Annotated in this window: 53 protein-coding genes, 6 tRNA genes, 2 rRNA genes and 1 pseudogene (2 of these 62 running past the window's edge); 12 read left to right on the forward strand and 50 right to left on the reverse strand. The window is 36.7% G+C overall.

Translation table 11 applies throughout. From position 1 onward, the window contains the following. The 15 genes from wecB to fdaB form a co-directional block, all read right to left on the reverse strand. Positions 1–685: the 5' portion of a non-hydrolyzing UDP-N-acetylglucosamine 2-epimerase gene (gene wecB, locus CNQ82_RS09990; protein ID WP_123145132.1), read on the reverse strand. It extends 467 nt beyond the left edge of the window; only the first 685 of its 1,152 coding nucleotides appear in the window; it begins with the start codon at positions 683–685; the stop codon falls past the left edge of the window. A 180-nt stretch (positions 686–865) separates the two neighbouring features. After that, positions 866–1,495: a uracil phosphoribosyltransferase gene (upp, locus tag CNQ82_RS09995; RefSeq protein ID WP_095104254.1), complete on the reverse strand. Its 630-nt coding sequence runs from the start codon at positions 1,493–1,495 to the stop codon at positions 866–868. A gap of 24 nt (positions 1,496–1,519) precedes the next feature. Then, complete coding sequence (glyA, locus tag CNQ82_RS10000) at positions 1,520–2,758, reverse strand: serine hydroxymethyltransferase (protein ID WP_123145133.1); 1,239 nt, start codon at positions 2,756–2,758, stop codon at positions 1,520–1,522. Positions 2,759–2,783: 25 nt separating this feature from the next. After that, positions 2,784–3,311 carry a TIGR01440 family protein gene (locus tag CNQ82_RS10005; RefSeq protein ID WP_123145134.1) on the reverse strand — a complete coding sequence of 176 codons (528 nt, stop codon included), beginning with the start codon at positions 3,309–3,311 and terminating at the stop codon, positions 2,784–2,786. A 144-nt stretch (positions 3,312–3,455) separates the two neighbouring features. After that, on the reverse strand, positions 3,456–3,881 hold the full coding sequence (locus CNQ82_RS10010) for a low molecular weight protein arginine phosphatase (protein ID WP_123145135.1): 426 nt from the start codon (positions 3,879–3,881) through the stop codon (positions 3,456–3,458). Beyond that, the gene (locus CNQ82_RS10015) at positions 3,878–4,921 is read right to left on the reverse strand and encodes an L-threonylcarbamoyladenylate synthase (RefSeq protein WP_123145136.1); all 1,044 of its coding nucleotides are present in this window, start codon (positions 4,919–4,921) and stop codon (positions 3,878–3,880) included. The genes CNQ82_RS10010 and CNQ82_RS10015 overlap by 4 nt, the downstream gene beginning before the upstream one ends. A 94-nt stretch (positions 4,922–5,015) precedes the next feature. Beyond that, positions 5,016–5,858 carry a peptide chain release factor N(5)-glutamine methyltransferase gene (gene prmC / locus CNQ82_RS10020; protein ID WP_206125360.1) on the reverse strand — a complete coding sequence of 281 codons (843 nt, stop codon included), beginning with the start codon at positions 5,856–5,858 and terminating at the stop codon, positions 5,016–5,018. Next, positions 5,848–6,924, reverse strand: coding sequence for a peptide chain release factor 1 (prfA, locus tag CNQ82_RS10025; protein WP_123145137.1), 1,077 nt, complete (start codon positions 6,922–6,924; stop codon positions 5,848–5,850). Before prfA ends, prmC begins: the two co-directional genes overlap by 11 nt. Continuing rightward, a complete protein-coding gene (locus CNQ82_RS10030; protein WP_123145138.1) occupies positions 6,924–7,523 on the reverse strand; it encodes a thymidine kinase in 600 nt (199 codons plus the stop codon). The genes prfA and CNQ82_RS10030 overlap by 1 nt, the downstream gene beginning before the upstream one ends. 137 nt (positions 7,524–7,660) lie before the next feature. Beyond that, a complete protein-coding gene (locus tag CNQ82_RS10035) occupies positions 7,661–7,924 on the reverse strand; it encodes a type B 50S ribosomal protein L31 (RefSeq protein ID WP_095104240.1) in 264 nt (87 codons plus the stop codon). A gap of 131 nt (positions 7,925–8,055) precedes the next feature. Then, the gene (gene rho / locus CNQ82_RS10040) at positions 8,056–9,372 is read right to left on the reverse strand and encodes a transcription termination factor Rho (protein WP_123145139.1); all 1,317 of its coding nucleotides are present in this window, start codon (positions 9,370–9,372) and stop codon (positions 8,056–8,058) included. 228 nt (positions 9,373–9,600) lie between these two features. Beyond that, positions 9,601–11,028: an aldehyde dehydrogenase family protein gene (locus tag CNQ82_RS10045; RefSeq protein ID WP_123145140.1), complete on the reverse strand. Its 1,428-nt coding sequence runs from the start codon at positions 11,026–11,028 to the stop codon at positions 9,601–9,603. A 171-nt stretch (positions 11,029–11,199) separates the two neighbouring features. Then, positions 11,200–11,535 (reverse strand): winged helix-turn-helix transcriptional regulator, encoded by a 336-nt coding sequence (locus CNQ82_RS10050; protein ID WP_123145141.1) that lies wholly within the window; start codon positions 11,533–11,535, stop codon positions 11,200–11,202. A 62-nt stretch (positions 11,536–11,597) separates the two neighbouring features. Then, positions 11,598–12,857 carry a UDP-N-acetylglucosamine 1-carboxyvinyltransferase gene (locus tag CNQ82_RS10055; RefSeq protein WP_123145142.1) on the reverse strand — a complete coding sequence of 420 codons (1,260 nt, stop codon included), beginning with the start codon at positions 12,855–12,857 and terminating at the stop codon, positions 11,598–11,600. A 550-nt stretch (positions 12,858–13,407) separates the two neighbouring features. Next, positions 13,408–14,265 carry a class IIb fructose-bisphosphate aldolase FdaB gene (gene fdaB / locus CNQ82_RS10060; RefSeq protein ID WP_123145143.1) on the reverse strand — a complete coding sequence of 286 codons (858 nt, stop codon included), beginning with the start codon at positions 14,263–14,265 and terminating at the stop codon, positions 13,408–13,410. 305 nt (positions 14,266–14,570) lie between these two features. Between fdaB and CNQ82_RS10065 the strand changes: the two genes are divergently transcribed. Continuing rightward, complete coding sequence (locus CNQ82_RS10065; protein ID WP_123145144.1) at positions 14,571–15,104, forward strand: DUF2529 family protein; 534 nt, start codon at positions 14,571–14,573, stop codon at positions 15,102–15,104. A gap of 45 nt (positions 15,105–15,149) precedes the next feature. On the opposite strand, the gene CNQ82_RS10070 is transcribed toward CNQ82_RS10065, so the two are convergent. From CNQ82_RS10070 to CNQ82_RS10085, 4 genes are all read right to left on the reverse strand, one after another. Then, a complete protein-coding gene (locus tag CNQ82_RS10070; RefSeq protein WP_123145145.1) occupies positions 15,150–16,769 on the reverse strand; it encodes a CTP synthase in 1,620 nt (539 codons plus the stop codon). A 244-nt stretch (positions 16,770–17,013) separates the two neighbouring features. Further along, positions 17,014–17,568, reverse strand: a complete 555-nt coding sequence (gene rpoE, locus CNQ82_RS10075; protein WP_123145146.1) for a DNA-directed RNA polymerase subunit delta — start codon at positions 17,566–17,568, stop codon at positions 17,014–17,016. 128 nt (positions 17,569–17,696) lie between these two features. Next, positions 17,697–18,557 carry a GNAT family N-acetyltransferase gene (locus CNQ82_RS10080; RefSeq protein WP_123145147.1) on the reverse strand — a complete coding sequence of 287 codons (861 nt, stop codon included), beginning with the start codon at positions 18,555–18,557 and terminating at the stop codon, positions 17,697–17,699. A 72-nt stretch (positions 18,558–18,629) separates the two neighbouring features. After that, a complete protein-coding gene (locus CNQ82_RS10085) occupies positions 18,630–18,995 on the reverse strand; it encodes a VOC family protein (RefSeq protein WP_206125361.1) in 366 nt (121 codons plus the stop codon). A gap of 88 nt (positions 18,996–19,083) precedes the next feature. On the opposite strand from CNQ82_RS10085, the gene coaW reads away from it, so the two are divergent. Further along, positions 19,084–19,890, forward strand: a complete 807-nt coding sequence (gene coaW, locus CNQ82_RS10090; RefSeq protein ID WP_123145149.1) for a type II pantothenate kinase — start codon at positions 19,084–19,086, stop codon at positions 19,888–19,890. Between the two features lie 214 nt (positions 19,891–20,104). Here coaW and CNQ82_RS10095 read toward each other — a convergent pair whose 3' ends face one another. The 3 genes and pseudogenes from CNQ82_RS10095 to CNQ82_RS13310 all read right to left on the reverse strand — a co-directional run. Then, positions 20,105–20,770, reverse strand: coding sequence for a DUF2750 domain-containing protein (locus CNQ82_RS10095; protein ID WP_123145150.1), 666 nt, complete (start codon positions 20,768–20,770; stop codon positions 20,105–20,107). A 133-nt stretch (positions 20,771–20,903) separates the two neighbouring features. After that, on the reverse strand, positions 20,904–22,064 hold the full coding sequence (ldmS, locus tag CNQ82_RS13305; RefSeq protein WP_240624947.1) for an L-aspartate--L-methionine ligase LdmS: 1,161 nt from the start codon (positions 22,062–22,064) through the stop codon (positions 20,904–20,906). Positions 22,065–22,130: 66 nt separating this feature from the next. Continuing rightward, a pseudogene (locus CNQ82_RS13310) lies at positions 22,131–23,288 on the reverse strand (M20 family metallopeptidase); the annotation flags it as partial. Between the two features lie 284 nt (positions 23,289–23,572). On the opposite strand from CNQ82_RS13310, the gene CNQ82_RS10105 reads away from it, so the two are divergent. Further along, entirely contained in the window at positions 23,573–24,037 is a 465-nt protein-coding gene (locus CNQ82_RS10105) for an S-ribosylhomocysteine lyase (RefSeq protein WP_123145152.1), read from the forward strand. Positions 24,038–24,171: 134 nt separating this feature from the next. On the opposite strand, the gene CNQ82_RS10110 is transcribed toward CNQ82_RS10105, so the two are convergent. The 3 genes from CNQ82_RS10110 to deoC form a co-directional block, all read right to left on the reverse strand. Beyond that, the gene (locus CNQ82_RS10110) at positions 24,172–24,687 is read right to left on the reverse strand and encodes a hypothetical protein (RefSeq protein WP_123145153.1); all 516 of its coding nucleotides are present in this window, start codon (positions 24,685–24,687) and stop codon (positions 24,172–24,174) included. Positions 24,688–25,343: 656 nt separating this feature from the next. After that, positions 25,344–26,597 (reverse strand): aminoacyltransferase, encoded by a 1,254-nt coding sequence (locus CNQ82_RS10115; protein WP_123145154.1) that lies wholly within the window; start codon positions 26,595–26,597, stop codon positions 25,344–25,346. A gap of 176 nt (positions 26,598–26,773) precedes the next feature. Further along, positions 26,774–27,436, reverse strand: coding sequence for a deoxyribose-phosphate aldolase (gene deoC / locus CNQ82_RS10120; protein WP_123145155.1), 663 nt, complete (start codon positions 27,434–27,436; stop codon positions 26,774–26,776). Between the two features lie 228 nt (positions 27,437–27,664). On the opposite strand from deoC, the gene deoD reads away from it, so the two are divergent. Beyond that, on the forward strand, positions 27,665–28,372 hold the full coding sequence (deoD, locus tag CNQ82_RS10125) for a purine-nucleoside phosphorylase (RefSeq protein ID WP_123145156.1): 708 nt from the start codon (positions 27,665–27,667) through the stop codon (positions 28,370–28,372). Between the two features lie 66 nt (positions 28,373–28,438). Here the strand turns inward: deoD and CNQ82_RS10130 are convergent, their stop codons facing one another. From CNQ82_RS10130 to CNQ82_RS10180, 11 genes are all read right to left on the reverse strand, one after another. After that, positions 28,439–29,116: a M15 family metallopeptidase gene (locus CNQ82_RS10130; RefSeq protein ID WP_123145157.1), complete on the reverse strand. Its 678-nt coding sequence runs from the start codon at positions 29,114–29,116 to the stop codon at positions 28,439–28,441. 168 nt (positions 29,117–29,284) lie between these two features. Continuing rightward, a complete protein-coding gene (locus CNQ82_RS10135) occupies positions 29,285–29,731 on the reverse strand; it encodes a Dps family protein (RefSeq protein ID WP_015900890.1) in 447 nt (148 codons plus the stop codon). Between the two features lie 336 nt (positions 29,732–30,067). After that, positions 30,068–30,463, reverse strand: coding sequence for a thiol-disulfide oxidoreductase DCC family protein (locus CNQ82_RS10140; protein WP_123145158.1), 396 nt, complete (start codon positions 30,461–30,463; stop codon positions 30,068–30,070). Positions 30,464–30,583: 120 nt separating this feature from the next. Next, positions 30,584–31,960, reverse strand: coding sequence for an EVE domain-containing protein (locus tag CNQ82_RS10145; RefSeq protein WP_123145159.1), 1,377 nt, complete (start codon positions 31,958–31,960; stop codon positions 30,584–30,586). A 129-nt stretch (positions 31,961–32,089) separates the two neighbouring features. Further along, on the reverse strand, positions 32,090–32,320 hold the full coding sequence (locus CNQ82_RS10150; protein ID WP_123145160.1) for a hypothetical protein: 231 nt from the start codon (positions 32,318–32,320) through the stop codon (positions 32,090–32,092). Positions 32,321–32,349: 29 nt separating this feature from the next. Continuing rightward, the gene (locus tag CNQ82_RS10155; protein ID WP_123145161.1) at positions 32,350–33,288 is read right to left on the reverse strand and encodes a type I phosphomannose isomerase catalytic subunit; all 939 of its coding nucleotides are present in this window, start codon (positions 33,286–33,288) and stop codon (positions 32,350–32,352) included. A 556-nt stretch (positions 33,289–33,844) separates the two neighbouring features. Beyond that, positions 33,845–34,537: a LutC/YkgG family protein gene (locus CNQ82_RS10160; protein WP_123145162.1), complete on the reverse strand. Its 693-nt coding sequence runs from the start codon at positions 34,535–34,537 to the stop codon at positions 33,845–33,847. After that, entirely contained in the window at positions 34,537–35,973 is a 1,437-nt protein-coding gene (locus tag CNQ82_RS10165; protein WP_123145163.1) for a LutB/LldF family L-lactate oxidation iron-sulfur protein, read from the reverse strand. Before CNQ82_RS10165 ends, CNQ82_RS10160 begins: the two co-directional genes overlap by 1 nt. Before the next feature lies 1 nt (position 35,974). After that, positions 35,975–36,709, reverse strand: coding sequence for a (Fe-S)-binding protein (locus tag CNQ82_RS10170; RefSeq protein WP_123145164.1), 735 nt, complete (start codon positions 36,707–36,709; stop codon positions 35,975–35,977). Between the two features lie 264 nt (positions 36,710–36,973). Further along, positions 36,974–37,681, reverse strand: a complete 708-nt coding sequence (locus tag CNQ82_RS10175; protein ID WP_123145165.1) for a FadR/GntR family transcriptional regulator — start codon at positions 37,679–37,681, stop codon at positions 36,974–36,976. A gap of 134 nt (positions 37,682–37,815) precedes the next feature. After that, the gene (locus CNQ82_RS10180; protein ID WP_123145166.1) at positions 37,816–38,481 is read right to left on the reverse strand and encodes an SDR family oxidoreductase; all 666 of its coding nucleotides are present in this window, start codon (positions 38,479–38,481) and stop codon (positions 37,816–37,818) included. Between the two features lie 164 nt (positions 38,482–38,645). Between CNQ82_RS10180 and CNQ82_RS10185 the strand changes: the two genes are divergently transcribed. Both CNQ82_RS10185 and czrB read left to right on the forward strand, forming a co-directional pair. Continuing rightward, positions 38,646–38,951 carry an ArsR/SmtB family transcription factor gene (locus tag CNQ82_RS10185; protein WP_123145167.1) on the forward strand — a complete coding sequence of 102 codons (306 nt, stop codon included), beginning with the start codon at positions 38,646–38,648 and terminating at the stop codon, positions 38,949–38,951. A 23-nt stretch (positions 38,952–38,974) separates the two neighbouring features. Next, positions 38,975–39,919: a CDF family zinc efflux transporter CzrB gene (gene czrB, locus CNQ82_RS10190; protein ID WP_123145168.1), complete on the forward strand. Its 945-nt coding sequence runs from the start codon at positions 38,975–38,977 to the stop codon at positions 39,917–39,919. Between the two features lie 56 nt (positions 39,920–39,975). Here czrB and CNQ82_RS10195 read toward each other — a convergent pair whose 3' ends face one another. After that, a complete protein-coding gene (locus CNQ82_RS10195) occupies positions 39,976–40,710 on the reverse strand; it encodes a metallophosphoesterase family protein (protein ID WP_123145169.1) in 735 nt (244 codons plus the stop codon). Positions 40,711–40,840: 130 nt separating this feature from the next. Here CNQ82_RS10195 and CNQ82_RS10200 point away from each other — a divergent pair, with 130 nt between their 5' ends. Further along, on the forward strand, positions 40,841–42,025 hold the full coding sequence (locus CNQ82_RS10200; protein WP_123145170.1) for a hypothetical protein: 1,185 nt from the start codon (positions 40,841–40,843) through the stop codon (positions 42,023–42,025). 81 nt (positions 42,026–42,106) lie between these two features. On the opposite strand, the gene CNQ82_RS10205 is transcribed toward CNQ82_RS10200, so the two are convergent. Together CNQ82_RS10205 and glmS are read right to left on the reverse strand one after the other, a co-directional pair. Further along, complete coding sequence (locus CNQ82_RS10205) at positions 42,107–42,961, reverse strand: HAD family hydrolase (protein WP_123145171.1); 855 nt, start codon at positions 42,959–42,961, stop codon at positions 42,107–42,109. Between the two features lie 130 nt (positions 42,962–43,091). Beyond that, complete coding sequence (gene glmS / locus CNQ82_RS10210) at positions 43,092–44,897, reverse strand: glutamine--fructose-6-phosphate transaminase (isomerizing) (protein WP_123145172.1); 1,806 nt, start codon at positions 44,895–44,897, stop codon at positions 43,092–43,094. Between the two features lie 713 nt (positions 44,898–45,610). Between glmS and CNQ82_RS10215 the strand changes: the two genes are divergently transcribed. The 5 genes from CNQ82_RS10215 (at position 45,611) to CNQ82_RS10235 (ending at position 51,550) form a co-directional block, all read left to right on the forward strand. Next, positions 45,611–47,152: a PTS mannitol transporter subunit IIBC gene (locus CNQ82_RS10215; protein ID WP_123145173.1), complete on the forward strand. Its 1,542-nt coding sequence runs from the start codon at positions 45,611–45,613 to the stop codon at positions 47,150–47,152. Positions 47,153–47,185: 33 nt separating this feature from the next. Then, positions 47,186–49,219: a BglG family transcription antiterminator gene (locus CNQ82_RS10220; protein ID WP_123145174.1), complete on the forward strand. Its 2,034-nt coding sequence runs from the start codon at positions 47,186–47,188 to the stop codon at positions 49,217–49,219. 6 nt (positions 49,220–49,225) lie between these two features. Next, positions 49,226–49,660 carry a PTS mannitol transporter subunit IIA gene (locus tag CNQ82_RS10225; RefSeq protein ID WP_123145175.1) on the forward strand — a complete coding sequence of 145 codons (435 nt, stop codon included), beginning with the start codon at positions 49,226–49,228 and terminating at the stop codon, positions 49,658–49,660. Further along, positions 49,660–50,763: a mannitol-1-phosphate 5-dehydrogenase gene (locus CNQ82_RS10230; RefSeq protein WP_123145176.1), complete on the forward strand. Its 1,104-nt coding sequence runs from the start codon at positions 49,660–49,662 to the stop codon at positions 50,761–50,763. Before CNQ82_RS10225 ends, CNQ82_RS10230 begins: the two co-directional genes overlap by 1 nt. Positions 50,764–50,875: 112 nt before the next feature. Then, positions 50,876–51,550, forward strand: a complete 675-nt coding sequence (locus CNQ82_RS10235) for an MgtC/SapB family protein (protein ID WP_240624882.1) — start codon at positions 50,876–50,878, stop codon at positions 51,548–51,550. Positions 51,551–51,634: 84 nt separating this feature from the next. Here CNQ82_RS10235 and glmM read toward each other — a convergent pair whose 3' ends face one another. The 11 genes from glmM to CNQ82_RS10290 form a co-directional block, all read right to left on the reverse strand. Then, the gene (glmM, locus tag CNQ82_RS10240; protein ID WP_123145177.1) at positions 51,635–52,990 is read right to left on the reverse strand and encodes a phosphoglucosamine mutase; all 1,356 of its coding nucleotides are present in this window, start codon (positions 52,988–52,990) and stop codon (positions 51,635–51,637) included. 30 nt (positions 52,991–53,020) lie between these two features. Further along, on the reverse strand, positions 53,021–53,953 hold the full coding sequence (locus CNQ82_RS10245) for a CdaR family protein (protein WP_123145178.1): 933 nt from the start codon (positions 53,951–53,953) through the stop codon (positions 53,021–53,023). A gap of 1 nt (position 53,954) precedes the next feature. Beyond that, a complete protein-coding gene (cdaA, locus tag CNQ82_RS10250) occupies positions 53,955–54,761 on the reverse strand; it encodes a diadenylate cyclase CdaA (protein WP_123145179.1) in 807 nt (268 codons plus the stop codon). A gap of 188 nt (positions 54,762–54,949) precedes the next feature. Next, positions 54,950–55,022, reverse strand: a tRNA-Lys gene (locus tag CNQ82_RS10255). A gap of 3 nt (positions 55,023–55,025) precedes the next feature. Next, a tRNA-Gln gene (locus tag CNQ82_RS10260) sits at positions 55,026–55,100 on the reverse strand. A gap of 7 nt (positions 55,101–55,107) precedes the next feature. Beyond that, positions 55,108–55,191, reverse strand: a tRNA-Tyr gene (locus tag CNQ82_RS10265). Positions 55,192–55,214: 23 nt separating this feature from the next. Then, positions 55,215–55,290 (reverse strand) — tRNA-Val (locus CNQ82_RS10270). A gap of 9 nt (positions 55,291–55,299) precedes the next feature. Then, positions 55,300–55,371, reverse strand: a tRNA-Glu gene (locus CNQ82_RS10275). A 3-nt stretch (positions 55,372–55,374) separates the two neighbouring features. After that, a tRNA-Asn gene (locus tag CNQ82_RS10280) sits at positions 55,375–55,449 on the reverse strand. 11 nt (positions 55,450–55,460) lie between these two features. After that, positions 55,461–55,575: ribosomal RNA gene (gene rrf / locus CNQ82_RS10285) — 5S ribosomal RNA — on the reverse strand. Positions 55,576–55,643: 68 nt separating this feature from the next. Then, positions 55,644–57,671: ribosomal RNA gene (locus tag CNQ82_RS10290) — 23S ribosomal RNA — on the reverse strand (it continues 897 nt past the right edge of the window).

A 57,671-nucleotide genomic window follows, 5' to 3' on the forward strand; every position in this document is an offset into this window, starting at 1 on the left:
CATGTTGTTCTACAATTTCTCTTACTGCCTTGAAGATATGTTCCATTGGGGTGCCGATATTTTCACGTCGATGTGCGGTCAACAGTATTATTTGCTTCCCTAGATGCTTGCTGATGATGTCAGATTGATAATCCTCTTTAATCGTGGTAGACATCGCATCTATTGCTGTATTGCCGGTAATTGCTATCGTATCAGCCGGGTGATTTTCTGCTAATAAATTATCAGCTGCTTGTTGTGTGGGAGCAAAATGAATATCTGCTAAATCACTGACCATTTGACGATTCATTTCTTCTGGATAAGGCGAATATTTATTCCAGGTTCTTAACCCAGCTTCTACATGCCCTATTGCCACTTGATTATAAAAAGCCGCTAAGGCGCTTGCGAAAGTTGTCATGGTATCGCCATGGACGAGAATCATATCAGGTTTTTCTTTTTTAATCACCGCTTCTAATCCTTTCAACACCTTTGAAGTAATATCAGAAAGTGTTTGACCTGCTTGCATGATATTCAAATCATAATCTGGATGGATATCAAACGTCTCTAATACAGAATCGAGCATTTCACGATGTTGCGCGGTTACAGCCACAACTGCTTCTAACGTCTCTTCTTTTTTTAATTGTGCGACTAAAGGAGCCATTTTGATAGCTTCTGGTCTCGTTCCGAATACAGTCATAATCTTCTTCATAAAAACTACTCCTTAAATATAAAAAGTATGCAGCGCTGTTTAACATACAAATGAGTCCGTCTATAAATGGGCACGATGTTAATAACCTGCATACTTTTTACGTATTCAACATATTATATTATAAAGACACTAGTTACACCGTTAATATAAAAGAAACGGGAGCGCCTTGCTGTGTCCCAATTATTTTGTACCGAATAAACGGTCGCCAGCGTCGCCTAAACCTGGTGTAATATATGCTTTATCATTCAGCTTTTCGTCAAGCGCTGCAATAAAGATATCTACATCAGGATGTGCTTCTTGTAATTTTTCTACACCTTCAGGCGCAGCAATCAGACACATAAAGCGAATATTTTTCGCGCCGCGTGTTTTCAAAGAATTAATAGCTTCAATCGCAGAAGCACCTGTTGCTAACATAGGATCTACTACTACGATTTCACGTTCTTCAATATCTTGTGGCAATTTCACAAAATATTCTACTGCTTTCAAAGTTTCAGGGTCACGATATAATCCTACATGCCCTACTCTTGCAGCTGGAATCAAACTTAAGATACCTTGAGTCATTCCTAAACCAGCTCTTAAAATAGGTACAAATGCTAATTTTTTTCCTGACAATCTCTTCGCAGTTGTTTTGGTAACAGGCGTTTCAATTTCAACGTCTTGAAGTTCTAAATCTCTTGTTACTTCGTAAGCCATCAACATACCGACTTCGTCAACTAGTTCTCTGAATTCTTTAGTGCCCGTGTTTGCATCACGGATATAACTCATTTTATGTTGAATAAGCGGATGGTCAAATACATGTACTTTACCCATAACGGTGTTGCCTCCTAGTTTATCTTATTTATATAATGGATGTTTTGAAGTCAAGGCTGCTACACGATCACTTGCTTCTTTTAATTTCGCATCATCCTTAGGATTTTGAACGACTAAGCTGATAATTTTAGCTACTTCTTCAAAATCTGCCTCTTGGAATCCGCGTGTTGTAGCTGCTGGCGTACCTAAGCGCAAACCACTTGTAACGAAAGGTTTTTCTTGATCGAACGGAATTGTGTTCTTGTTACAAGTAATACCTACTTCGTCTAAAGCTTCTTCCGCTTCTTTACCTGTAACACCGAATGAACCTTTAACATCAACTGCTACTAAGTGGTTATCAGTACCGCCTGAAACAACTCTGAAGCCTTCTTTAACCAATGTTTCAGCTAAGACTTTCGCATTCTTAATCACTTGTTCTTGATAATCTTTGAAATCAGAGTTCAATGCTTCACCAAATGCTACTGCTTTCGCAGCGATTACGTGCTCTAAAGGTCCGCCTTGAATACCTGGGAAGATTGTTTTGTCAATTTGTTTAGCATATTCTTCTTTAGTAAGAATCATTCCGCCACGAGGGCCTCTTAGAGTCTTATGTGTTGTTGTAGTTACAAAGTCAGCATAGTCAACAGGATTTTGATGCAATCCAGCTGCAACAAGACCAGCGATATGTGCCATATCTACCATAAGTTTAGCTCCGACTTCATCAGCAATTTCTTTGAATTTCTTGAAGTCGATTTCACGAGGATAAGCAGATGCGCCTGCAACAATTAACTTAGGTTTGTTTTCTTTTGCAAGACGACGTACTTCTTCATAGTCGATACGTTCTGTTTCTTTATCTACTCCATATTCAACAAAGTTGTAAAACTTACCGCTGAAATTCACTTTGGCACCATGAGTTAAATGACCACCATGGCTTAAATTCATACCTAATACAGTATCGCCATACTCTAACGCTACTAAATAAACTGCCATATTAGCTTGGGAGCCTGAATGCGGTTGAACATTTACATGTTCAGCTCCGAATAGTTCTTTCGCACGTTCAATTGCTAATGTTTCAGTAACATCAACATATTGACAACCACCATAATAGCGACGGCCGGAATATCCTTCCGCATACTTATTCGTTAATACTGAACCTTGGGCTTCCATAACTGCTTCAGATACAAAGTTTTCAGATGCAATAAGTTCAATGTTGTTATTCTGACGGTTGTATTCATTTTGAATTGCTTCAAATACTGCTTTGTCTTCCTTTTCGATAAATGACATGACATCATTCCCCCAATTCGATTAGTTATAAAGTATAGTGAGCACGTTCGCCGCCAATCAATTTCGGTCTGGAAGAAGCAATCGTGACAATTGCATCTCCGACTGTTTTGACTGAAGTACGAACAGGAATGGCAACATGTTTAATATGCATCCCAATCATAGTTTGTCCAATATCGATTCCACGCGTTGCTGTGATTGCTTCGACTACCATCGGGTCTTTCATATGACGATAAGCATATGTGGACATACTGCCTCCAGCATGGACAGCAGGTACAACTGTAACTTCTTCCATTGTAAGTGGATTGAAATGTTCACGTTCGATTGTAATTGCCCTATTAATGTGCTCACATCCTTGAAAAGCGAAAATAACGCCAGTATCATTACTTACTTTCATTAAAGCGTCAAAGATTTGCTGTGCGACATCAATTGAACCTACAGAACCGATTCTTTCTCCAAGCACTTCAGATGTAGAACAACCGATAACACAAATTTCACCAGCTTTAAAGAAATCTTGTTCTTGTAATTCGTCTAGCAATAACTTCAAATTTTCCATTTAATTCCACCCCTTTGTTTATTGATAATATCGAAATCAAGCAAACAGAAAATATATTTTTCTTGTTAACTTGACTTTAATACAAGCAAACGATGCTTTATGGGATTATTATAACGCATTTGTATCTTAACTTATACTAATTATTCATAGAAAGTCGATGCGATGTTGCAATTCCGTAACCAAATAATAGAGCTCTTTATAAATTTTTTGATAATCAGAATAGCTGCCACCATAAGGGTCTGAAACCTCTCCTGGCTGTTCGATATATTCATAAAGCGTATAAACAGGCAATGGTTGCGCATACATCATTTGTATTTGTTGTTTATGATCTGCAGTCATTGTTAAGATTAAATCTGCATCCAAGTCTACTTCTCGTAACTGCTGTGCATGTGTCGGAGGTGTGAAATTTTCCTCTGCTAAAATTTGTGCAGCATATACAGACGGCGGCTGGCTATCCATAGCGAATAATCCTCGAGACATAATCTCATGCTGCGGCAGTAACTTTTTTGCAATACTCTCAGCTATAGGACTTCTGCAAGTATTACCTGTACACACAAAAATTATTTTCATAGTTGAGCAGCTCCTATTTCTTGATTTCCAGTAGCTTTTGCCAAGCGATTTAAAAAAGCATGACTTTCATCATTTTCACGGAATTTAAAAATATAACCTTGATCAATGTTGTCATCGGTATCTAACTCGTGCAGAATTTGATATAAATTATGATTGGCGTTTTTCAAATCTGACTCGTCTACACTTAATTCTCTATACATTGCATTCTTTGGAATATAGCGTTTAAGAGAAGCAGGTACGGCAAATAATGTATTTTCCCAATTTTTATCAGAAGTAATTTCAGTATTTAAGTCTGTCAGCATCATAACAGGAGTGTCAGGCGAATAATGTTTATATTTCATGCCTGGAGCAATGGGTTTTTCAGTATCTAATACAGTGTGAGTATCGACACTTCCAGGGATAACTTGTTCAATCATTTCAACTGTTATAGCACCAGGTCTAGCTACTCTAAATGGATACTGGGTGCAATCCAATACTGTGCTTTCTAATCCCTCTTCGCTCTGATCCCCATTTACAATACCATCTACCTTGCCATTTAAATCATGAAAGACATGGTCAAACGTTGTAGGAGATGGACGGCCGCTCAAATTAGCACTTGGTGCAGCAATAGGCAATTTTGTCTCTTTCAAAATTACACGTCCAACTGGGTGACTTGGCATTCTGACAGCAATCGAGGACAACCCACCAGAAACTCTTTCACATAAATATCCTTTCTTTAAAGGTAAAATAAAAGAAATGGGTCCTGGCCAGAATGCATTCATCAACTGTTGCGCTTTCTCAGGAATTTCAGCAATAAAATCATCCATTTGTGCTGTTTCATAAATATGGACGATTAATGGATTATCTGAAGGTCTTCCTTTTGCTTCGTAAATTTTTTTCACAGCCGCATTATCTTTAGCATTAGCACCTAGTCCATAGACAGTTTCAGTAGGGATAGCGACTAAACCGCCTTCTTTATAAATTTCAGCAATTTCCTTTAATGCTGTTTCAGCTTCTGACGAATCAATATTTTTACTTAAATCCCATATTTTTGTCTGCATCTTTTGACACGTCCTTTCATAACAATTTTAAAATATAATAAAAAGTTATGCGAGAATCAGGAATTTTAACATTCTCCCAATCTCCATAACTTTTCTACTCGGATGTCCAATAAAAAGAGACAATTCGATCATTATTATTAATATCCGCAATTACTTCCACATTAATATGCGGATACTTGTCTTCGATAATACTTTTTAATACGTCTCCTTGTTCATACCCGATTTCAAATACCACTAGACTCTTTTCATTCATAACGAGCGGCAGCTGTTCAATGATTGCTATATAAACTGCTAACCCTTGATGATCTGCAAACAAAGCTTGATGCGGTTCGAAGTCTAAAACGGTTTCGGTCATCTCAGCAGCTTCTGCAAAGTCAATATAAGGCGGGTTTGAAATGAGTCCGTCTAAACGAAGGTTGCGTTCTACAATTGGCTCCAGTGCATTCCCTTTTAAGAAAGTCACTTCTGCATGATGGACTTTCGCATTTTGCTGAGCTATTTTTAATGGGCCATCGTACAAGTCTGTGGCATAAACTTCCAAGTCAGGGCGTAATTGTTTCAGCATCACAGCAAGAATACCGCTTCCTGTCCCAATATCCGCAACGACTGCATTATGTTTGCAATGTGCTTTAAAATGCATGAATACTTCTTCAGTTTCAGGACGCGGAATTAAACAACGCGCATCTACTTGGAATTTTTCACCTAAGAAACTTTGCGTTCCAGTAATATACTGAATCGGTTCTCCTGTCAGCATTCTTTGAACAGCAGATTGGAAAAGTGCATACTTATCATCAGGAATTGGTTCATTCATATGCATTACATAATCAGTGAATGACCACTCAAATAAATCAGTCAGCAGCCATTCTGCACGTTTTGATTCAAACCCTCTTGCTGTCGCTTGTTGTGAAGCTTGCAGCACAGCCTCTCTATAGGTCAACGTTATTCAATTCTTTCAATTTCTCAGTCTGTTCAGACATTGTTAAGGCATCAATGATTTCCTCTAACTTACCTTCAACAATTTGATCTAATTTTTGAATTGTCAAGCCAATACGGTGGTCAGTAACGCGGTTTTGCGGATAGTTATACGTACGAATACGTTCTGAACGATCTCCTGTACCTACAGCTGATTTACGTTCTGAATCATATTTTTCTTGTTCTTCTTGTAATTTCATATCATAAACACGTGCCTTTAATACTTTTAAGGCTTTTTCACGGTTTTGAATTTGAGATTTTTCTGATGAAGTCGCAATAATTCCTGTTGGCAAGTGGGTGATACGTACCGCTGAGTCAGTAGTATTGACGTGTTGTCCACCTGCACCGCTTGAACGGTAAGTTTCAATTTTCAAGTCAGCGTCTTTAATGTCTACTTCTACATCTTCCGCTTCAGGCAATACAGCCACTGTAGCCGTAGAAGTATGGATGCGTCCGCCAGATTCAGTTTCGGGTACACGTTGTACACGGTGAGCACCGTTTTCATATTTTAATTTAGAATAGGCACCTTGCCCATTAATAGTGAAACTGATTTCTTTAAAACCGCCGTGATCGCTGTCATTCATTTCAATCACTTCTGTTTTATATCCAAGTGATTCACTGTAACGTGTATACATGCGATATAAATCACCTGCAAATATAGCCGCTTCATCGCCGCCTGCAGCTGCTCTGATTTCAACTACAACGTTTTTGTCATCATTCGGATCTTTAGGAATCAACAACATTTTCAATTCTTCTTCTAAACCAGGAAGCGTATCTTTCAATTCACTCATATCCGCTTTCAACATTTCAACTTCTTCTTTATCAGATGTTTCAGAGAGCATTTCTACAATTTCGTCAATATCTTCTTTATTTTGTTTATATTGACGATATACATCTACAGTCTTTTGAAGATCCGATTGTTCTTTAGAATACTCACGCAACTTATTGGAATCGCTGACAACATCTGGATCACTCAGTAATTCATTTAATTGTTCATAACGTTCTTCAACTATATCTAACTGGTCAAACACTATAATTCCTCCTTCTCAGATTCACTCGGCGCAACAATATGATGTGCGCGGCATCTTGGTTCGTAACTTTCATCTGCTCCGACCATGATAACGGGATCATCCGCTTTAGCTGGTCTGCCATTAATGAGACGTTGTGTTCTGCTGGCAGGCGCTCCGCATACTGCACATACAGCTTGCAACTTGGTAACAAGTTCACTCACCGCCAATAATTGCGGCATGGGTTCGAAAGGTCGCCCTCTAAAGTCCATGTCTAGACCCGCAACGATGACACGATGACCTTGTTCAGCTAAATCTTGTGCAATATCTACAATATTATTTTCAAAAAATTGAACTTCATCTATACCTATAACATCAACTTCAGATAAGTCGTGTTCTAAAATCTCTTCGGCGCGTTGTATATTAATAGCCTCAATCGCATTGCCATTATGAGATACCACTTTTTCTTTATGATAGCGGTCATCTATTGTTGGTTTGAATACCACTACTTTTTGTTTAGCAAAAATACCACGTTTCAATCGACGAATTAATTCTTCTGATTTTCCGCTGAACATGCTACCAGTGATACATTCAATCCATCCGGAATGATAAGTTTCGTACATTATGCTTTTCCTTCCTTTTCAAATCAAAATCATCTCATTATATCATATTTTTAATTTTGATAGCGTACTAATTCCTAATTTAAAAACCAATATAATAAAAAAACTCCCGCCTAAGCGAGAGTTGCATATAATCGAAATTATTCGTTATTATTTGATGATTTAAAACCAAATTTTTTGTTGAAACGTTCGATACGGCCATCCGCAGCAGCGAATTTTTGACGACCAGTATAGAATGGATGTGAATCAGAAGAGATGTCCAAACGAATTACTGGATATTCGTTGCCGTCTTCCCATTCCATAGTTTCTGATGATGTTTTAGTTGAACCACTTAAAAATTTAAAGTTAGTTGTTGTATCTAAGAAAATAACTTTGTGGTATTCAGGATGAATTCCTTGTCTCATTATTATTTCAGCTCCTTTGCCCTGAACCATCTGGAACAGAGTTATTTGTGAGTTTTTACCCAATACTTAGTAATTATAATTGGTAGCAGTATAAATTGCAACCCATTCTAGAATTCTTCTTTGAGAAATTATTAGATAATCGGTTTGCCAGTCTTTTGACTTTCCACTGCAGCGGCTTGAAGTTGTTCGAAAAATTCTTTATTCGTTTTAGATCTTTTCAACTTGCGAATAAAGCGTTCTGTAAAGTCTGTCGTATCACGGAACATATTACGCAGCTGCCATAAGCTGTCTAGTTCTTTTTGGTCTACTAACAACTCTTCTTTACGTGTTGAACTTCTTGCAATATCAATCGCTGGGAAAATACGACGTTCTGAAAGTTTACGATCTAGATGTAATTCCATATTACCTGTCCCTTTAAATTCTTCATAGATAACGTCGTCCATACGAGAACCTGTGTCTACTAAGGCAGTAGCTAAGATGGTCAAACTGCCACCAGCTTCAATATTTCTGGCTGCACCGAAGAAATTCTTAGGTTTATATAAAGATGCAGGATCTAAACCACCTGATAAAGTACGGCCGCTTGGCGGGATGACTAAGTTGTATGCACGTGCAAGTCGTGTGATGGAATCCATTAAAATGATAACATCCTCACCGATTTCAACAAGACGTTTGGCACGTTCTAGCAGTAACTCTGCAACTTTTACATGGTGTTGAGGCGGTTCGTCAAATGTAGAGTGTACAACCTCAGCATCTTCACTTGAGCGTTCTATATCTGTTACCTCTTCAGGTCTTTCACCCACTAAGAGAATAAATAATTTAGCATCTGGTTTATTTGTTGAAATTGCATTGGCTATTTCTTTTAATAAAGAAGTTTTCCCTGCTTTAGGCGGTGCTACAATCAATCCACGTTGACCTAAACCGATAGGCGCAACTAAATCCATAATTCTAGTAGAATAGTTAGTAGGTTCTGTTTCTAATTTGATTCTTTCTTCGGGATAAAGTGGAGTTAAAGCTTGGAAGTGGGGTCTTTTCTTTACTTCCTCTGCGTTGTGATCGTTGACAAAATCAACTTGGAGCAAACCATAGTATTTTTCATTATCTTTCGGTTTTCTTACTTTACCAGTTACTTTGTCGCCAAGTTTAATTTCAAATCGGCGAATTTGGCTGGCAGAAATATAAATATCTTTTTCACCTTTTGAATAGTTGACCGTTCTTAAAAAGCCATATCCATCTGGTTGGATATCATCTAAGATACCTTCCATATAGTAATTACCATCTTTTTCCATCTGCGCTTCCATAATGGCAAGTACTAATTCTTTCTTATTGAGTTTGCTGTAATTAGTTAGTTTTAATGCTTTAGCCTTCTCAGTGAGAACTTTAGTTGTATTGTTCTTGTACAGCTCATGAAAGGACTCATATTGAGGAGATGTACGCACTCTTTCAGTCATGATTGACACTCATTTCATTGTAGATTCTTTATTAATCACTTTTTAACAAGTAATTATACTAGATTTATAATAGCAAACTTTGATTTTAATTACAAAATCATTCTAGCTGAAAATTAAACTCTTTGGGTAAATTGGACAAAATTTGTCTTATTCTTGTATTTAACATTAAAAAACCGGGGAATTAACCCCGGTTTGATACTCGTATTCGCTTAAAGATTTATAATAAAGTTATTCATAGTAGCCAGCGATTGATTTCACTTCTAGGAATTCTTTGATACCATAATCGCCCCATTCACGGCCAATACCTGATTGTTTGTAACCGCCGAATGGTAAGTCTGGTTTACGGCCTGCTTCATTAATTTCAATTGTACCTGCTTCAATCTCACGTGCAACTTTTCTTAATGTGTTTAAATCTTTACCGTATACATAACCAGCTAAGCCATATTTAGTGTCGTTAGCTATTTTAATTGCTTCTTTTAAATCATTATAAGTGATGATAGACATTACAGGACCAAAGATTTCTTCTTGTGCAATAGTCATATCATTCTTCACATTTGCAAAGATAGTTGGTTTTGCGAAATAACCTTTATCTAATCCTTCTGGTTTACCGACACCGCCAAGTACCAGTTCAGCACCTTCATCGATACCTTTTTGGATATAATCTTCTACTTGATCGAATTGTTTTTTACTAATGATTGGACCCATTTGGACACCTTTTTCTCTTGGGTCGCCTACTTTAACTGCACTCATTTTTTCTTTCGCAGCTTTGATAAAGTCATCTTTCATTGATTCTGGCACAATTGTACGTGTACCTGCTGTACAAACTTGACCAGTGTTGTTATAAACTTTGCCTACTGCTGCTTCTGCAGCACCTTCAATATCTGAATCATCAAGGATAATATAAGGTGATTTACCGCCTAATTCTAATGAAACTTTCTTGAAGTCTTCTGCTGCTTTTTGCATAATCTTAGCACCAGTTGGACCAGAACCAGTAAATGACATCATACGTACTTTAGGATTTTCACTTAATGGATTACCGACACCTTCGCCATCACCATTTACTAAGTTGAATACACCTTTAGGTACGCCTACTTTATCAAAGATTTCTGCTAAAATAATAGCCGCATATGGTGTCATTTCAGAAGGTTTTAAGACCACTGGACTACCCGCTGCGAATGCTGCAGCTAATTTTAATGATGTTTGGTTAGTAGGGAAGTTCCATGGTGTAATTAATCCTGCTACACCGATTGCCTCTTTCACTACTAAATCTTCACCACGTTTTTCTTCAAATTTAAAGTTATCTAGTGCATCTCTAGCTTCTGTAAAGTGTTCAAGACCCATTTGATAATGCACGTTCTCTGAAACTTCAAGAGGTGAACCTAGTTCATCTGTAATTGCTTCAATAATATCTTGTTTTCTATTCTTATATTCTTGTACAATTTTATCTAGTAAATCTCTTCTATATTCTACACTGCTGTGACGGAATTCAAGATAAACATTGTCTGCAGCATCTACTGCTTTATCTACGTCTTCTTTATTGCCTTTTGCAATTTGACCTAGAACTTCTTCATTTGCTGGGTTGATTACATCAAGTGTTTCACCACTTGCACTATCTACCCATTCGCCATTGATATATTGTTTAGTTTGAATTCTCAACTATAGTCACTCCTTAGAAATTACGACTTATATTTATATTCTATCCATTATGAATATATTTTAAACGTATTTCTTATAGCAAGGGAGCGGGACAAGCACTTTTTCTGTTCAGATAGCTACTGCCAATTCAAAAAGATAAGCCGGGACATCACGATGTCCCGGCTTATAAATTTATACTTGTGTTTGATTATTTTCGAGTTCTACGTATTTTTGAGCCCATTCTTCCATCGGTTTCAGAGCTTCAGCTAAAGCTTCACCTTTTTCTGTAAGTTGATACACAATCGAAAGTGGCGCTTTGGAAACGATATTTTTATCTACTAAATCCCAATCCATTAATTCAGTCAATTTTAAACTTAATGCACGTGGCGTTATCGGTTTTAAATCTTTTTTCATATCACTGAAGTGAGCTGAACTTTCTGGACATCTTGAGAGATAATTAATAATTAAACCATTCCAACTTCTGCCGATAATTTTAAATGTCTCTTCTAGATATGGACATACTTCCATTTAAATCACCTCTTCATGATATGCAATCATGCTTAGTTAGTATATAAAGTATATCACATTTTTTAAAGCGTTTCAGCCCAAATATCTGCACCTAAGGATTTTAAATTTTCTACTATATTAGCATAACCTCTATAAATATGATTGACATTATAAATAGTAGTTACGCCTTCTGCAATTAAACCGGCTATAATCAGACTTGCTCCGGCACGTAAATCACTCGCATATACAGATGCACCATGCAATTGAGAAGGTTTGATTGTTGCAGTTCCTTGATCGACGTGAATATTTCCACCCATTTTTTGAAGCTCATCAACGTGTTTAAAACGTTCAGGATAAATGGTATCTGTAACAAACGAAGGTCCTTCTGACAAGAATAATAAAGGTGTAATCGGCTGTTGCAAGTCTGTTGCGAACCCAGGATAAACCAATGTTTTAATATTCACACTCTCATAAGGAATCTTACTTTTGATTACTACAGAATCATCATGCATATCAACATCAGCACCTAATTCACGTAGTTTCACTGTTAGAGGTTCAATATGTTTAGGAATAATATTTTCCAATTCTACCTCTGTTCCGCAAGCTGCAGCCATACACATGTATGTACCCGCTTCAATTCGGTCTGGAATGATTTGATGTGCTACTCCATGCAGATGTTCTACTCCTGTAATTTTGATAGTACTTGTGCCGGCACCTTTAATATCAGCACCCATTCCAGTTAAGAAAGTCGCAACATCTACTACTTCAGGTTCTTTCGCTGCATTTTCAATAACAGTTTGCCCCTCCGCTCTTACTGCTGCTAACATAATATTAATAGTCGCACCAACGCTTACCATATCAAGGAAAATATTGGCACCTTTTAATTCATCTGCTTCAATTTTCATAGAAGTTGGGCTAGATTCATCAATCTTTGCGCCTAAAGCTTTAAACCCTTTAATATGTTGATCGATTGGACGTGGTCCTAATGGACATCCGCCTGGCAATCCAATCACGCATTTTTTAAAGCGCCCTAGCATCGCTCCCATCATATAATATGATGCTCTTAAAGACTCCACTTTATGATTAGGTAGAGATGCGTTTTGGATTTCTGTAGGATCGATGCGTAAATCTGTACCTTCTAAATCAGTTTTAATATTCAAATCGCCTAGCAAACTTACTAACGTCTCAACATCTGAAATTTGCGGCAAGCCTTCTAATGTCACTACATCTTCTGCTAATAATGCAGCTGGAATGATAGCAACTGCGCTGTTTTTAGCGCCGTTAATTTTAATTTTTCCGCTTAATGGCTGCCCGCCTCTGATTTTAATTACTTCTTGAGCCATCCTTTTGTTCTCCTTTTTCATTCAATCTTTCAATCTTTAATCCTTCACAATTCAAACTGTTCAGCTTCTATATCTAACAGTTTCTCGCTTCAAATAACGATTATTCAATTCTAATCTGTCAGTTTATTAAATCCAATCATTTTTCGTGGTAATCACTCTAATTGATTATAATATAAAAATAGTAATCATAGTATTATCTTCCCTTATACATATTAGCTTCTAAGTTGAATATAACACTTACTATTTATATAAAATATTAAACTATATTGCAGCTTATGTACCCTATCATGAATAGGTTGGAATATAGTGAATCTCTTCCATAGTTATTTGCTTAAATCACTTTAGATATTATAGCATAAAGGATAATAGAACTGTAAAATTATTTCCCTGCTGACGTATTGATTTTATTTTTTAAATTAAGCTTAATCAATATATTTCTCGCTTTAAATTGACGCGCTTCTGCCTTTGTAAACACCCAATGAAAATAGCGATGCACGAAAAAAGAGCACCATAAGAGATGCTCTTCTTGAATGCTAAATGTTGAATCTGATTATACGCGGTTTGATGTACCGAACTCTTTAATTTTACCAGTAACTGTAGCTTTGATAGCTTCACGAGCTGGTCCTAAATATTTACGAGGATCGTATACATCTTTATCATTGTCTAATACTTCACGAACTGCTTTAGCAGAAGCAATTTGGTTTTCAGTATTAACATTGATTTTTGCTGTACCTAAAGAAATTGATTTTTGGATATCTTTAGTTGGGATACCAGTACCACCGTGTAATACTAATGGTAAACCAGTAGATTCTCCAATTTCTTCCATTTCTTTGAAACCTAAATTAGGTTCGCCTTTGTAAGGACCGTGTACTGAACCTAAAGCTGGTGCTAAAGTATCAATACCAGTTTTTTCAACTAATTCTTGACATTCTTTAGGGTCAGCGTAGATAACGCCGTCTGCTACTACGTCGTCTTCTTGTCCGCCTACAGTACCTAATTCAGCTTCTACAGAAACACCGCGTTCATGTGCGTAGTCTACTACTTTTTTAGTGATTTCGATGTTTTCTTCAAATGGACTATGTGAAGCGTCAATCATAACTGATGTAAAACCAGCGTCGATAGCTTCTTTACATTTTTCGAAACTTGAACCATGGTCTAAATGAATTGCAACCGGTACTGTGATTTTAAGGTCGTGCAATAAACCTTCAACCATTTTTACTACAGTGTAGAAACCGCTCATATAACGAGCTGCACCTTCTGATACACCTAAAATAACTGGTGCATTTTGTTCTTGTGAAGCTTCTAGAATTGCTTGAGTGAATTCTAGATTGTTAAGGTTATATTGACCTACTGCATAACCTTTTTCTTTCGCATCGATTAACATTTCTTTCATTGAAACTAAAGGCATGAAAGTTCCTCCTTGAGTGCGTCGCGCACGTGATTTTTACACTTTAAGTATATCAAAACCACCCCTTAAATGCATTGCAAAAAACAATGTAAGCGGTTTTAATTGATAAATTTGTGTGAATTTTTTAAATGAAAACGTATTCAAATTTTATACCGTCCTCATTCTTTAACCATTGCTCTTCTTAAAGCAATGTGTTGTTATACACTACCCTGTTTACTTAGTACTTTATACATCGATTAGAAAATTGAATTACATTATTTTCTCCCTTAAAATAATGTGTATATATTAAATTTATGGAGGTAAACATGGCAAATATACTGCAGACCCAACTAACAGGCATTTTTAATCGTTTAAATGACCAATCTTTAGATATACAAATGGCTGCACAATGCTTAATTCAAGCAATCGGAGGCGAAGGAAATGTGTATGTCAAAGGTTATGATGATTTAAAGTTCTTTGAAACTTATATTACAGATAGTCATGAAAAATTAGAATCTAGTCGCTTGCTAACTGATTTAAAAAGTTTGGATACGTTAGATACAACAGATCGCGTACTCCTCTTTGCTCCATTTTATACTGAAGAAGTTCAAAGAGATACGCAAGCACTCATTGATTTAGATGCTGATTTCGTACTGATTTGTAATAAAAATAAAGAAGTCGACATTCCTGATCATCTCTTGCATTATATTAATTTAAGTACTCCTCGTCCGATTGTATATACAGAGGATTATGATAAAGTGGTTCAACCGCATCCTATGGCTTTGAATTATATTTATTATGAGATTTATACACAGATGATTGAAATGATTCGCGACTTAGATTTAGATCCTGAAGCATAAAATAAACGCATCTCCCATAATCAAAGGAGATGCGTTTTATATTACTTATTTATTTTCTTTGGCTTCTCTGTATTTGTTAGCCGCTTCAATAAATGCTTTGAAGATAGGTTGCGGACGATTAGGACGTGATAAGAACTCTGGGTGGAATTGACATGCAAAGAAGAAATCATTTTGCGGTAATTCTACCATTTCAATACGACGGCCATCTGGACTTACACCTGAAAATACAAGTCCATTTTCTTCCATCTGTTCACGATAGTTGTTATTAAACTCATAACGGTGACGGTGTCTTTCTTCGATTTCTTTTTTACCGTAAATGTCGTATGCCAAAGTCCCTTCTTCGACTTCACTTGGATATAGACCCAATCTTAAAGTGCCTCCCAAATCTTCAATGTCTTTCTGTTCAGGAAGTAAATCAATCACTGGGTAAGGCGTATCGGGATCAAGTTCAGCTGAATGTGCGCCTTCTAAGCCAAGTACGTTACGTGCAAATTCTACTGTCGCTAGTTGCATACCTAAGCAGATGCCGAAGTATGGTACATTGTTTTCGCGTGCATAGCGGATGGCTGAAATTTTACCTTCACTTGCACGGAAACCGAATCCGCCTGGTACTAGGATTCCGTCTACATCTTTCAAGTAATCTGCAGCATTGTCGTCTGTTAATTCACTTGAATCAATCCATTTGACGTTGATGTCTTTATGAAGCGGATAGCCAGCGTGTTTCAACGCTTCTACAACTGATAAATAAGCATCTTGCAAGCTTACATATTTACCGACTAAGCCGATTGTTATTTCACCATCTAAGTTGTTCACGATTTCTAATAAGTGTTTCCAGTCATCTAATTGTGTGGCATATTTCGCATTTAAATCTAAGCGTTTGATTACTAAGTCATCCATATGTTGTTTGCTTAATTGTAATGGAATTTCATATAGAGATTCTGCATCGCGGCATTCGATTACGTTTTGCTCTGGAATATCGCAGAATAATGCAATTTTATCTTTTAAATCTTGTGTCATTTCATATTCTGTTCTGACTACGATTAAATCAGGTTGAATACCTAAGCCGCGTAATTCTTTAACACTGTGTTGCGTAGGTTTTGTTTTCATTTCACCTGCTGCTTTGATGTAAGGTAATAAAGTACAGTGGATATACATTACATTTTCTCGGCCTAAGTCACTGCGGATTTGGCGGATGGCCTCAATAAATGGTAAGGATTCAATATCACCTGTTGTACCGCCGATTTCAGTAATGACTACATCCGCATTTGTACTTTCGCCTGCTAATAATAAACGTTCTTTAATTTCATTTGTAATATGTGGAATCACTTGTACAGTACCGCCTAAGTAATCGCCGCGACGTTCTTTTTTCAAAACGTGAGAATAGACTTTACCGGCTGTAACGTTTGAATATTTATTTAAGTTAATATCAATAAAACGTTCATAGTGGCCTAAATCTAAATCTGTTTCAGCTCCGTCATCTGTTACAAATACTTCCCCATGTTGATAAGGACTCATTGTACCTGGATCCACATTCAAATATGGGTCGAATTTTTGAATTGTGACAGAAAGGCCTCTGTCTTTTAATAGTCTACCTAAAGATGCTGCAGTAATCCCTTTACCTAATGAGGAAACAACCCCACCAGTTACAAAAATGAACTTAGTCATGTTTTATATCCTCCTACTATTCATTACAAATTAATTTACTTATACATATCATGTCTTTACTTCTTTTTATCTTAAGACAATATCATTATGAGATATTTCTGTCTTAACTGCGAAGTTACTTGTTATAAAAATAAAAAAACGCTCCCTCTCACATCACATGTAAAGGGGGAGCGTATGATTTATACACGTTGTCCTAATTAAAGGAGCCCGAATAAAATTCTATCATTTTCCCGAGAAAAGTCAATTAAATTTTATCGTCATCTGCATCGTCGTTGAAGTCTGTTTCTTCTTCAAACAACTCTTCAGCTTCATCCATTTCATCTTTATCTTCTTCGATAACGATATCAGAATCATTAATTTCTTCTTCATCTTGCGGATCATCTAAATCTTCTTCATCTTCGTCTGAATCAGTAGGTTCTGCTTGTTCCTCTTCTTCTTCGTCTTCATCTTCACCAAGAAGTTTAAGGTTTTTATCTTCTTCATCATCTTCATCTAAAATATCGAATTTTTGGATAGTTGGTGCGATTTTTTCTTCAATATCGTCTACTGAGTACCAGTCACGTAATCCCCAGTTATTCTCTCCGACATTAAGGAAGCGACCATCAGTATTCAAGTCAGTATAGAATTGAACGATACGGTTTTCTAAATGTTCATTATCTTCGTAGTGGCCTAAAGATTTGAACTCATCAATAATATCGTACAAATTCATTGTAGTGCCTTTTTCTTCCAATAATGTGTGGGCCATATCGATAAATGATTTTTCGTCTACCATTTCTTTAGTGTAGTCTTGGATTTTCATTATTTTATAACTTCCTTTCAAAGGCTTTCTTTATCAGGTTATTCACAAATTTTCTTAATTTCCATGTTAACAAAATTAAATTATAAATGACAATATCGCTTTTCGCAATGCCATTGTCTTACTTTCTCTTAATAGACAATGTATTTTTCGTATTTCACATAGTCGTCTGTGTGGAGTGTTTCTACAAAATTACTATTCATGCATAACGGCTTCAACTCATTGTGTTCTCCAAATAGAATAATATCTAATGAATTAATTGCAGGGTAATTTTTTCTAACATAGGTTGCCAGCTGGCGTAATGCACTTTCAGCAATACCTTGATTACGATGTGTTTCGTAAACTTCAATTCCCCGGATATGCATGCGTTGATTTGTAGCTTGCAATGCAATAAACCCTACTTTATTTCCATCAAGCATTAAATCTACGGTATCTATTTCTTTGTCAGGCTGCTCTTTTGGCGCTGTAAGCTTTAAAGAAGAAACATAATTAGAATCTAAATCTAAATAATAAAGTCGCTCTTTGCCAATCGGGCCCTCTTCTTTCGTCGCAGCATGCATAAAGCCTGCACGTTCATAGACATTCCAAGCCGCCTGATTTTCAGCATCTACTACAAGATATAAGTGATTGAAGTTGCTGTATAGGGACTGCACATAGTCTGGCAAATTCATCATTACCTTAGTGCCATATCCATTCCCTTGAAACTTTTCATTAATCGATAAGGACCGAATATAAACCACATGGTCCGGTGTATCGTAGCCTTCATGTTGGTAAAATTGATGTAATACAAAGAAACCGACAACTTCCTTATCTTTATTAATCGCAATATTAGCAATGCGATTTTTATCTTCCAATGCATCTTCTAATACTTGAATAGGCAGTGATGAATAAATTTGCTGTCGCTCTGACAGCTCAAACTCTAAAATATTATGATAATACTTTTGTTCGTATGGCTTGATAGTAATATCGTCATATTGTTTGCTGTGTTTCATTTAATTATCCCCTAGTCATTTCGTTTAGTCTTCGGCATTTGTTAATCTGTTTGTGTTGAAAGTACCCTATTTTCATTTTAAGAAACAGTTCATCAGCCAGTTAATACCAAATTGATCTTTAACTTGACCGTGCATCGAATTGAAGAATGTTTTAGCAAGTGGCATGTGCGGATCCCCATTTTCACTTAAAGCATTATACACACGTTGCTCTTCTTCTAAATTATCAAAAGTCAGAATTAAATTTACGTTATCATTACTGAATGGTTTTCCATAGCTACTCGATAGATGTATAACAGTGCTTTCATTAATTTGAACTTCAGCATGCAAAATTTTATCTTTTTGCTGATTGAGTATAATTATTTCTCCACCAAATATAGAATTATAAAAATCTACAGCTTTTTTTACATCATTTACGATAATATAAGGACTTAATTGCATTATTTATCCTCCTTAGCTTTGTTTTTTCTTTTCCTTTTGATTATACTATTAATGATTATGAGTTATACATATTTACGAGGTGAAATCTATGAAAATCGGTATCGATGCTGGCGGAACTTTAATTAAAATTGTAGAAATCAATGATAGTGAACGTACATTCCGCACTGAACTTTCTTCTAATCTAGATAAAGTGATAGCATGGTTGAATAGCCAACCATGTAAAAACGTTACTTTAACAGGTGGTAAGGCGAAATTGATTCAAAGTCAATTAAACTTTCCAGCTAAAGAATTTGTAGAATTCGATGCATCTTCTAAAGGATTAGAAGTACTTTTAGAGGAACAAGGCCACCATCTAGACAATTATATTTTTGCGAATGTCGGAACAGGAACATCACTTCACTTTTCAGACGGTAAATCACAAAAACGTGTAGGCGGAATTGGTGCCGGTGGCGGTATGATTCAAGGGCTGGGCTATTTATTGTCAGGCCTTTCAAACTATACAGAACTTACTGATACCGCTCAAAAAGGAGATCGAGAATTTATCGATTTGAAAGTAAAACATATTTATAAAAATAGTGAGCCCCCTATTCCGGGCGATTTAACTGCAGCCAACTTCGGCCATGTCTTGCACAATTTAGATAAAGAATTATCTGCAGCAGACAAACTTGCTTCAGTTATGGGAGTAGTTGGCGAAGTAGTAACTACTATGGCTATTACACTGGCCAGAGAATTCAATACAGAGAATGTCGTTTATATTGGTTCTTCTTTTAATAATAATCCGCTTCTTCGCAAAGTTGTCGAAGATTATACCGTACTTCGAGGTTTCAAACCTTTTTATATTGAGCACGGAGCTTTCTCAGGGGCATTAGGCAGTATATATCTCGGCGCTGAGTAAGGGAGCAGAACAGTAATAACATTGGTTCAAATTATTTCGTCGTTCTGCCCCGACAAGGCTAGCTAGAATAGAAAAAAGCTTGGAACAAGCGCGTTTTCTATTCAGATAGCTACTGCCAATTTGGAACAAGCGCGTTTTCTATTCAGATAGCTACTGTCAGTTCAAAAAAAGGAGAGGATTGGACAAAATTATGTCCAATCCTCCTTCTTTGTTATTAATAAGATAATTCATTTTTTAAAGTTTGTGCAGAAACAATTGTCCCTACTACACCGGGTTTGAGATTAATTCCGACACCTTCATCGTTGTCACGTAATTTTTCAAGCCAATCACTGAAAACTTCTCCTTCAACTTCTTCAACTTCACATTCTTCGAAGTCTTCATCACGAACTTTTTCAGCGGATTTAAAATCACTCCATACCGGCATTATGTTAGGTTTGCTTTCTCCGTTTTCACTAATAATAATAAATTGTTTACTCCCTTTATCAGTCAACCCGAATACTTCATCAGTGCGTGCTGTAATACGTGAAAACTCAACAGTACGAATGCGATCCAGCTCACTCATGAGTGCTTTAGTGAAATCATAAATATCAATGAAATGTCCTTGAACTGTGTCAGTGACATTGACTAAAACTTCATCACCTTTATCAAACAAATCGTCCATCTCACAAGTTACGAAACGATCAATATCTCTGGAAATAATTTTATCATAACTCTGATGGTTGTCTTTGAAATAGGCTTCTGCTATTTCTCTCTCTGTCCAAAAGCATGGATAATACTTGTTATCTACTTCTTTTCTTACCATTTTCTTATCTTTGACTGCAATATAATAAGTTTCATTCACAAGCAAATCCTTAAAAAATGATTCTTGTTTATAATCCATTACAAACCCACTTTCTCTTATGTCGTTTACCATCTCAAATATATGATAACATCGGATATCAGTCAATGGAATATCACTACATACATGAGAGTGGAACTGAGATATTTTTGTCTCAGCTCCACTCTCATATTTCTTATTCAAGTTCCTTCAAGAAAGCACGTTCGTTTTGTTCTACCTCTTCGCGTGTACTGCCATGCCAAATACAAGCGAAACGAGAATTCACTTTATCTTTACCATACCAATCTCCATCATAGTATGATAAAGGATAGATTTTACCTTGTCGCACATATTTCATAATCGTTCTGAAAAACTTAGTATTGTCGCCATCTGCAAAGTAGCTGTAGAATTTATGGTTCGCACCTGATAATTCATCATCTAACAACAACATACTTGTCGATCCATTTTGACGGAAATTCAAATCAATAGCATAAACATCGCCATATTTGTCATAGAGTAAATCAAAGCCGCCGACGCCATAGAATCCTTTTTCTACACCGATTTCCATAATTTCTCGGCCCGCTTCAATGACTGCTTGCGGCACTTCCTCCACCGGTACGCTTTGATTGCCATTATAGAAACCATATTTATTAGTAAGCTGCTCTGTTGTGCCGAGATATTTTAATCCGAGCTGGTCCGAATATGCGAATTGCACACAATAATTGGCGATGGCCTCGATTTTTTGTTCAATAATGATAGTATCTGTTTCTTCCACTGCTTTGTTAATACGTTGGATAGCTTGATCCAAATCTTCTTGGTTGTAGCAGATCATGACACCATAACCGCCTGCAGTTGGCAAATCATCACCCGGCTTCAAAACAAATGGGAACTCCCAATCTCGTACCGCAGCTTCAAACTCTTCTACTTCTACAATTTGACGTTTCGGCAAGTATTTACCATTCGTCCATTCTGGAATACGTGCTTTATTGTTCAAAGCCACAAAGACATCTTTATTGAGTGCGTAATCTTCTTTACTGACTAAATCTTCGCTATGCACATATTGGAAATAAATTTTCTTATTTTCTTCTTTAGTTAGAGATTGGAGCAAATGCTCATAACTTGCTTGGTTATGGAATTTATAGACATTCTTCGGTACTTCTTTGCCAACTTCATCAAATAATTGCTTAAGCTTATTCGACACACTGGCTTCATGTACAATTACCGGCATCTTGTTAGCAATCAACAACTCACGGCCAGTTAAGAAGTTAGACTGATGCTCGTCAGGTTCTAACCAAGGATTTGATACATAAGAAGGTCTTGACGTATAGACAATATCCTCATCGTATAAATCACTCAAAGTAACTTTAGGCTGTTCAGAGTGTTTGCGGAATTCTCTTAAAGAAGCTTGTTTGACTTTACGGACATGCTGCTCTTTAATTTCTCTCAATAATTCATTATTTGAAATTAAATCTAAAGCCATACGCGTCAAAATTGTAGCACCTTTGATTAAAGCACTATCGCCATGTTCGCTTGCTGCCGCTTCTTTGAATTTATAAGTATGGCCTACTAAATTGCTTGGACCAATTTTAATATGTGCGTGCAATGTCGGCACAACATGGCTGACATTCCCTGTATCTGTTGAACCATAACCGAAATCATCTTCACTGACTTCTTCGCCGTATTGTTTGGCATAATGTGCAAATAACTCATCTAAAGTCGGCGTTAAGATAAACTCGTTTACGCCATTTTGTATAGGTTTGCATTCATAGTCGCACCCAGTTTGAATGGCTGCACCTTGAGCAATTTGCCCTACTCTTTTCGTTAAAAAATCTAAATCCTTGCGTGTTCTTGAACGTGTATAGAACCGCGCATGTGTGAAATCCGGGATAATGTTAGCTGCTTCGCCTCCATTTAAAATGACCCCATGGACACGTTCTCCCTTTTTAATTTGCTGTCTGAGCTGTGCGATACCGTTAAAATAGCTGATCATCGCATCTAAAGCATTAATCGCTTCATTTGCATTTTCAGAGGCATGCGCACTGCGTCCATAAAATTTAATATCTAAAACATCCACTGCTAAAGTATGGATGGTTTTATAAGTTTCATTACCTGGATGCAACATTAAAGCTACGTCTAATTGATCAATGACTCCAGCTTTCACATAACTTGCTTTCGCACTGCCGTTTTCTCCGCCTTCTTCTGCTGGACAGCCGAGAACGACAACTTTGCCGCCCACCTCATCAATGACTTCTTTTAAAGCAATACCAGCCAGAACGCTTGTGGTACCGATGATATTATGGCCGCATGCGTGTCCGAGACCAGGAAGTGCATCGTATTCAGCAAGGAAGCCGATTGTGGGACCTGGTTTATTGCTATGGTATTCCGCGATAAATCCTGTTTGGTGTCCTGCAATATCTTGCTCAATTTCAAATCCGTATTTTGTAAGTTCTTGCATCAATAATCCAGAGGCAAACACTTCTTGGTTTCCGAGTTCTGGACGTTCATGTATTCTATGACTAATTTCAATAAATTCTGACTCTTTATTTTTAATAAATTGTTCTACTTGTGTTTCAACTGACATTCCACATGCTCCCTTTATTCAAAAGTTATAATCTGATGAGGGACGAAAGGCTTTGGGAACTCTCGTTTATCGTTTTCATCCTCATGACTATATCTTTATCAGTAAAATCGATTACTAAACATTTTAATGGTTTTTGAACGCTTTGTCATTACTTTTTCGAAAATTTAATAAACTTATCCCGAGTATTCCTATCAACTTTTACCCCAAAATTAAGACTTTCAAATTGTAAAACCCGTCTTTGCTTGTTACAATTGACTCAAAGAAACTAGAGGAGGATTTAGGTTATGCCAAAAATGAACGTTGAAAGTTTCAATTTAGACCACACAAAAGTTGTTGCTCCGTTTGTACGTTTAGCCGGGACAGTTGAAGGAGCGAATGGTGATGTGATTAAGAAATATGACATCCGCTTCAAACAACCAAATAAAGAACACATGAAAATGCCAGGTTTGCATTCATTAGAACACTTAATGGCTGAAAATATCAGAAATCATACAGATAAAGTAGTGGACTTAAGTCCAATGGGTTGCCAAACTGGATTTTATGTTTCTTTCATTAATCACGACGATTATGAAGATGTCTTGAATATTATCGAAGCTACTTTAAATGATGTTCTTGCAGCAGACGAAGTACCGGCATGCAACGAAGTTCAATGTGGTTGGGCAGCAAGTCACTCACTAGAAGGCGCGAAAGAAATTGCACAAGATTTCTTAGATAAACGAGATCAATGGGATAAAATTTTTAGTGAATAATGCTTAATTTAACAGTAAGTAAAAGAAAGAACGGGAGCACTAATCAAGAAGTTGCTGCCCATTCACGAAGAGGCTGAGACATTTTTTATGTCCCAGCCTCTTCTCTTATTTTGTCAACATCTCATCTTATATTATTACTGCACTCCATTTTGCTCCTGGCGTGCCACAACTTCTTTATATTTCTTAATGATAATAGGATGTATGAAAATAGAAATAATAAATATTGGATAGAGTAAGAAAGCTAAGAAGAATTTAACGACTACATTAATTGCTATAGAGAAAAATGTTCTCTTAACATATGTCATATTATCTTCTCTCACTCTGTTACCTTCTATTTTAAAAACTCTATCTTGCTTATTTGCTGTATGTGTAGTTTTCACAACGTTACCGAAATCACGTCTGAAAATCATACTCTTCATAAATATATAACGTACAAAACCATTTTGACTGGTATACAGCATATAATCACTTAACCAAGCATACGTGTAACTGCCAAGTAAGAATGTTAAAATTGTCCAGATCCATTTAAATGCGCTTGCATTATCGTTCACTAAAGTAATAAACATTACTACATGAACGGCTACATAAGGTGTGTAGTAAAAGGCTAATGGCATCTTTGGGGTATCAAAGTATTGCTTTAATAAATTCATGAAATCCTCCATTCGGATAACAACTTATTAAAGATACACTATTTCTGACTTTGCTATAGTTGTATGGAATGTAATGAAGGGAGAGATAGAATGAATATCATTCTGCTCTCACTCCTTTAACGATACCCCAATCGTTCTATTTATTTATTGAAGATCATTAACGCTATATAAGCAGCAATTTTCTCTCTATTTGAGCTAACTTGTATGTTTCATGACACTATAATATAAGAAAGTGCACTTTACATCAATTGCTATTCTTTGATTTTGTTTTAAGAATATTTTAGCATATTTTCAGTTAAATTAAAGAGTTTTCCGAAATAAAGTTGTGTTAAATTTTAGAAATACCTTGTGTCCTTATCTCACTGTTTTGTGTATTGGGAATATTTTTGGGAGTAATTTTAAAGTGTATTATAGATTTATTGGACACGTTGTCTCTAATCTTGGCCAATATATCTATTTATTGGACACGTTGACCGCATTCTTGGCCAATATATCCGTTTATTGGACACGTTGCCTCAAATCTTGGCCGATATATCCCATTCAGCTCGGCTAAATTATACTCCGATAATTCTTCTCTCCAAATACAAAGGAGATAGAACATTCTTGTATGTTCTATCTCCTGTTTCTGCCCCGCACTCGTATCTCTTACAATTATTTTAGTGCTTTCTTGATTTTTCCGTGAATTGATACAGTTTGTATAGAAGCGGATACACGGGTTTAATAAAGTCACCGATATATTCTTCTACATGTGCATTGAAGCCCTCTTTAAATTTCTGAACGCCAAAGTCTTCAGCATCATCTGTAAAATCTCCAGTGATGCCATAGAAATTATAGCGGTCAATATTTTTCTTTTTAGCAAATTTAATCATTTCCCATTGTAGTCTGTAAGCACCCATAAAGCGATTATATTTAGGGTTAGATCCGCTTGAAAGGTAATAAACTTCATGTTCATTATACAAGTACAATGCTGAAGCAAGATTTAAAACATCCCCTTCTGTTTGCATTAATTCTTTGGTTTCATTAATTTTACGTGTATTACTATCGACTTGTTGTTTTAATTGATTGATTTTACTCTTAGTCTTTTTAGAATTTGGACTTTCTTGTAATTTCGCATTTAATTTATTCAACTCGAGTACTAATTCAGTGTGCTTTTCATTTAATGCTTTCAAATAAGTATGTAAATCTACATAGGCTATTTTTAAAAAGGCACGATTACCATAAGTTTTTTGCATTTGTTTGAAATAATCTAATTCTCGGAATTTGAAACCGTGTTTTTCTTCAGCCATTCTGAAAAGTTTAAAGAAAGTTGGAGTCTCGTCAATAGAAAGTGTTCTGACTTGGACACCCATTTCGTAAGTCTTTTTAATATTACGACGTGTTTGGTAGTCCATTTCATTCAATAATTGCGTTTCAGACTTGTCTTTCAAATCTAATACAGATAACCAACGTATCTGACTCATTTGTGAATATCCTATTGTATAGCCTTGATGGATGTAACCGAGTTTAGAAAGCTCTTTGATAAAGCGTTGATTATCATAACTTTCGATAATTTCTCCATCAGTTTCTCTTAAACTTGCAAGTAAATAAGGATCTACTAGAACATAAATACATCGGTGTTTCTTCAAATAACGTGTTAAAGATGCGAAGAAATATTTTACTAATCTCAGATTGCTGTAATCCATTACAGGCCCTCTGTGCGTATAGAAATACTTGAAAAATCTTAGGCATCTGGCTTCGGATAAAAGACAGGCTGCTATGACTTCGCCCCCATCATCTTTGACTCCGACTAAATGTACGTCTTTCTGGTTTGCATTTCTGTATTGGTAATGTCTAGCAGACTGTGTATAATGTGAAAAATTTTCTTGAGTAAATTGTGCGAATTCGTCTTCTGTTAAAGTTGTGAAATTCATGGTTGTAACTCCTTTGATGTTATGACACTGTTTTAAGATTACCATTACTTTGCAACGCGCACAATATAATGCCTATGAATTTATTAATTGCCATTTTTTATAAAAAGCAAGGGATAGAACAAATCAATGTTCCACCCCCCTGCATCTTGAACTAGCGGTAAATATTCAAATATTAATTAATAATCTGAATCAGACTCTAGTCCTTGAATAATTTGTATTCCTGCACTTGCGCCTACACGCGTTGCACCTGCATCTAACATAGCTTTGAAATCTTCTAAGTTGCGTACGCCGCCAGAAGCTTTAACTTCTAAACTATCTCCTACTGTTTCTTTCATTAATTTCACATCTTCAACAGTGGCGCCGCCTCCTGCAAAACCAGTAGACGTTTTAACAAAGTCTGCTCCAACTGCTTTACTGATTTCTGAAGCTTTTACTTTTTCTTCATCCGTTAATAGTACTGTTTCAATAATAACTTTAACTGTATGGTCACCAGCAGCTTTAACGACCGCTTCAATATCTGCTTGTACTTCATCATAGCGTTGATCTTTTAAAGCTCCGATATTAATTACCATATCTAATTCATCCGCACCATTTTTTACAGCATCTTCCACTTCAAATGCTTTGGTTGCAGTAGTATTTGCACCTAAAGGGAAACCAATAACAGTACATACCATCACATCTGAATCTTTTAATGCTTCAGCTGCATGTTTAACGTATGTGGGATTGATACAAACTGATTTAAACTCATATTGCTTAGCTTCTTCAATTAACTTATCAATTTGTTCAAGTGTTGTATCTGGTTTTAATAAGGTATGATCAATATATTTTGCATAGTCCATGCCCGGGTTCCTCCAATTTTTAATCTGTTTATTTCAATTCATTTTATCGTCTTGCAATCTATTTTACCAAATATTTCACCCTACTAAAATATAACAATTTATACTGACGGAAATTTACAATATTTTTACCAGTTTATCACATTTAAACGTTGATATTCTCGCAAATTAAGCGTCGTCGTGTTATCTTTAATTTAAATATTCTATTTGACGAAGGAGCGAAAAAAATTTATGACACAAGGTACACCACATATTCAACCAAATGGTGCCAAAATAGCAAAAACTGTATTAATGCCAGGTGATCCACTGCGTGCCAAATACATTGCTGATAACTATTTAGAAGATGTTGTTCAATTCAACGAAGTACGTAACATGTTCGGCTATACTGGAACCTACAAAGGAAAAGAAGTTTCAGTTATGGGTTCAGGAATGGGTATTCCTAGTATCGGAATTTATTCGTATGAACTCTACAACACATTTGATGTAGATACAATTATTCGTGTAGGTTCTTGCGGTGCTTTACAAGAAGATGTGAACTTATACGACATTATTATCGCACAAGGTGCTTCTACTAATTCAAGTTACGTGGATCAATATAATATTCCTGGACATTTTGCTCCGCTCGGTGATTTTGATTTAATGGTGCAGGCAAAGAAAGCTGCTGATGAGTTAGGTGCCACAACACATGTCGGCAACGTTCTCTCTTCAGATACCTTCTATAATGCCGACCCTACTTTTAATGACCAATGGCACCGTATGGGGATTTTAGGTATCGAAATGGAATCAGCTGGTCTTTATTTAAATGCAACTTATGCAGGCAAAAAAGCATTGGGTATCTTTACTGTCAGTGACCACATTTTACGTGATGAAGCAACTACTGCTGAAGAACGTCAAAATTCTTTCACTCAAATGATGGAAATCGCACTAGAAATTGCATAAGAGGTAGTAGTAGACAAGGGGCCGTGACAAATTAATGTCACGGCCCCTTATTTCTATATAATATATTTATTTTTCATAACCATAATCCAAATACTCTTCTAAAGTTAATTTTTGTGCGTGTATCTTTTTCGCATCCTTTTTGCCGACATATCTAAAATGCCAAGGTTCATATTGGTAACCCGTTATTTTTTCTTTTCCCTTAGGGTATCTTAATATAAATCCATATTTGTAGGCGTTGTCAGCTAACCATTTGCCTTCACGGGTTTGACCAAATGCTTCTTTAAAATCTGCATCAGAAGGATTTGTACCGACGTCGAAAGCTAAGCCAGTTTGGTGTTCAGATGTTCCGGGTGCTGCACTATACTTATCCGCTGCCGCTTTACCATCACGTTGTACATAGCTGTTGTAAAGTTGTGTTTGTTCAGCGTAAGATCTGAATCCGCTTCTATATATAATATTCAACCCTTGTTTTCTGCCATCTTCAATCATTTTGTTTAATTGTGTTCTAGCAACAGCGTCTTCACCTTTGTTATACGCTTTAGAAATAGGCACTTTCTTATTAACTAAGATTAAATTATCAACCTTAGTAACACCATTTTCCTTTTTAATTTGATGTTTTTGTTTATTATTTTGTTCTGTATGTATAGCATTTTCCTTTTTAGACGCTTTTTCTCCTTCACTCTTTTCTCCACACGCAGTTAAGGTTACTGTAGCTGCAAGAATAACTCCTAAATATTTTTTCATACCTCTATCTCCCTATGTTTTAATATTATAGTTGCTTCAAACTTATTATACTAAACATAGTATGATAATCAATTCTTGTTCTAAAATTTAAATCTGTGTATACAAAAAACTCCTACTTAGCAAGCAGGAGTTCTTTAATATGCCCAATTATCAATCGCTTATGAACGACTATTTACCTAGGAATGATTGGAACATCCAGTTATGTTTGTCAACTGATGTTTGTAATGCAATTAACATATCTTGAGATACGTCATCTTCAGCGTCGCCAGCTACTTCAATTGCTTTTTCTAATTGGTCAGAAATATTACTGAAGTCTTTAGAAATGGCATTGACCATATCTTCTGCTGAGCCTTCTGATTCAGCTTCATCAACGATAGCTACATCTAAGCTTTTTTTCATTGTGGCAATTGGTGCACCGCCGATAGCTAAAATACGTTCAGCTAATTCGTCAATTGTTTCACTTGCTTCGTTGTATAATTCTTCAAATTTAACGTGTAGAGAGAAGAAATGAGGTCCTTTTACGAACCAGTGGAAGTTATGAATTTTAGTATATAATACTGTCCAGTTTGCTACTTGTTCATTTAACACATCTACTACATCTTGTTTGTTTGCCATAAAAATAATCGCTCCTTTAAGTTGTTGTTGCTCCTTCTTTGTAATAACTATTATATAATAATCATTACAATCTGTAAAGCCTATTTCGTTCTTAGATTAAAATAATTCTAAATAAGCATCCGTTGATTCTTGTTCTTTCCCACGATTATAATATACCCTGTTTTTTATAGCATATTCAATTTAAAATCACTCGTATAGTGTGCTCTGATTGTATGGTCTCTTTTCGACAGATTTAATCGTTAAATCTGATAATTATTATTTCACTTCAATTGCTATTCTCAATTAATTCTCAAAAGAACACCTTTCAAAAGGTTTTTTTACCTTATTAGAGCAGCCTCAATTTTGATCCTCATCTATAAAGAAAGATTTTTCATACTCATTAGGTTGTTGCCACTCTGCATGCCACATTTTATCGCGATTATTTGCAAATAAGTCATAACCGAAATTACGTAGTGGTTTTGGTACTAAAGTTAATAAAATTCCCATCCACTTATCTTGAGTTAAGGACATCAATAATTTTGCAATTGCAGTGGATTTAAAGTATAAATGCTCACCTTCTTGCAATACTACTGTGTTCATATCTAATATTCCAGGATGTTTACGTTCTAATTCTTGACCAGCGGGTCCTTTCAACGTCGCAAATTGATAACTTGGTGATAAACCATGTCTGATTAACCAAATTGCGTAGTTGTAACAATAAACACAATTCGCATCATAATAAATAATCGGCATCTTCTATCTCTCCTTTATTTCTTTTATAGTTTCAGTATATGTAATGCATACCCGTCAGAGCAATTTTTCAACACAATAAAAAAAGATTGGCCGGCTACTATTTCCAGTCAATCTCACTGATTAATCATGATTTACTTTTACAATACGTGCATATTTTAAGAATTGCTCAGAATATTTTTGTTTAATCTCTGCTAAATTATCATAAGTGACACCTATAATGTGCCAATTTGGATTAAAGTGATAAAATGAATCTTTTTTACGAGACCATTTAATCATAGAACCATCACGATTATAGCGTGGCAAGGTCACTTCATAACCTTCTAATACGTTGATATAAGTTTGGAATATATCCGGATCAATACGATTGAAGTTGTCAATTACCAAGTAACTGCGGTCTGTTTTCGGCATCAATTCAGTGATAAATCCTTCTCTGAAATACAGTGCACCTGCTTCATTCGGTAGATACTTGCCATACAGCATATCTTCAGTAAAATCAGGATGTCCGCTTGTAATCACAGGATGCGCATTGGTTTTCTGCAATAAATTGTCTGCAGCTTTTAACCCTTCTGCGCGGTTCCGATCACTAATTACTAACAAAATAAAAGGCTTCAGCTCTTCATCTTTTTTATCAATCACAGCATCCTTTTCCACCGTCTCAAATTGAGATTTCACGCCGTTATGTTCGCTCATTTCTAAAATAGCGTCAAATTGGGCTTGCGACATGCTGGCAATAGCTTGCTTGGCATTTTCTTGAAGATAATATAAATTTTTCAAACGAGGATGCTTATTTAAAGTCGACAAACTGACTGGATTAATATCCTCATTATATTTCACTTCTATGGCTGTGCTATTTGTTCGGCCAGGTATAGGCGGTAATTCCCTTAAGTGCTGTGTGACCTCGCCTAAACCAACTACTGAATAGTCTTGCTGGCGACTGTAAAAGACAATCTTGTCTCCGATTTCTAATTGCGTGTAATAATGATAGCCATTTCGCTTAATGCCATTATAAGTATGTGTAAAGAGCGTATAAGTTTCTCCTGGCTCAAATTCTTTATTCTCTGCTAAAAAGAAATAGCGTGGGATTTGCGTATCACCTTTACCTAATTGTTCAATCAGTTCGAATTCTTCTGGAGTAATTTGATTAAATAACGTTTCCTTCATATTATTAATACGGAATTCTAAAGCCTCGCTGCGCTTTAAATATTCTGTAGTAAGCGGTTTTAAGGCTTCTGTCAAACGGAACTGCACACGAATTTTATGTTGGGCTCCGGTTTGTACACTAATGATTTCACCGCTGCCTAATAATCCTGCATCTGTCTGGACTTGATAAAAAATTACTTTGTCGCCTGCTTTAGCTTTTTTAAAAGCACGAAAACCTTGTGTAGGGTTGAATTGAGCACCAGATTCAAATAAAGTAGTTTGCCCTACGAGTGGTTCATTATGATTCCAGCGATTGTAACCGCAATTCAGCCAGAAATAATTTGTTTCTTCAGTCATATCGATACGACTCCTTTAAAAATTCATTAAATGCAATAATTTTGATTCAGGCTGATTTTCCTTTTCTCTATTGCAAATTGCTATTCTAAACAGTTATACCAAATGATATACCATGTTACAACCCGTTTATTACTTCGGCATCATGAATATAGCCAACAATGGCATTAAATTGATTAATACGCCGCCGAGTGTCAACATACCGCTGATTTTCTTATCAGCAATTGTAGCCAGTGCACAAATCATACCTAATATCGCAAAGGCTGCTGGAATCATTAAATTAGGATATTTAGGAAAATTCAAGAAGATACCTGCTCCTGATAATACACCGCATATCAAAGCTAAATATAAAAACTTACGCATTTGTCATACCTCATTTTCTTTAACATCGATTACACATAGGTGATCATAAGCGTAAAGTCACCTTTAAAGATGTTGTCTAAGTCTTCAGAAGTTAGAATAAAGCTCTTACCTTTTTCTATTTCATAAATGTCTCCATCGGTTACCAATGTACCTTCTCCATCTAAGATAGTAACCAAACAGAATTCTCTAGGTTTCATGTAGTTGAGCGTACCTGTAATTTCCCACTTTACAACCGTGAAACTATCATTTGAAATATATTGTGTACGCTTATAATTTTCAATAATTTCAGTTTCCGGTATCACATTAGGACTCTCGTCTCTTATCTCTACTACATCTTTTGCTTTTTCAATATGCATTTCACGTTGATTGCCTGACTCATCCGTTCGATTATAATCATAAATACGGTACGTCACATCTGATGATTGTGTCACTTCATACACAGTGATTCCTTTCCCTATTGCATGCACAATTCCGTTTGGAACAAAGAAGAAATCTCCTGCTTTGACAGGAATATGTTTGAATAAGCCATGCGGTGCTTCTTCATCTAACGCTTCTATAAACTTATCTTTCGAATCCGTGTTCAAACCATAGATAATCTCTGCGTCCTCTTCCGCTTCGATAATATACCAGCATTCTTTTTTTCCATAATCTCCATTCTCATGCTCATAAGCATAGTTTGTATCAGGATGTACTTGTACAGATAAAGGCTCTTGCGCATCAATCATTTTAACCATTAAAGGAAATTGTGCACTTGGAAACTCTCCGAAAAGTTCTTTATGCTCTTTCCAAACGTGACTTAATGTCTCTCCAGCATAAATTCCGTTGGTGATGATACTGTCGCCATGTTGATGTGCAGAAATTGCCCAAATTTCCCCTACATCTTTTTCTGGCAGATGATAACCATATTTAGTCAAATGGTTGCTTCCCCAGATCCTTTCTTTAAAAATCGGTTCCAAAAACAACGGCATGGAATATGTCCACCTCCATAAGTATTAATTAAATCATTTGTTTTATGTAAACGTTATTAATAAAATAGTTGTAATTAACCAGAACATGTTTTATCAAACGCGTTGCTTATGTACATGTTATCCTAAATATTATAACAATATTTTGTTATTGAGGATAGTAAAGGTATAATATTTACGTTTTCGTTACGTAATTCTAACGGAAATGTTTTACAATTTCATTTTTGAATCTAATTTATATTTTTTTAGAGTGACAAGTAGAAATTTATCTTATTTTTTCTACAAAAAAAGAACGATTAGTGCTTGTACAAAGTAGATGGTACCCCTTATAATAGGAGTATGTTAATAATTACTTAACATGTGTTACATATAAGGTAATGAATATGATTAATGTCTGTGAATAATTTAGTTATTCATATTGTTTAAAAAATTTGCGCAAAGACCTGGACTACGGAAAAAGTTCAGGTCTTTTAAATTTGTTATCAATTTATAAATAAAAACTCTCACTATCATTTACTTTAAAAAAGCTAATGATAGTAAGAGAGATTAATTTTATTGATTAAATATCTTCAATAACAATATATGCGGCTTTAACGGGGCCATGGACACCTACTACCAGATTCATTTCAATATCTGCTGAGTTGGAAGGTCCCGTAATAAAATTCACACACGATGGGAAACGTGAATCAGTTTGATTCTTATCATATAATCCTTCAGCTGCTTGTGTAAATCTAGGAACAATAGTAGATTTAGGAATCAATGCAACATAAGTCTCAGGCATCAAACTGACCGCACGGCCTCGTCCTTTACCAGAATACAGTACAATTGTGCCGCTCTCGCTTAAGCAATAATCACTGAACGTAACACCGACTTGGGCACTTTCTGCAGCTTTCTTACTTGCCTCAGGTTGAGATTCATCCCAAATTGTAGTTTCGAAATCATTAAATGCCACTTGGTATTGTTTAAAACGCGGGTCATCAAAGCGAATGACCGGGCTACCGCCGAATTGTTGAATGACTTCTTTCAATATATTATTCAAATGTTTTGTAGTAGTTTTATAAAATGCAGTATGGATGTTTGCGCATTCTTTTTCTAAATGGTCGACTAATTGATCTTGCGTTAAGTCAGTCAAAGTTTTAGCTTGCGGTTCAACAGACCATTCAGGTTTTACTACCTTTTCAGGCAACGGTCGCTCTAATGCATTTTGAATATTCGACATAAATTTATCAAGATTGGTTACTTGGCCAGTCATCAATGATTACCTTCCTTCTGTTTTAAATGTGCTTTCATCCAATGATTGAATCGTTCTTTTTCAGGAGTTGGAAAATCACGAGATTGGGTCCAAGCATGTAAAGGTTTCGGACCTTTTTCTACCCAACCCTCTTTATTCTCGAATGGTTTCAACGCTGGTCCCGCCATTTTAATACTATATTGGAAGAGATGCGGTTTAGTTGTTCCGATTCCGAACCCTTTCATAACGAGTCTCTCACCTAAAGCAGAACGTTTTAGTTCTTCCGCTTCAACTTGACGGTGTTTTAAGAGCAAGTCGTGAAGCGGTATCTTAACTGGACATGCTTCTGAGCAGGCTGCACAAAGAGAAGAAGCATAAGGCAATTGTCCATACTCTTCATAACCACCTAACAATGGCGATAATACAGCTCCTACTGGTCCAGGATAAATAGAACCGTAACTGTGGCCTCCAGAGTGTCTGTAAACTGGACAAACATTCATACAAGCTCCGCAACGAATACATTGCAGAATTGATTGGAAAGCAGTGCCTAAGATACTTGAACGTCCATTATCAACCACTACAAGATGAAACTCTTCTGGTCCATCAATTTCTCCTGCGCCGCGAGGTCCTGTTAAAGTAGTCACATAACTCGGTAGTTTTTGTCCTACTGCGCTTCTTGAGAGCATACCTACTAGAACTTCCATCTCTTTAAAAGAAGGCACGATACGTTCCATACCCATTACAGTAATTTGCGTTTGAGGAACAGTAGTAGTCATACGTGCATTTCCTTCATTTGTTACTAAGCAAAAACTACCGCTGTCCGCGACTGCAAAGTTACATCCGGTAATTCCTACTTCAGCCGCCAAGAATTTTTCACGCATAATCTTACGTACAAAACGCGCCATTTCTGTTGGATCATCACTGCCTGTGTATCCCTCTTTAGCTTTCAATACACGTTGAATTTGCGTACGGTTTTTGTGTAATGCGGGTGCGACAATATGTGAAGGCGGATCCGCTTCATCAATTTGCAGGAGGTATTCGCCTAAGTCTGTTTCTACTACTTCTGCACCTGTGGCTTCTAAAACATGGTTCATATTAATTTCTTCCGTTACCATCGACTTAGATTTCACTATCTTAGTTGCATTCTTTTCTTTAATAACATTTGCAATATACTCAGAAGCTTCTTCTTTTGTTTCAGCAAAATATACATTACCGCCTAATTTTGCGACATTGCCTGCAAGTTGATGCAGATAATAATCCAGATTTTCTAAAGTATGTTGACGGATTTCCGCTGATAACTGTCTCCACTCTTCCCAGTTGCCAAGTTCTTCTTGAGCTTTTAACTTTTTAGTTCTCAAACCATCTTGCGCGCTACTTACAGCTCCGCGCATGAATGCGTTCTGTTTCTCTACTTTAAATGCTTCTTTAAAATTTTTATCACCGATTCTCATACCCATCTTAACGCACCGCCCCTGCGAGTTGATGGTTAAGAACTTCTGCGATATGCAATACTTTAACTTTGCTATTGATACGTTTTAAACGTCCTTCAATATTCATCAAGCAGCTTGCATCTGCACCAATTAAATAATCTGCGCCTGTTTCTTCTACGCAATGCGCTTTTTCATCTACCATTTCACTAGAAACATCTGACATTTTGACCGCAAATGTACCACCGAAACCGCAACAGTTATAATATTTCGGCAACTCTACTAATTCTAAGCCTTGTACATTACTCAATAATTCTTGAGGTTCGTTCACTACACCTAATACACGTGTAATGTGGCATGACGGATGTACCGTTGCTTTACCTTCTAAAGTTGCTCCGACATCATGCACTCCCAAGACATTAACGATAAATTGCGTAAGTTCATACGATTTATCCGCTAAGTTAATAGCCGCTTGGTGCATTACTGGATCATCTTCAAATAAGCTTGGATAGTGTTTAAACATTGTTATACAAGAACCAGATGGGGCCACTACATATTCCGAATCCTTAAATGCTTTAATCATTTGTTTCGCCGATTGTCTTGCATCTTCAAAATAACCAGAGTTATAAGCAGGCTGACCACAACATATTTGCGCTGCTGGATAGTCTACTTCACAACCCAATCTTTCAAGCAATTCAACCGTCGCAATACCTATACGTGTGTGAAATGCTTCAACTAAACAAGTTGAGAATAAACTGACTTTCATTCTTTACACCCTTTCACGATATGCCGCCCTCTATTTTTACGCATATCTTATCCCTATGAGATTTTCAATTTTATTTTTAACTTAGAAAAGTCACCCTAACATCGTCCCCACAATATTTCCGTACTTCAATAAATTAAAAACGAAATAGAATACTCACTTATTATAGCGCTAATCAAACATCTAGTCATCAGATGTTTGAAATTTATTAGACTTTATGCTATAAAAAATACACCCAGCACTGAACTGGGTGTGTACGATTATCAATTATTGTATTGGACTTTTATTTATATTTTGCAAGATAGTTTGTTGTACTTCTTCTAAATGAGCACTCATATAGGCTTCTGCCGCTTCTGCATCTTTGCTGGTAAGCGCATGATATATTTTCAAATGTTCATCATATAAGCGCTTCAGGGTTTTCTGCTTATTAAATAAATATACTTTTCTAGTTTCTTTCATCGTTTCTTGAATGACATCCGAAATATTATTCATCAAATCAAACAGCATCGAATTCTGTGCTGCTTTCGCAATAGCCAAATGAAATTTTAAATCAGCCGCTTCACCAGAAGTCCCATCTGTTACTGCACGTTCCATCATTTTCAAAGCTGCTTCCATTTCTGCTAAATCCTCAGCTGTACTATGCGCTGCCGCTTTTTTAACCGTAGCTAACTCCACAATCGCTCTTAGTTCCAGTAGTTCTTCTACTTGTCGATGTGTTAATGAAGTTTCTTCTAAATTGAAAAAGACAGGTTCTTGCTTAGTCACAAATGTACCGTAACCTTGTTTAATTTCAATGACGCCTATCGTGCGCAAAGCGTTGAATGCTTCTCTAACCGAAGCCACACTGACACCGTATTCTTTCGAAAGCGCTTGTATGGAAGGCAATTTATCGCCGACCGCGTATTCTCCAGATTTAATTTGTTCTAATATAATGTCGGCAATTTTTTCATATATCTTTGTCTTTGAAATTTTCATGATTTACCCCCACGGTTTTAATACCTTTATTATAACAAATCTTTGATATTTCACACCGCCTTCAAGAAAAAAAGGAAGCGGGACCAAATTAATGTCCCGCCACCTTCTTAAAAATGATAAAGCATCACTTTAATCTATTGATGATTTTTATAATAATTTTCTAAAGCATCTGAAATAGGTTCAGAGCCACTGATAACTTGGAATTCTCCACCTTGGAATTTTTCATTTTCCAGAACCTCTACAATTACAGAAGCGATATCTTCACGTGGTACAGAACCTCCGCCATCAAAATGTTCCGCAATCTCTACATTGCCAGTACCAGGGCCATTTTCTAAAAGACCAGGATGCACAATTGTGTGGAATAAGCCTGAACCGCGTAAATGCTCATCCGCATAATGTTTTGCGATTGTATAAGGCTTTAATTCTGGAACACTGTCGAAAGCTTCGCGATTTGAATCAAATGTTGAAACCATTACAAAATGTTTAACGCCTGCTTTTTTACTGGCTTCAATCGCTTTTACAGCACCATCTAAGTCAACAATGATTGTTTTATCATCTCCTGTACTGCCTCCTGAGCCTACAGAGAAAACGACTTGATCAAAGTCTTTAAATTTATCAGCTAATTCATCAATTTTGTGTTTTTCTACATCTATATTTCTAGCATCGTATCCTTCACCGACTGCTTTGTCTACTTGATCATTTTTACGATACGCTGCTGCAACTTCTTTATTATCTTCTTTTAATTTTGAAACGATTTGTTTACCGACACCGCCATTTGCGCCTAATACTAGAATACTCAATACCATCACTCCTCGAATATAGAATATTATATATTGATTTAGTTCCCTGTCCCGACTTGTATTAAACTTCAAGACTATCCTCTCAAATGATTGACGTCAGTTTAAAAGAGAGTTATATTAATACATGAATAAATGTTCATATATTAATAAAAAGGAGAGTCCTTATGCCCTATCATGAACTCAAATCGAGTACGCTTGCTAATGTAACAGACATATTCAAAGCATTAAGTGAACCCAACCGTATCAGAATTATGCACTTACTAGAGCAAGGACCTTGCAGCGTGGGTCATATCACACACACCTTAGAACTTTCACAGTCAAATGTGTCTCATCAGCTGAAAATACTGAGAAATGCGGAACTCGTTAAATCAGAACGTCAAGGTCAATCAAAAATCTATATGCTGAATGATGCTCATGTCGTGACTTTATTAAATCAAGCAATCCATCACGCAGAGCACCCTGTACAATAGAGTATTAGAAAGGAAGCTATACTATGAGTCATTCAAATCATCATCACGCACATCACCATCATCATGTCCATACTGATAATAAGCGTGTGCTTGCAATCTCTTTTGCTATTATTGCCATTTTCATGGTAGTCGAACTTATTGGCGGCTATGTTGCCAACAGTTTAGCTTTGCTATCTGATGGCGTGCATATGTTAAGTGATGCCTTTTCATTAGGACTCGCACTCTTTGCATTTAAATATGCAGAGCGTCACGCTACCACAGAAATGACTTTCGGCTACAAACGCTTTGAAATTTTAGCGGCGCTCTTTAATGGTGTATTGCTTCTCGTTATCAGTATCGGTATTCTAATCGAAGCCATACGCAGAATAGCTGCACCTCCAGAAGTCATGTCTACTGAAATGTTAACCATCAGTGTAATGGGTTTAATTGTCAATATTGTAGTGGCCTGGTTAATGATGCGCGGCGGAGATACACATCATAATATCAATATGCGCGGTGCTTTCTTGCATGTGCTAGGAGATTTACTCGGTTCAGTAGGTGCGATTGTAGCAGCTTTGTTAATTTGGGCCTTTAATTTCACATTGGCAGATCCTATTGCCAGTATGTTGGTATCTGTACTGTTATTACGTAGCAGTTATGGTTTAATCAAAGAGTCTTTAACTATCTTGATGGAAGGTACGCCTAAAGATATTAATATCGATGAAGTTATTAATACAGTTCTTGAGGAAAAAGAAATTCAAAATGTCCATGATTGCCATGTATGGACGATTTCTAATGATTTAAATGCCTTCAGCTGTCATGCTGTCGTTCAAGATACAATGACAATCGAAGAATGCGAGCAATTATTACACCGTATTGAAGACCGATTAAATGCTTTAAATATTCATCATATGACAATACAGTTAGAATCTAAAGATAACAATCATAGTACGAAAACTTTATGCGATCATATTGCAATTGCTCAATAAAAAGACCGTTGCTTCCCCTTTCCATGTGTAAGGCAATGAAGCAACGGTCTTTTCCATTATTGTATAAACTTATCAAAGATGAGCGCTCTGCCTGGCACTTCTTTTTCCTCAAACCCATCTATGAAACGCGTATTATCATAAGCGACACGAACCTGTTCTATGTTAGATTGTTCTGGCGTAATCGTTACAATGCCATATACAGTATAAGGTGCACGATTGAGTCCAACTGAACCCGGATTAAAGTAAACGGTATCTTCATTGATGAAATGATGCAAAGTATGATTATGCCCGAATAAAATCATATCCGCTTCTTTATCCGCAAATAATGCCTTCATATGTTCGGCTGTCGGTTCCACAATCGGACTGAACGGAATTTGATCTATAGTATCTTTTAATTTATTATTCTCAATTTCATAATGAATTCCCAATACAGATTGACCTAGCAAATCTAAAGTGAATTCTCGTGGCAATGTATTAAGAAATTCATAATACTGAGGATTTAAATGTTCAGCCACCCAATGATGATGCTCATAAAATTTGTCTTTTAAATCTTCTGGATATGGCGTGTCATTAATGACAGACATAATTGCTTCATCATGATTACCGGCAATAGAAGTTACGTCATCTCTGGCAGTCAACATCCCTAACACTTCATTTGTATTGTGGCCAATACCTATCACATCGCCTAAGTTATAAATGTGATCGATATCACCTCTGCGATCAATATCTTTAAACACTGCTGATAATGCATCCATATTTCCATGGATGTCTGTAATTACTGCAAATTTCATTTCTATCACCCTTATATTAGTTTATAAATTCTTAAAAAGTAACAAAATATACATTTAGCTTGTTTTTTAATTTGAATGCAAGCAAATTTTTGATATTGTGTTTATATCATATCAAAGGAGTGCTAAGCCATTGTTTACATTTTACAAACAAGCTTTTAAGAATGCAAAGCCACAAAATGCTAAAACTGCTCTTTTCAGCATTTTAACATTCTTTGTATTCATTTTAATCGTTGCATTTACATTTATGCCCGTGCAACAGGCACTGCAAATGTTTATGATGTCAATGATGTATCAAGGTCCAATGTTCCAAGCAGCTCTACCATTGATTATTGCCTTGATTATACCATTGCTCATATTTTTATTTGTAGGGTTCCAATTAGTAGTTGGTACAATTAATGTAGTTTATAAAGCGATTCATAAAGAAGATGTTCATTTAACAGATGTATTTACTGCTTTCAAAAAAGGAAGCTACCTAAAAAGTGTCAAACTTGCATTGTTTACACTGTTAGTAATGCTCATTACCATCATTGTAGTAACAGTCGTTAACCAATTATTCAGTGCCCTCATGCAGACGGTTCTATCTCATATGCAAAGTGGTACAGGCGGTAATATGGGTGCTTTAATTACCGTTCAATTAATCGGTTTGACAATATCTAAATTAATTGCGTCACTGTTTATTTGGTTCTTTACTTATATTGTAATTGCTTATGTTGTTGCATATTTAAGAGAACGTCAAGCAGGTGCATTTAAAGACGTCAAACAGAGCTTTAAATCTCTTAAAAATGGTCGTCATTCATGGTTCAAATTATTCTTAGGTTTAATCTTATTAAACTTAATTGTGATTATCTTCTCTGAACCCATACCACAATTAGTAGTACTTGCGACTCAACATATGTCTCAAAACTTAGCTAAGGTATTAGTTTATGTTGTGATTGTCATTATGTATATTATTCGTATCATCGTTTACTACTTAAACTTAATGGCTATTGTTCAATTCTTTAGTAAAGCTACAGAGCACTTCCATCCAGAAAATAATCAAAAATCTACGACTATTGGAGACAAAGTAGTTGAAAGTTCCGTTGCTGTAAAAGGTTCTAAAAATACTAAAGAAAAAGATAGCAATAAAGATGAGAAAACGAATCATGTTACAAATAAAGCATCTGAAGAGAAAAACAAAGCTGAAGAAAAACTTAACACCAATGACAAACAAGAAGATATCAAAGAAACTAAAGAAGAGTATTCAGATTCAACATTTGATCATTTAAAAAATAAGAAAAAAGATGTTGATGAACGTTCAGATGATTTTAAAAGATAATTGAATAAATAGACTAAGATATAATTCTAGTCTCAAAAAGAAGTCGGTGGAAACCTCAAAAGTTTTCACCGACTTCTTCTTTTATTTTAAAAAATGTTCTTCTAAATAGCGCGCAGCACCATTTTCTTCATTATCATAAGATGTCACATCTTTAGCGAGTGCTTGAATTTCAGGTCGTGCATTTTTCATAGCAACTGTATAATGTCCGAACGCAAACATTGAGCGGTCATTATCACTATCACCTATCACGAGTGTAGCTGATTGCGGAATATTAAAATGCTCAATCATTTCTTTTATACCTGTACCTTTATCGATGCCTGCTGCCATAGTTTCTGCATTAAAACGAGAGGAATTAGAGACAGAAATTTGTAAAGCATCTTTTTCTTCAATCAAGTGTTCTCTGAAGCTTGTCACTTTTTCTAAATCAGGTGTGAACATATAAATCTTAGAAAATTTCGTTTCAGGAATTTCATTAACCCAATTGACGTTACCATTGAGTGCAGCTTTACGTGAATTCCACTCACTGATGCCGACATTATTAGGAGGTGTGTCGCCTTCTATCATCTTCGTAATCCATTCATGATCTTCATTTAAAATCATACGCTTACCGCTAAATGGAAATACTTCATAATAAATATGCTGCGCTTTAGCTTCTTTAATAATTTGTTGGACAGCATCATAAGTCAAACTATGTGCAAAAATCATTTCCCCCTCTGCATCGCCGCGTGTGCCATTAGAAGAAATGACACCGTCGATTTCAAAGCCTTCTGGTGTTAGATTTTTAATTTCATCAAAAGAACGACCTGTTGCGATAAATACTTTATATCCAACTTGACGTAATTTTTTAATAATCTCAGCCGTTTCATCTGATACTTTATTATTGTGTTGCAGTATTGTTCCGTCCATATCTAAAAATATTGCTTGTACGTTATCCATTCTTATCTTATCCTCCAAGTTCTAGTTATCGCCTTGATTATGGCATTTTAACCATGTTTTAGCAACCTAATAATATATGAAAAAAACTGCCACTTCGTTGAAAAGTGACAGTTTGTAAAACAAACGATTATTATTCTACAGTAACTGATTTAGCTAAGTTACGTGGTTTATCAACGTCTAAGCCACGGTGCAACGCAGCATAGTATGAAATTAATTGTAATGGTACTACTGACACGAGTGGTGTCAACAATTCGTTGATTTGAGGAATCACATAAGTGTCTCCTGCTTTATTCAAGCCGTCCATTGAAATAATGCAAGTATGTGCACCACGTGCAGCAACTTCTTTCACATTACCACGGATGGATAAGTTTACATTTTCTTGTGTAGCAAGTGCGATAACAGGTGTATTGTCTTCAATCAATGCAATTGTACCGTGTTTTAATTCGCCGCCTGCAAAACCTTCAGCTTGAATATATGAAATTTCTTTTAATTTCAAGGCACCTTCAAGGCTGACATTGTAATCAATTGTACGGCCGATAAAGAATGCATTGCGTGTTGTCTCTAAATAATCAGTCGCGATTTGTTCCATTAATTCAGCGTCATCTACGACAGCTTCCATTGCATTCGCGACTTTTGCTAATTCTTGTAATAAATCGATTGTGGCTTCTTTCCCATGACGTTCAGCAACGATTTGAGAAAGAATAGAAAGTACAGCAATTTGCGCAGTGTATGCTTTTGTAGATGCTACTGCAATTTCAGGTCCAGCATGTAATAACAATGTATGATCTGCTTCACGTGATAATGTTGAACCAGGTACGTTTGTAACTGTAAGAGCTTTATGACCGCGTTTTTTCATTTCTACTAATACAGCACGGCTGTCTGCAGTTTCACCTGATTGTGAAATATAGATGAACAATGGTTTTTCAGAAAGAAGCGGTGTATTATATACAAATTCAGAGGCTACGTGCACTTCAGTTGGTACACCTGCCCATTTTTCAATAAATTCTTTACCTACTAAACCAGCATGGTAGCTTGTACCTGCAGCAATAATGTAGATACGGTCTGCTTTTGCAACTTCATCAATAATAGCATCATCCATTTTCAAGTTACCTTCTTTATCTTGGTATTCTTGAATAATACGACGCATTACAGCTGGCTGTTCATGAATTTCTTTAAGCATATAATGATCATAAACACCTTTTTCAGCATCAGCAGCATCAATTTCAGCTGTATAAGTATCACGGTCTTGAACATTACCGTCTAAATCTTTAATAACAACTTCATCACGTTTAACAATTACAATTTCATGGTCATGAATTTCTTTATATTCATTCGTAACTTGCAACATTGCTAAAGCATCAGATGCTACAACGTTAAATTCATCGCCTACACCAATTAATAATGGTGATTTATTTTTAGCTACATAGATTGTATCTTTATCTTCTTCGTCTAATAAAGCTAAAGCATATGAACCATGCAACAATTTTACAACTTCAACGAATGCTTCTTCTGTTGAAAGGCCTTTGTCTGAAAAATGTTCAATTAATTGAACGATGACTTCAGTATCCGTTTCTGATAAGAATTTAACATTCGGTAAATATTCATCGCGCAATTCTTCATAGTTTTCAATTACTCCATTATGCACTAAAGTAAAACGTTTAGATGCAGATTGATGAGGATGAGAGTTCTCATGGTTAGGCACACCGTGTGTCGCCCAACGCGTATGTCCAATTCCCAATGTACCGTCTACATCACTGTCATCAGCAAGATTTCTTAAATCTGCAATACGGCCTTTTTCTTTAAAAACTGTAACGCCATTTTCATTTTCTAAGGCAATACCAGCTGAATCATAACCTCTATATTCTAATTTCTCTAAACCTTTAAGTAAAATTTCTTTAGCATTATCTTTCCCGCTATATCCTACGATTCCACACATAATAAAATTCCTCCGCATTTTAAAATTGCGGTAACCCTTTTGACAGGGGAATATATTCTTTTTTAGTTATCTAATTAAATCTTCTCACTTATTCAATAGCAACACATCAAAAAATCAACACCTTGAAAGTGATTGCTCACACCAATCGCTTAAAAAAGGCGTACTATCCCCTTGTAATTGAGTTCCGCTTCAAAAAATATAAAAAATATAAACGTCGGTCTATTTACAAACTTTGTGCACCGAGTCGCCTCCGTGTTTTACTTTGTAAATTTACGAATGACCTCATCCGAGACAGCATCCGCCGATAATCGATCACTGTCTTCCTCGTCTACAACATCCGCTTCAAAGCTAATATGACTTCTGCTTCAAGTCATAAATCGCTGCTTTTTTCGCTTAAGTTGTACGGGCGCTATAATTATAATTTGTTACCTCTGCCCTCCTTTGTACGTAATATAAATTATTGTACAATGTTTGTTTTCATAATTGCAAACATTTACTTAAAGTGAATACGCTTACAACTATACTTACTGTAAAATAAATTGCATTTTTCAATAGTTATTCACAATTATAAATCTATTTCCTTCTATAGTATATCTTTCCTTTTACAAATGTCAGTATTTCTATGACAAACACACGTTTAGTTTAGATTGAGTTTAGCGCTTACACCCCTCACAATAAATGTATATCAAATTTAATTAAAAGAGGTGGATACAATGTCAAGTTCACAAGAAAATAAAGGGATTGGACGCAAAGTCCAAGCTTTCGGTTCATTTTTAAGTAGTATGATTATGCCGAATATCGGTGCATTCATTGCTTGGGGATTTATCGCTGCTATCTTTATCGATAACGGCTGGTTCCCTAACAAAGACCTTGCTCAATTGGCAGGTCCAATGATTACGTATCTTATTCCATTACTTATTGCTTTCAGCGGCGGCCGATTAATTCACGACTTGCGTGGTGGTATCATTGCAGCAACAGCTACTATGGGGGTTATTGTTGCCTTACCTGATACACCGATGTTATTAGGTGCAATGATTATGGGGCCGCTCGTTGGTTGGTTGATGAAAAAAACAGACGAGTTCATTCAACCTAGAACACCACAAGGTTTCGAAATGTTATTCAATAACTTCTCTGCTGGTATTCTCGGTTTCATTATGACTATCGTCGGTTTCGAAATTTTAGCGCCTATTATGAAATTTATCATGCACATTTTATCAGTAGGTGTTGAAGCTTTAGTACATGCGCATTTATTACCATTAGTCAGTATCTTAGTTGAACCTGCTAAAATTGTCTTCTTAAATAACGCTATCAATCATGGTGTCTTTACGCCGCTTGGTGCTGATCAAGCTGCACATGCAGGTCAATCTATTCTTTATACAATCGAATCTAACCCTGGTCCAGGTATCGGTGTCTTAATCGCTTATATGATTTTCGGAAAAGGAACAGCGAAAGCAACATCTTACGGTGCTGGTATTATTCAATTCTTTGGTGGTATTCACGAAATTTACTTCCCATACGTATTGATGAGACCTCTATTATTTGTATCTGTTATCCTTGGCGGTATGACTGGTGTTGCAACTTATTCACTCTTAGATTTCGGCTTTAAAACGCCCGCTTCTCCAGGTTCTATTATTGTCTATGCAATCAATGCTCCTAAAGGAGAGTTCTTGCATATGTTAATTGGTGTTGTATTAGCTGCACTTGTTTCATTCATCGTCTCAGCACTCATCTTGAAATTCACTAAAGATCCTAAGCAAGATTTAGCCGATGCTACTGCGCAAATGGAAGCAACTAAAGGTAAAAAATCTAGTGTTGCCTCTAAATTAAGTGCGAAAGATGAAAAGAATACAACTGAAAATAATACAGCTGAAACAGCAACTGCTTCAGATAAAACGGAAGATAAAGATAGCGACGAGTTATTAGAGGATTACAATACTGAAGATGTAGATGCTCACAATTATCAAAATATCGACCATGTTATCTTCGCATGTGATGCGGGTATGGGTTCAAGTGCAATGGGTGCCAGTATGTTGCGTAATAAATTTAAAAAAGCTGGATTAGAAAATATCCAAGTGACGAATACTGCAATCAACCAATTGCCGAAAGACGCACAACTCGTTATTACTCAGAAAAAATTAACAGACCGTGCTATTAAACAATCACCTGATGCGATTCATATCTCAGTAGAAAACTTCTTAAATTCTCCTAGATATGAAGAACTAATTAATAATTTGAAAGAAGATCAAAATCAATAAGGTGAGTGAAAAGATAAGAAGCAGGTGATTCCTATGTTTTTAAGCAACAGAGAAAAAGAAATCGTTACACTGCTCATTAAATACAAAGGCCAGTTCATTACGACATATGAAATTGCACAACAACTTGCCGTTTCATCAAGAACCATACACCGGGAACTGAAAACTTTAGAACAAGATTTAGATGAATTTAATCTTTCAATTGAACGTATTCCTAAAAAAGGTGTTCAATTGAAAGGTTCATCAGCAGATTTAAAACAGCTGCATTCTGAATTGAATCAGATGCCAGCATTAGATTTAACTTCAGAAGAACAAAAGGCGATTATTCTTTATGCTTTGATTCAAAGCAAGTTGCCCGTTAAACAATATAGTTTAGCTCATGAAATTGGAGTAGCTTCCACTACGCTCACTAAAATTTTAGACGAGTTAGAAGAAGAAGCGGCTGATTATCAACTCAGTATCGAGCGTAAACGTGGATCAGGGATTTCATTAACTGGTTCAGAAGCTAAAAAGCGCGAAATGTTAAGTCAAATGATGGTCACTAACTTGAACAGTACCAGTGTCTATTCAGTAATTGAAAATCACTTCGTATATCAATCTTTAAATCTATCTCAACTTTCAATGGTTGAATTGGAAAATATTTTTCAAGTCGAACGTATTTTAATGGATTATTTAGGTGCCCTTCCCTATAGTCTGACAGAAGCGAGTTACCTTACTCTCACTGTTCATATTGTATTAAGCATTGAACGAATCCAGCATGGAGAGAATGTGTCGATTGATTCCGATATCTTTGACTCAGTTAAAGATACTTTGGAATATCAGGTTGCTGAATCTCTCGCAGATCAACTCTCTGCTATCTATCAAGTTACTTTCAATACTGCAGAAATTACGTTTATTACCATTCATTTGCGTGGTGCTAAAAGAAGGAAGGATGAGGCTTCTTCCACTATACAAGCAGATGATAATCACAAAATTTCACAGTTGATAACCTTTGTGGAAGATAATTCGCAATATGAATTTGAGGATAAAGCAACGTTAGCATCTGGATTAAAATTACATTTAATCCCTGCTATTAATCGTTTGAATGCTAATATCGAAACGCATAATCCATTGACCGATATGATCCGTAGTAAATATTCCAGGTTATACGATAGTGTCGAACGCGGTTTAGCAGAAATCTGGCCTGATTTAAAATTTCCAGCTAGTGAAATTGCTTTCGTAGTATTACATTTTGGTGGTTCTCTTAAACACTTGAAAGAAAAAGCTTTGAACATTTTAGTTGTTTGTAGTTCTGGAATCGGTACTAGCCGAGTGTTAGCTACTAGGTTAACTCAGACTTTTTCAGAAATTGGTGAAACAACCCAGGCTTCACTCAGCGATTTAAAACAATTAAATTTGAAAAGCTACGATGGGATTATCTCTACAATTGGTTTAGAGATTGAAGAACCTTATATCACAGTGAATCCCCTCTTACCTGATCAAGATATTAATTATGTCGCTCATTATTTAAATACGAGGTATTCATCAGACTATAAGAAAACTGAAATCAATTCTGAGCAAGTCGATTCAGAATCTTTAAATCAAGTGGTCAGTCAAATAAGTGATAACTTAGAGGTCCTGAAAAATGTGCAAGTTGATGATGTTGCGATTTCTAATTGGCAAGATTATTTATTAAAACAACTTAACAAAAATCACAGTATAGAAAGTAAATCTCAATTTAAACAAGTGCTTAAAGACTATGCAGAGGAACGAGAGATTGTTTTAGACCCGTATCCTATTGGTCTGCCGCACATGAAACATGCGCTGATTCAAAGTCCTATGATTTTATTTACTCGATTGAAGAAACCTCTTTCAATCACTTCATCAGGACAAACCAGGGAAATCAATTATTTAATCAGCATGTTTTTACCAGAAAATAGCCCAGCCTCACAAGTTGTCAGTGCAGTGTCAGAAACTATTACTTGCAATTTGCATAGAATTGATGATTTAATGCACAATCCAAAAGAATTACAAGATAGTATGAAACAAGCTTTTATTCAAGAAACTAAAAAAATATTAAATATGGAGTGATTAATTATGGCTGAATTATTCAGTAATGAAAACATCTTTTTAAATCAATCTTTTGAGGACCAAAACGAAGCAATAGAAAAAGCAGGACAAGCACTTGTAGATGCAGGTGCCGTTACTGAAGATTATATTCAAGCAATGAAAGATCGTGAAGCAGTGGTCTCAACATTTATGGGAAATGGGTTAGCGATTCCTCACGGCACAGATGAAGCTAAAAATGCTGTACTACAATCTGGATTAACACTTTTACAAATTCCTGAAGGCGTACAATGGGGAGACGACGTTGCTAAAGTTGTAGTAGGTATCGCTGGTAAAGATGGCGAACATTTAGATTTATTATCTAAAATCGCAATTACCTTTAGTGAAGAAGAAAATGTAGAGCGCATTGTAAACGCACAATCTCCTGAAGAAATCAAAGCAGTATTCGAGGAGGCTGACGTATAATGAAAGCTGTACATTTCGGAGCTGGGAATATTGGTCGAGGTTTTATCGGCCAAATTCTCTCAAATAATGATGTAGAAGTTACATTTTCAGACGTCAATAGCGCGATTGTAGATGCTTTAAATCAAGAACATCAATACGAGGTGATTCTTGCAGATGAAGCTCACACTACCACTACTGTTAAAGGAGTAGATGCGATAAATTCAGCTCAAGATCCAGAGAAGCTTTATCAAGCACTTTTAGAAGCTGATATTATCACTACAGCGGTAGGCGTTAATTTACTCCCAATTATTGCTAAGTCACTTGCACCTGCTTTAAAAGAAAAAGAAACGCCTGTAAATGTGGTTGCTTGTGAAAATGCAATTATGGCTACAGATACTTTGAAAGCAGCAGTTTTAGATATTACGGGTCCGCTTCCTGAGCATATTCATTTCGCGAACTCAGCTGTGGACAGAATTGTACCGCAACAAACGCATGAAAATATTCTAGATGTCTTAGTTGAGCCCTTCTTTGAATGGGTAGTAGAAGCGGATGCTTGGTATGGACCACAATTGGAACACATTAAATATGTAGATGATTTAACACCTTATATTGAACGTAAGTTGATGACTGTAAATACAGGACATGCTTATATCGCTTATGCTGGTCAATATTACGGTCACCAAACTGTATTAGAAGCAATTAATGATGAAAAAGTAGAAAAAGGATTGCGTGAGGTATTAAAAGAAACAAGCCAATATATCATTGACGAGTTCGGTTTCTCTGCACAAGAACAAGCAGAATATGTTGAAAAGATTATTGGACGTTTTAAAAATCCTAATTTGTCAGATGAGTTGACACGTGTAGGACGAGGTACAATACGTAAAATCGGACCTAAAGATAGAATTATCAAACCATTAAACTATCTGTATCAACATGATTTAGCACATGAAGGATTAACTCATGAAGCAGCATTTTTACTTAAATACCAAGATGATAATGATGCTGAAACTGTTGAAAAAAATAACTATATTCAAGAACATGGGGTTGAATCTTTCTTAAAAGAATATGCTGAAATCGATTCAAAATTAGCAGCAGAAATAGAAACTGTTTACAACCAACTCTAAGACACTATTTTAAGACTGGTAATTCACAAATAAACGTGACTTACCAGTCTATTTTCTTCTAATAAGTGGTATATATTATTAATAGAGAAGAGAGAACAAGGGGAAAACGATAATGATGATGTTTCAATTAGATTTATTTTTACGTATTTTTATTGCAGCTATATGTGGCGCTACAATCGGATATGAGAGGACAGTACGTCTGAAATCAGCAGGTATCAGAACACATATTCTTGTTGCTGCAGCTTCTGCCCTCTTTCTAATCATCTCTAAATACGGATTCAATGATATCTTGCATGAAACTAATATCAGTCTGGATCCTTCACGTATTGGCGCTCAAGTTGTAAGCGGAATTAGTTTTATTGGTGCAGGTACTATCTTAATCAGAAATCAAAATGTCAATGGCTTAACTACAGCAGCAGGTATTTGGATAACATCAGGTATCGGAATGGCATTGGGTTCAGGTCTCTATTTTATCGGTATCGTTTCTACTATCTTAATCGTGATTATCCAATATGTATTCAGAGAAGATATGCTTTTTAAGTCTATCCGTTTAAGTGAATCTATTAAAGTGCATATTCAAGCAGATTACTCGCAAGATATCCAAAATAAAATCACGAAAATATTTTTATATCATCATGTGAGAAATATACAAATTCATATCCTTAAAATTGATAAAGATACTATCACAATGAATGTGATCGGCAAAGTATCAATTAGACGTTCATTTGAACATAATAGGTTATTAGAAGATTTAATACAACACGATGAAATCCAAATGGTGAGATAGAGAGCGGGCAGATAGCTACCGCCAATTTAAATAGCAGGAGCTGAGACATTATTTTGTCCCAGCCCCTGCTATTTTTATATTACCTTATTGATCTAAGCCCATTTTTTCTTCTACTACATCAGCAATTTGTTGTGCGTAATTTTGAGCTTTTTCATCTGTAGCTGCTTCTACCATGACACGCACTAATGGTTCAGTGCCTGAAGGACGAACTAAGATACGTCCTTCTCCATTCATGTCAGCTTCTACTCGATCCATTTCTGCTTTCACATCCGCATTATCTGTAACGCCATGTTTATCAGTAACACGTACATTAATCAGTGATTGAGGATATTTTTTCATTTGTCCTGCAAGCTCACTTAATGATTTTCCTGTTAATTTGATTACTGCAGCTAATTGAACCCCTGTAAGCAATCCATCACCTGTCGTATTGTAATCCATTAATACAATATGGCCAGATTGTTCGCCGCCAAGATTATAATTACCTTTGCGCATTTCTTCTACTACATAGCGATCTCCAACTTTAGTTTTATTGGATTGAATACCTTCAGCTTCTAATGCTTTATAGAATCCAAGGTTGCTCATTACTGTAGAAACAATCATATTATCATTGAGTTCTTGGTTTTTAGCCATTTCTTGCCCAATAATAAACATGATTTGGTCTCCATCTACAATGTTTCCTTTTTCATCTACAGCAATTAAGCGATCTCCGTCACCGTCAAAGGCTAAACCAAAGTCACTTTCTGTTTCTACTACTGTCTTCGCTAATGCTTCAGGGTGCGTTGAACCTACACCGTCATTGATGTTGTAACCATCTGGGCTGCAGCCGATCACCTCTGTATCTGCTTCTAAATCTCCAAATAAAAATGGAGCAAGTTGTGAAGTAGAACCATTTGCGCCGTCCAATGTAATTTTAAGTCCATCTAAATTAACATCAACTGTTGATTTAATATAACTTAAATATTTTTGAGCACCTTCAAAGTAGTCAGAGTAATGTACAATTTCATCACCCACTGGACGAGGTAAGTCAGGATTTGCTTCATCCAATAATGCTTCAATTTCATTTTCTTGATCGTCAGATAATTTAAATCCATCTGATCCAAAGAATTTAATGCCATTATCCGCGACTGGGTTGTGAGAAGCAGAAATCATTACCCCTAATTCTGCATCCATTTCTTTAGTTAGATAAGCAACACCAGGTGTAGAAATAACACCTAATCTCATTACTTCGGCACCGATAGAAATTAGTCCTGCAATAAGCGCAGATTCCAACATTTCACCAGAAACTCGTGTGTCACGTCCAACGAGTACTTGCGGATGTTTTTTATCTTCATTATGTGCTAAAACATAACCTCCATATCTTCCTAATTTGAAAGCAAGTTCAGGCGTAAGTTCTTTATTTGCTACGCCTCTTACACCGTCAGTCCCAAAATATTTGCCCATTTCAAATTTCTCCTTTTATTGCTAAAAATTTTAATGCGTTGATAAATATGCTTTGATATCATCTGAATTTGTATTTGTAACTTTATCAGGAATATTCAATTTTACAGGTGCTTCATCAGAATTATCGAAATCAGAAAGATTGATTTCACCTGTAATTTCATTAATATCACTCAAGTCTTCTCTGTTTCCAAAGATTTCAACTTGTTGCTTGGATAAATCAATATCACTCGCTTTTATATTCGAGTTTGCTTTACCAATTACTTTTTTCTTTATATCTACTTTTTTGCTATATGGCTTCAGTTCTACAGTTATATTAACATTGCTCGGTTTAGTTATAACATCGATTTTATTCAAATTTTTATCAAAAGCTACAATTTCTCCAGAGTCTGTCGTGTCTTGGCTAACATTGTTATTATCTTTGAAAGTTGCTTTCAAATACGCAATATTATCCACTTGATGTTCACCGCCAATTACTTTGACTTTATGTGGAGAAACATATTCATTTGCAATTTTGTAATCTGAATTAATGTCCTTATTGCTCACATCAGCTTGAACAGTCATTTCTTTAGTGATCTTTTTCTCTAAATTCACATTAGCCTGTTTAGGATTAACAGTACCTTCTACGTCTTTGTCCAATCCTTTAATAACATAGTCGACTTTATGTTTCCCCAGTTTCGTTTTAGTTAAATCTAGTTCCACTTTAATATCATCAGACTGTTGTGCTTTTAAAACTTTCGATTGCGAACCCTTCAATTGGACATCTACATTTTCAGGTATACCAGATGCGTATAATTCTTTACTATTATATGTAGCTTCTACTGGCACATTTTGTATTGTTCGCGTTGTACTTTGCGTCAACGCTGAAGAACTGAAAATATTACCAAAGACATTATTCACAGTTAAAAAGAAGGCTAATGCTAAGACAAATGCTACAAACCGTAAGCCCCATTTGTTCTCAAACATTTTAATTCACACCTTTCTTTTGAAGTCTGGTATCAAACCAATGTTCAGCTAATAATTCTTCAAAGACTTCTAATGAAATGTCTTTACGGAGTTTCCCATCAAAGGTTATAGAAATAGAACCTGTTTCTTCTGATACTACCGCAGTAAATGCATCCGATACTTCTGAAATACCAACAGCAGCTCGGTGTCTTGTACCTAAGCTTTTCGAAATCTTAGAACTATCAGAGAGCGGTAAATAACAAGCTGCACTTGCTATCTTAGTACCTTGAATAATCATTGCGCCATCGTGTAATGGTGTATTTGGAATGAAAACATTAGTTAACAGTTCTTGTGAGATATCTGAATCCATTGGGATACCTGTTTCAATATAATCTTGTAAACCTGTTTTCTTCTCAAAAACAATTAAGGCACCAATACGTCTCTTAGCCATATATTGTACAGCACCAGAAACTGATTTAATCAATTTTTGTTGATCAGCTGAAGTACTGGCAGTATAGCGACGGAATAAGTTTCCTCGCCCCAATTGTTCTAAAGCTCGACGAATTTCTGGTTGGAAGATTACAATAATTGCCAAGAATCCCCATTGAATAACCATATCGAACAAGCGAGCTGTTGTAGTCAAATCCAAAGCTGCACTTACCCATCGACCAATTACAATGACAATGATTCCTTTGAGGAGTTGAATAGCTTTTGTACCTTTAAATACCGTGATTAGAAGATAAATCACATACCAGACGATGACTAAATCTAATACACTAGTTATTAACTTTACCGTGTTAAAATTTTCAAAAAAGCTGCCAAAATTCATAGCATCTCCTCCGGTAACCTAATTACAATGAAAACTATTTTATCAAGTTGATAAACAGCCATCATACAATCAAATTATATCATAAAAATAACGATAGCCTTGAATGAAAATACATAATAGATAATTATTAATTTCACTTCTTTAAAAAAAGACATAAAAAAAGCACTCTTCAAAAAGAGTGCTAAGAGTGAGCCATAGAGGATTCGAACCTCTGACCCTCTGATTAAAAGTCAGATGCTCTACCAACTGAGCTAATGGCTCTAATGGCTGGGCTAACTGGATTCGAACCAGTGAGTGACGGAGTCAAAGTCCGTTGCCTTACCGCTTGGCTATAGCCCATTAATGATGGTGGAGGGGGGCAGATTCGAACTGCCGAACCCGAAGGAGCGGATTTACAGTCCGCCGCGTTTAGCCACTTCGCTACCCCTCCAGCATGTATTTAGTTCAATAAAATGGTGGAGAATGACGGGTTCGAACCGCCGACCCTCTGCTTGTAAGGCAGATGCTCTCCCAGCTGAGCTAATTCTCCAATATGTAATGACCCCGACGGGACTCGAACCCGTGTTACCGCCGTGAAAGGGCGGTGTCTTAACCGCTTGACCACGGGGCCATATGGCTCCACAGGTAGGACTCGAACCTACGACCGATCGGTTAACAGCCGATAGCTCTACCACTGAGCTACTGTGGAATAATAGTATTGCCTGGCAACGTCCTACTCTTGCGGAACGTAAGTCCGACTACCATCGGCGCTAAAGAGCTTAACTTCTGTGTTCGGCATGGGAACAGGTGTGACCTCTTTGCCATTGTCACCAGACAATAGAATGTTTATACATTCAAAACTAGATAGTAAGTAAAATCAGTTTACCAATCAAAACTTGAAATTGGATTAAGTCTTCGATCGATTAGTATTCGTCAGCTCCACATATCGCTATGCTTCCACCCCGAACCTATTAACCTCATCATCTTTGAGGGATCTTATAACCGAAGTTGGGAAATCTCATCTTGAGGGGGGCTTCATGCTTAGATGCTTTCAGCACTTATCCCGTCCATACATAGCTACCCAGCGATGCCGTTGGCACGACAACTGGTACACCAGAGGTATGTCCATCCCGGTCCTCTCGTACTAAGGACAGCTCCTCTCAAATTTCCTGCGCCCACGACGGATAGGGACCGAACTGTCTCACGACGTTCTGAACCCAGCTCGCGTACCGCTTTAATGGGCGAACAGCCCAACCCTTGGGACCGACTACAGCCCCAGGATGCGATGAGCCGACATCGAGGTGCCAAACCTCCCCGTCGATGTGAACTCTTGGGGGAGATAAGCCTGTTATCCCCGGGGTAGCTTTTATCCGTTGAGCGATGGCCCTTCCATGCGGAACCACCGGATCACTAAGTCCGTCTTTCGACCCTGCTCGACTTGTAGGTCTCGCAGTCAAGCTCCCTTATGCCTTTACACTCTATGAATGATTTCCAACCATTCTGAGGGAACCTTTGAGCGCCTCCGTTACACTTTAGGAGGCGACCGCCCCAGTCAAACTGCCCGCCTGACACTGTCTCCCGCCATGATGAATGGCGCGGGTTAGAAATCCAACACAGCTAGGGTAGTATCCCACCAACGCCTCCACGTAAGCTGGCGCTCACGTTTCCAAGGCTCCTACCTATCCTGTACAAGCTGTGCCGAATTTCAATATCAGGCTACAGTAAAGCTCCACGGGGTCTTTCCGTCCTGTCGCGGGTAACCTGCATCTTCACAGGTACTATGATTTCACCGAGTCTCTCGTTGAGACAGTGCCCAAATCGTTACGCCTTTCGTGCGGGTCGGAACTTACCCGACAAGGAATTTCGCTACCTTAGGACCGTTATAGTTACGGCCGCCGTTTACTGGGGCTTCGATTCGTAGCTTCGCAGAAGCTAACCACTCCTCTTAACCTTCCAGCACCGGGCAGGCGTCAGCCCCTATACATCACCTTACGGTTTAGCAGAGACCTGTGTTTTTGATAAACAGTCGCTTGGGCCTATTCACTGCGGCTCTTCAGAGCGTGAACCCTAAAGAGCACCCCTTCTCCCGAAGTTACGGGGTCATTTTGCCGAGTTCCTTAACGAGAGTTCTCTCGCTCACCTTAGAATTCTCATCTTGACTACCTGTGTCGGTTTGCGGTACGGGCGCCAAATCTCTAGCTAGAGGCTTTTCTCGACAGTGTGAAATCAACGACTCGAGGAAAACATGTTTCCTCTCCCCATCACAGCTTGACCTTATGAATGGCGGATTTGCCTACCATTCAGTCTTACTGCTTGGACGTGCACTCCAACAGCACGCTTCGCCTATCCTACTGTGTCCCCCCATCGCTTAAAACGATTATTGGCGGTACAGGAATATCAACCTGTTATCCATCGCCTACGCCTGTCGGCCTCGGCTTAGGACCCGACTAACCCAGAGCGGACGAGCCTTCCTCTGGAAACCTTAGTCAATCGGTGGATGGGATTCTCACCCATCTTTCGCTACTCACACCGGCATTCTCACTTCTAAGCGCTCCACATGTCCTTGCGATCATGCTTCGACGCCCTTAGAACGCTCTCCTACCACTGTCCGAAGGACAGTCCACAGCTTCGGTAATATGTTTAGCCCCGGTACATTTTCGGCGCAGTGTCACTCGACTAGTGAGCTATTACGCACTCTTTAAATGATGGCTGCTTCTAAGCCAACATCCTAGTTGTCTGGGCAATACCACATCCTTTGCCACTTAACATATATTTTGGGACCTTAGCTGGTGGTCTGGGCTGTTTCCCTTTCGAACATGGACCTTATCACCCACGTTCTGACTCCCAAGTTAAATTGATTGGCATTCGGAGTTTGTCTGAATTCGGTAACCCGAGAGGGGCCCCTCGTCCAAACAGTGCTCTACCTCCAAC

Origin of the sequence: Staphylococcus debuckii, assembly GCF_003718735.1 — a bacterium.
Classification (GTDB): domain Bacteria; phylum Bacillota; class Bacilli; order Staphylococcales; family Staphylococcaceae; genus Staphylococcus; species Staphylococcus debuckii.

What these genes read in the sequence shown, in the direction of transcription:
- CNQ82_RS10080 (WP_123145147.1), bottom strand. Translation starts at nt 18,557, where the DNA reads ATGAAACACAGCAAACAATATGACGATATTACTATCAAGCCATACGAA.
- CNQ82_RS10245 (WP_123145178.1), bottom strand. Translation starts at nt 53,953, where the DNA reads ATGTTTGAGAACAAATGGGGCTTACGGTTTGTAGCATTTGTCTTAGCA.
- upp (WP_095104254.1), bottom strand. Translation starts at nt 1,495, where the DNA reads ATGGGTAAAGTACATGTATTTGACCATCCGCTTATTCAACATAAAATG.
- CNQ82_RS10015 (WP_123145136.1), bottom strand. Translation starts at nt 4,921, where the DNA reads ATGCAGACAAAAATATGGGATTTAAGTAAAAATATTGATTCGTCAGAA.
- deoC (WP_123145155.1), bottom strand. Translation starts at nt 27,436, where the DNA reads ATGGACTATGCAAAATATATTGATCATACCTTATTAAAACCAGATACA.
- CNQ82_RS10030 (WP_123145138.1), bottom strand. Translation starts at nt 7,523, where the DNA reads ATGTACGAAACTTATCATTCCGGATGGATTGAATGTATCACTGGTAGC.
- CNQ82_RS10135 (WP_015900890.1), bottom strand. Translation starts at nt 29,731, where the DNA reads ATGGCAAACAAACAAGATGTAGTAGATGTGTTAAATGAACAAGTAGCA.
- glmS (WP_123145172.1), bottom strand. Translation starts at nt 44,897, where the DNA reads ATGTGTGGAATCGTAGGATATAGCGGGAAAGATAATGCTAAAGAAATT.
- czrB (WP_123145168.1), top strand. Translation starts at nt 38,975, where the DNA reads ATGAGTCATTCAAATCATCATCACGCACATCACCATCATCATGTCCAT.
- CNQ82_RS10185 (WP_123145167.1), top strand. Translation starts at nt 38,646, where the DNA reads ATGCCCTATCATGAACTCAAATCGAGTACGCTTGCTAATGTAACAGAC.
- CNQ82_RS10175 (WP_123145165.1), bottom strand. Translation starts at nt 37,681, where the DNA reads ATGAAAATTTCAAAGACAAAGATATATGAAAAAATTGCCGACATTATA.
- CNQ82_RS10110 (WP_123145153.1), bottom strand. Translation starts at nt 24,687, where the DNA reads ATGAATTTATTAAAGCAATACTTTGATACCCCAAAGATGCCATTAGCC.
- CNQ82_RS10160 (WP_123145162.1), bottom strand. Translation starts at nt 34,537, where the DNA reads ATGACTGGCCAAGTAACCAATCTTGATAAATTTATGTCGAATATTCAA.
- CNQ82_RS10170 (WP_123145164.1), bottom strand. Translation starts at nt 36,709, where the DNA reads ATGAAAGTCAGTTTATTCTCAACTTGTTTAGTTGAAGCATTTCACACA.
- coaW (WP_123145149.1), top strand. Translation starts at nt 19,084, where the DNA reads ATGAAAATCGGTATCGATGCTGGCGGAACTTTAATTAAAATTGTAGAA.
- CNQ82_RS10230 (WP_123145176.1), top strand. Translation starts at nt 49,660, where the DNA reads ATGAAAGCTGTACATTTCGGAGCTGGGAATATTGGTCGAGGTTTTATC.
- cdaA (WP_123145179.1), bottom strand. Translation starts at nt 54,761, where the DNA reads ATGAATTTTGGCAGCTTTTTTGAAAATTTTAACACGGTAAAGTTAATA.
- CNQ82_RS10195 (WP_123145169.1), bottom strand. Translation starts at nt 40,710, where the DNA reads ATGAAATTTGCAGTAATTACAGACATCCATGGAAATATGGATGCATTA.
- CNQ82_RS10140 (WP_123145158.1), bottom strand. Translation starts at nt 30,463, where the DNA reads ATGCCGATTATTTATTATGATGCGAATTGTGTTTATTGTTACAACTAC.
- CNQ82_RS10165 (WP_123145163.1), bottom strand. Translation starts at nt 35,973, where the DNA reads ATGGGTATGAGAATCGGTGATAAAAATTTTAAAGAAGCATTTAAAGTA.
- rpoE (WP_123145146.1), bottom strand. Translation starts at nt 17,568, where the DNA reads ATGAAAATCCAAGACTACACTAAAGAAATGGTAGACGAAAAATCATTT.
- CNQ82_RS10155 (WP_123145161.1), bottom strand. Translation starts at nt 33,288, where the DNA reads ATGCCGTTGTTTTTGGAACCGATTTTTAAAGAAAGGATCTGGGGAAGC.
- CNQ82_RS10065 (WP_123145144.1), top strand. Translation starts at nt 14,571, where the DNA reads ATGGCAAATATACTGCAGACCCAACTAACAGGCATTTTTAATCGTTTA.
- fdaB (WP_123145143.1), bottom strand. Translation starts at nt 14,265, where the DNA reads ATGCCTTTAGTTTCAATGAAAGAAATGTTAATCGATGCGAAAGAAAAA.
- CNQ82_RS10095 (WP_123145150.1), bottom strand. Translation starts at nt 20,770, where the DNA reads ATGGATTATAAACAAGAATCATTTTTTAAGGATTTGCTTGTGAATGAA.
- CNQ82_RS10145 (WP_123145159.1), bottom strand. Translation starts at nt 31,960, where the DNA reads ATGACTGAAGAAACAAATTATTTCTGGCTGAATTGCGGTTACAATCGC.
- CNQ82_RS10235 (WP_240624882.1), top strand. Translation starts at nt 50,876, where the DNA reads ATGATGATGTTTCAATTAGATTTATTTTTACGTATTTTTATTGCAGCT.
- CNQ82_RS10150 (WP_123145160.1), bottom strand. Translation starts at nt 32,320, where the DNA reads ATGCGTAAGTTTTTATATTTAGCTTTGATATGCGGTGTATTATCAGGA.
- CNQ82_RS10215 (WP_123145173.1), top strand. Translation starts at nt 45,611, where the DNA reads ATGTCAAGTTCACAAGAAAATAAAGGGATTGGACGCAAAGTCCAAGCT.
- deoD (WP_123145156.1), top strand. Translation starts at nt 27,665, where the DNA reads ATGACACAAGGTACACCACATATTCAACCAAATGGTGCCAAAATAGCA.
- CNQ82_RS10105 (WP_123145152.1), top strand. Translation starts at nt 23,573, where the DNA reads ATGCCAAAAATGAACGTTGAAAGTTTCAATTTAGACCACACAAAAGTT.
- CNQ82_RS10085 (WP_206125361.1), bottom strand. Translation starts at nt 18,995, where the DNA reads ATGCAATTAAGTCCTTATATTATCGTAAATGATGTAAAAAAAGCTGTA.
- CNQ82_RS10070 (WP_123145145.1), bottom strand. Translation starts at nt 16,769, where the DNA reads ATGACTAAGTTCATTTTTGTAACTGGTGGGGTTGTTTCCTCATTAGGT.
- CNQ82_RS10225 (WP_123145175.1), top strand. Translation starts at nt 49,226, where the DNA reads ATGGCTGAATTATTCAGTAATGAAAACATCTTTTTAAATCAATCTTTT.
- CNQ82_RS10055 (WP_123145142.1), bottom strand. Translation starts at nt 12,857, where the DNA reads ATGGCTCAAGAAGTAATTAAAATCAGAGGCGGGCAGCCATTAAGCGGA.
- glyA (WP_123145133.1), bottom strand. Translation starts at nt 2,758, where the DNA reads ATGTCATTTATCGAAAAGGAAGACAAAGCAGTATTTGAAGCAATTCAA.
- CNQ82_RS10115 (WP_123145154.1), bottom strand. Translation starts at nt 26,597, where the DNA reads ATGAATTTCACAACTTTAACAGAAGACGAATTCGCACAATTTACTCAA.
- CNQ82_RS10010 (WP_123145135.1), bottom strand. Translation starts at nt 3,881, where the DNA reads ATGAAAATAATTTTTGTGTGTACAGGTAATACTTGCAGAAGTCCTATA.
- CNQ82_RS10005 (WP_123145134.1), bottom strand. Translation starts at nt 3,311, where the DNA reads ATGGAAAATTTGAAGTTATTGCTAGACGAATTACAAGAACAAGATTTC.
- glmM (WP_123145177.1), bottom strand. Translation starts at nt 52,990, where the DNA reads ATGGGCAAATATTTTGGGACTGACGGTGTAAGAGGCGTAGCAAATAAA.
- CNQ82_RS10050 (WP_123145141.1), bottom strand. Translation starts at nt 11,535, where the DNA reads ATGGAAGTATGTCCATATCTAGAAGAGACATTTAAAATTATCGGCAGA.
- CNQ82_RS10205 (WP_123145171.1), bottom strand. Translation starts at nt 42,961, where the DNA reads ATGGATAACGTACAAGCAATATTTTTAGATATGGACGGAACAATACTG.
- rho (WP_123145139.1), bottom strand. Translation starts at nt 9,372, where the DNA reads ATGACTGAAAGAGTGCGTACATCTCCTCAATATGAGTCCTTTCATGAG.
- CNQ82_RS10035 (WP_095104240.1), bottom strand. Translation starts at nt 7,924, where the DNA reads ATGAGACAAGGAATTCATCCTGAATACCACAAAGTTATTTTCTTAGAT.
- CNQ82_RS10220 (WP_123145174.1), top strand. Translation starts at nt 47,186, where the DNA reads ATGTTTTTAAGCAACAGAGAAAAAGAAATCGTTACACTGCTCATTAAA.
- CNQ82_RS10130 (WP_123145157.1), bottom strand. Translation starts at nt 29,116, where the DNA reads ATGAAAAAATATTTAGGAGTTATTCTTGCAGCTACAGTAACCTTAACT.